This is a genomic window from Nonomuraea sp. NPDC003754, assembly GCF_053605785.1.
In genome coordinates this window covers 57672-111994 of record NZ_JBSGJX010000026.1, presented here as the reverse complement: position 1 = coordinate 111994, position 54323 = coordinate 57672, and the positions used below count along the sequence as shown (strand labels likewise).

General features: G+C 70.1%; 59 protein-coding genes, 1 tRNA gene and 2 pseudogenes (2 of these 62 cut by a window edge). 46 read left to right on the top strand and 16 right to left on the bottom strand.

The features are described 5' to 3' along the window. Positions 1-204: the beginning of a hypothetical protein gene (locus ACWEVS_RS29005; protein WP_449919301.1), read on the bottom strand. Its footprint begins 207 nt before the window's first position; only the first 204 of its 411 coding nucleotides appear in the window; its start codon is at positions 202-204; its stop codon lies beyond the left edge, outside the window. Between the two features lie 273 nt (positions 205-477). Then, positions 478-1392, bottom strand: a complete 915-nt coding sequence (locus ACWEVS_RS29000; RefSeq protein WP_452554112.1) for a hypothetical protein — start codon at positions 1390-1392, stop codon at positions 478-480. A gap of 480 nt (positions 1393-1872) precedes the next feature. Between ACWEVS_RS29000 and ACWEVS_RS28995 the strand changes: the two genes are divergently transcribed. The 10 genes from ACWEVS_RS28995 to ACWEVS_RS28950 all read left to right on the top strand — a co-directional run bounded on the left by ACWEVS_RS28995 (position 1873) and on the right by ACWEVS_RS28950 (position 13719). Then, positions 1873-4080 (top strand): Ig-like domain-containing protein, encoded by a 2208-nt coding sequence (locus ACWEVS_RS28995; RefSeq protein ID WP_449919304.1) that lies wholly within the window; start codon positions 1873-1875, stop codon positions 4078-4080. A gap of 161 nt (positions 4081-4241) precedes the next feature. Then, positions 4242-5369, top strand: a complete 1128-nt coding sequence (locus ACWEVS_RS28990; protein WP_449919306.1) for a GntR family transcriptional regulator — start codon at positions 4242-4244, stop codon at positions 5367-5369. Between the two features lie 53 nt (positions 5370-5422). Further along, positions 5423-6715 carry an ABC transporter substrate-binding protein gene (locus ACWEVS_RS28985; RefSeq protein ID WP_449919308.1) on the top strand — a complete coding sequence of 431 codons (1293 nt, stop codon included), beginning with the start codon at positions 5423-5425 and terminating at the stop codon, positions 6713-6715. A gap of 2 nt (positions 6716-6717) precedes the next feature. Next, a complete protein-coding gene (locus tag ACWEVS_RS28980; protein ID WP_449919311.1) occupies positions 6718-7644 on the top strand; it encodes a carbohydrate ABC transporter permease in 927 nt (308 codons plus the stop codon). Further along, positions 7637-8449 carry a carbohydrate ABC transporter permease gene (locus ACWEVS_RS28975; protein ID WP_449919313.1) on the top strand — a complete coding sequence of 271 codons (813 nt, stop codon included), beginning with the start codon at positions 7637-7639 and terminating at the stop codon, positions 8447-8449. Before ACWEVS_RS28980 ends, ACWEVS_RS28975 begins: the two co-directional genes overlap by 8 nt. Positions 8450-8478: 29 nt before the next feature. Then, positions 8479-9486 (top strand): Gfo/Idh/MocA family protein, encoded by a 1008-nt coding sequence (locus tag ACWEVS_RS28970; RefSeq protein WP_452414688.1) that lies wholly within the window; start codon positions 8479-8481, stop codon positions 9484-9486. After that, positions 9483-10253, top strand: a complete 771-nt coding sequence (locus ACWEVS_RS28965; protein WP_449919317.1) for a sugar phosphate isomerase/epimerase family protein — start codon at positions 9483-9485, stop codon at positions 10251-10253. The genes ACWEVS_RS28970 and ACWEVS_RS28965 overlap by 4 nt, the downstream gene beginning before the upstream one ends. Next, entirely contained in the window at positions 10250-11698 is a 1449-nt protein-coding gene (locus tag ACWEVS_RS28960) for a beta-N-acetylhexosaminidase (protein ID WP_452554111.1), read from the top strand. Before ACWEVS_RS28965 ends, ACWEVS_RS28960 begins: the two co-directional genes overlap by 4 nt. Then, positions 11685-12710 (top strand): NAD-dependent epimerase/dehydratase family protein, encoded by a 1026-nt coding sequence (locus tag ACWEVS_RS28955; protein WP_452414683.1) that lies wholly within the window; start codon positions 11685-11687, stop codon positions 12708-12710. The genes ACWEVS_RS28960 and ACWEVS_RS28955 overlap by 14 nt, the downstream gene beginning before the upstream one ends. A gap of 1 nt (position 12711) precedes the next feature. Beyond that, positions 12712-13719: a dihydrodipicolinate synthase family protein gene (locus tag ACWEVS_RS28950; protein ID WP_449919321.1), complete on the top strand. Its 1008-nt coding sequence runs from the start codon at positions 12712-12714 to the stop codon at positions 13717-13719. 50 nt (positions 13720-13769) lie between these two features. Here ACWEVS_RS28950 and ACWEVS_RS28945 read toward each other — a convergent pair whose 3' ends face one another. Beyond that, positions 13770-14915, bottom strand: a complete 1146-nt coding sequence (locus tag ACWEVS_RS28945) for a mandelate racemase/muconate lactonizing enzyme family protein (protein ID WP_449919323.1) — start codon at positions 14913-14915, stop codon at positions 13770-13772. 1088 nt (positions 14916-16003) lie between these two features. Between ACWEVS_RS28945 and ACWEVS_RS28940 the strand changes: the two genes are divergently transcribed. The 4 genes from ACWEVS_RS28940 (at position 16004) to ACWEVS_RS28925 (ending at position 19309) form a co-directional block, all read left to right on the top strand. Then, on the top strand, positions 16004-16279 hold the full coding sequence (locus ACWEVS_RS28940; RefSeq protein ID WP_452554110.1) for a Tn3 family transposase: 276 nt from the start codon (positions 16004-16006) through the stop codon (positions 16277-16279). A 647-nt stretch (positions 16280-16926) separates the two neighbouring features. Then, complete coding sequence (locus ACWEVS_RS28935; protein ID WP_452554109.1) at positions 16927-17352, top strand: hypothetical protein; 426 nt, start codon at positions 16927-16929, stop codon at positions 17350-17352. A 149-nt stretch (positions 17353-17501) separates the two neighbouring features. Next, complete coding sequence (locus ACWEVS_RS28930; protein ID WP_452554108.1) at positions 17502-18647, top strand: sensor histidine kinase; 1146 nt, start codon at positions 17502-17504, stop codon at positions 18645-18647. Next, positions 18644-19309: a response regulator gene (locus tag ACWEVS_RS28925; RefSeq protein ID WP_452554107.1), complete on the top strand. Its 666-nt coding sequence runs from the start codon at positions 18644-18646 to the stop codon at positions 19307-19309. The genes ACWEVS_RS28930 and ACWEVS_RS28925 overlap by 4 nt, the downstream gene beginning before the upstream one ends. A 356-nt stretch (positions 19310-19665) precedes the next feature. Here ACWEVS_RS28925 and ACWEVS_RS28920 read toward each other — a convergent pair whose 3' ends face one another. Then, positions 19666-20124, bottom strand: a complete 459-nt coding sequence (locus tag ACWEVS_RS28920) for a Clp protease N-terminal domain-containing protein (protein WP_449919334.1) — start codon at positions 20122-20124, stop codon at positions 19666-19668. A gap of 6 nt (positions 20125-20130) precedes the next feature. Further along, positions 20131-20334, bottom strand: a complete 204-nt coding sequence (locus ACWEVS_RS28915; RefSeq protein ID WP_326634848.1) for a helix-turn-helix domain-containing protein — start codon at positions 20332-20334, stop codon at positions 20131-20133. A gap of 74 nt (positions 20335-20408) precedes the next feature. Here ACWEVS_RS28915 and ACWEVS_RS28910 point away from each other — a divergent pair, with 74 nt between their 5' ends. Together ACWEVS_RS28910 and ACWEVS_RS28905 are read left to right on the top strand one after the other, a co-directional pair. Beyond that, positions 20409-21077 (top strand): DUF998 domain-containing protein, encoded by a 669-nt coding sequence (locus tag ACWEVS_RS28910; protein ID WP_452554106.1) that lies wholly within the window; start codon positions 20409-20411, stop codon positions 21075-21077. 347 nt (positions 21078-21424) lie between these two features. Continuing rightward, positions 21425-21985, top strand: coding sequence for a hypothetical protein (locus tag ACWEVS_RS28905; RefSeq protein ID WP_452554105.1), 561 nt, complete (start codon positions 21425-21427; stop codon positions 21983-21985). 229 nt (positions 21986-22214) lie between these two features. Here ACWEVS_RS28905 and ACWEVS_RS28900 read toward each other — a convergent pair whose 3' ends face one another. Next, positions 22215-22490: a helix-turn-helix domain-containing protein gene (locus tag ACWEVS_RS28900; RefSeq protein WP_452554104.1), complete on the bottom strand. Its 276-nt coding sequence runs from the start codon at positions 22488-22490 to the stop codon at positions 22215-22217. Positions 22491-22780: 290 nt separating this feature from the next. Between ACWEVS_RS28900 and ACWEVS_RS28895 the strand changes: the two genes are divergently transcribed. Then, positions 22781-22978 (top strand): hypothetical protein, encoded by a 198-nt coding sequence (locus tag ACWEVS_RS28895; protein WP_452554126.1) that lies wholly within the window; start codon positions 22781-22783, stop codon positions 22976-22978. Next, positions 22975-23271: an integrase core domain-containing protein gene (locus ACWEVS_RS28890; protein ID WP_452554125.1), complete on the top strand. Its 297-nt coding sequence runs from the start codon at positions 22975-22977 to the stop codon at positions 23269-23271. Before ACWEVS_RS28895 ends, ACWEVS_RS28890 begins: the two co-directional genes overlap by 4 nt. A 130-nt stretch (positions 23272-23401) precedes the next feature. On the opposite strand, the gene ACWEVS_RS28885 is transcribed toward ACWEVS_RS28890, so the two are convergent. The 3 genes from ACWEVS_RS28885 to ACWEVS_RS28875 are packed head-to-tail and all read right to left on the bottom strand — an operon-like array spanning position 23402 to position 25424. Further along, positions 23402-24088 carry a methyltransferase domain-containing protein gene (locus ACWEVS_RS28885; protein ID WP_452414675.1) on the bottom strand — a complete coding sequence of 229 codons (687 nt, stop codon included), beginning with the start codon at positions 24086-24088 and terminating at the stop codon, positions 23402-23404. Then, entirely contained in the window at positions 24085-24312 is a 228-nt protein-coding gene (gene rpsR / locus ACWEVS_RS28880; protein ID WP_449919350.1) for a 30S ribosomal protein S18, read from the bottom strand. Before rpsR ends, ACWEVS_RS28885 begins: the two co-directional genes overlap by 4 nt. After that, positions 24309-25424 carry a CobW family GTP-binding protein gene (locus ACWEVS_RS28875; protein WP_452554103.1) on the bottom strand — a complete coding sequence of 372 codons (1116 nt, stop codon included), beginning with the start codon at positions 25422-25424 and terminating at the stop codon, positions 24309-24311. The genes rpsR and ACWEVS_RS28875 overlap by 4 nt, the downstream gene beginning before the upstream one ends. A gap of 70 nt (positions 25425-25494) precedes the next feature. Between ACWEVS_RS28875 and rpmG the strand changes: the two genes are divergently transcribed. From rpmG to ACWEVS_RS28825, 10 genes are all read left to right on the top strand, one after another. Then, entirely contained in the window at positions 25495-25659 is a 165-nt protein-coding gene (rpmG, locus tag ACWEVS_RS28870) for a 50S ribosomal protein L33 (RefSeq protein WP_452414673.1), read from the top strand. Beyond that, positions 25656-25901, top strand: coding sequence for a type B 50S ribosomal protein L31 (locus tag ACWEVS_RS28865; protein ID WP_449919356.1), 246 nt, complete (start codon positions 25656-25658; stop codon positions 25899-25901). The genes rpmG and ACWEVS_RS28865 overlap by 4 nt, the downstream gene beginning before the upstream one ends. Next, positions 25901-26137 carry a 50S ribosomal protein L28 gene (gene rpmB / locus ACWEVS_RS28860; protein WP_452554102.1) on the top strand — a complete coding sequence of 79 codons (237 nt, stop codon included), beginning with the start codon at positions 25901-25903 and terminating at the stop codon, positions 26135-26137. The genes ACWEVS_RS28865 and rpmB overlap by 1 nt, the downstream gene beginning before the upstream one ends. Continuing rightward, entirely contained in the window at positions 26137-26436 is a 300-nt protein-coding gene (gene rpsN / locus ACWEVS_RS28855) for a 30S ribosomal protein S14 (protein WP_449919360.1), read from the top strand. The genes rpmB and rpsN overlap by 1 nt, the downstream gene beginning before the upstream one ends. A 2-nt stretch (positions 26437-26438) precedes the next feature. Continuing rightward, the gene (gene rpmF, locus ACWEVS_RS28850; protein WP_449919361.1) at positions 26439-26603 is read left to right on the top strand and encodes a 50S ribosomal protein L32; all 165 of its coding nucleotides are present in this window, start codon (positions 26439-26441) and stop codon (positions 26601-26603) included. Positions 26604-27316: 713 nt separating this feature from the next. Beyond that, entirely contained in the window at positions 27317-28723 is a 1407-nt protein-coding gene (locus tag ACWEVS_RS28845) for an ABC transporter substrate-binding protein (protein ID WP_452554101.1), read from the top strand. Beyond that, positions 28720-29655 (top strand): ABC transporter permease, encoded by a 936-nt coding sequence (locus tag ACWEVS_RS28840; RefSeq protein WP_449919365.1) that lies wholly within the window; start codon positions 28720-28722, stop codon positions 29653-29655. The genes ACWEVS_RS28845 and ACWEVS_RS28840 overlap by 4 nt, the downstream gene beginning before the upstream one ends. After that, complete coding sequence (locus tag ACWEVS_RS28835) at positions 29652-30413, top strand: ABC transporter permease (RefSeq protein WP_449919368.1); 762 nt, start codon at positions 29652-29654, stop codon at positions 30411-30413. Before ACWEVS_RS28840 ends, ACWEVS_RS28835 begins: the two co-directional genes overlap by 4 nt. Before the next feature lie 34 nt (positions 30414-30447). Next, positions 30448-31908: an ABC transporter ATP-binding protein gene (locus ACWEVS_RS28830; RefSeq protein ID WP_452554100.1), complete on the top strand. Its 1461-nt coding sequence runs from the start codon at positions 30448-30450 to the stop codon at positions 31906-31908. Beyond that, the gene (locus ACWEVS_RS28825) at positions 31899-32429 is read left to right on the top strand and encodes a GNAT family N-acetyltransferase (RefSeq protein ID WP_452414668.1); all 531 of its coding nucleotides are present in this window, start codon (positions 31899-31901) and stop codon (positions 32427-32429) included. The genes ACWEVS_RS28830 and ACWEVS_RS28825 overlap by 10 nt, the downstream gene beginning before the upstream one ends. 103 nt (positions 32430-32532) lie before the next feature. Here the strand turns inward: ACWEVS_RS28825 and ACWEVS_RS28820 are convergent, their stop codons facing one another. Beyond that, positions 32533-33138 carry an RBBP9/YdeN family alpha/beta hydrolase gene (locus tag ACWEVS_RS28820; protein ID WP_449919375.1) on the bottom strand — a complete coding sequence of 202 codons (606 nt, stop codon included), beginning with the start codon at positions 33136-33138 and terminating at the stop codon, positions 32533-32535. Between the two features lie 61 nt (positions 33139-33199). On the opposite strand from ACWEVS_RS28820, the gene ACWEVS_RS28815 reads away from it, so the two are divergent. Further along, positions 33200-33550, top strand: a complete 351-nt coding sequence (locus ACWEVS_RS28815; protein WP_452414667.1) for a MerR family transcriptional regulator — start codon at positions 33200-33202, stop codon at positions 33548-33550. A gap of 231 nt (positions 33551-33781) precedes the next feature. Beyond that, positions 33782-34024 (top strand): hypothetical protein, encoded by a 243-nt coding sequence (locus tag ACWEVS_RS28810; protein ID WP_449919380.1) that lies wholly within the window; start codon positions 33782-33784, stop codon positions 34022-34024. A gap of 203 nt (positions 34025-34227) precedes the next feature. Here ACWEVS_RS28810 and ACWEVS_RS28805 read toward each other — a convergent pair whose 3' ends face one another. Continuing rightward, positions 34228-34707, bottom strand: a complete 480-nt coding sequence (locus ACWEVS_RS28805; protein WP_452554099.1) for a MarR family winged helix-turn-helix transcriptional regulator — start codon at positions 34705-34707, stop codon at positions 34228-34230. Between the two features lie 135 nt (positions 34708-34842). On the opposite strand from ACWEVS_RS28805, the gene ACWEVS_RS28800 reads away from it, so the two are divergent. From ACWEVS_RS28800 to ACWEVS_RS28785, 4 genes and pseudogenes are all read left to right on the top strand, one after another. Beyond that, positions 34843-36204, top strand: coding sequence for an MFS transporter (locus tag ACWEVS_RS28800; RefSeq protein ID WP_452554098.1), 1362 nt, complete (start codon positions 34843-34845; stop codon positions 36202-36204). 12 nt (positions 36205-36216) lie between these two features. After that, positions 36217-36864, top strand: a complete 648-nt coding sequence (locus ACWEVS_RS28795) for a nitroreductase family protein (RefSeq protein WP_449919387.1) — start codon at positions 36217-36219, stop codon at positions 36862-36864. Between the two features lie 141 nt (positions 36865-37005). Beyond that, positions 37006-37251, top strand: a pseudogene (locus ACWEVS_RS28790) (Tn3 family transposase); the annotation flags it as partial. A 35-nt stretch (positions 37252-37286) separates the two neighbouring features. Next, positions 37287-37529 (top strand): annotated as a pseudogene (locus ACWEVS_RS28785) (tyrosine-type recombinase/integrase); the annotation flags it as partial. 233 nt (positions 37530-37762) lie between these two features. On the opposite strand, the gene ACWEVS_RS28780 reads toward ACWEVS_RS28785, so the two are convergent. Both ACWEVS_RS28780 and ACWEVS_RS28775 read right to left on the bottom strand, forming a co-directional pair. After that, a tRNA-Arg gene (locus tag ACWEVS_RS28780) sits at positions 37763-37836 on the bottom strand. Positions 37837-37907: 71 nt separating this feature from the next. After that, entirely contained in the window at positions 37908-38342 is a 435-nt protein-coding gene (locus ACWEVS_RS28775; protein ID WP_452554097.1) for a lamin tail domain-containing protein, read from the bottom strand. 165 nt (positions 38343-38507) lie between these two features. On the opposite strand from ACWEVS_RS28775, the gene ACWEVS_RS28770 reads away from it, so the two are divergent. The 3 genes from ACWEVS_RS28770 to ACWEVS_RS28760 all read left to right on the top strand — a co-directional run bounded on the left by ACWEVS_RS28770 (position 38508) and on the right by ACWEVS_RS28760 (position 41977). After that, positions 38508-39290 carry a phosphotransferase enzyme family protein gene (locus tag ACWEVS_RS28770; RefSeq protein WP_449919391.1) on the top strand — a complete coding sequence of 261 codons (783 nt, stop codon included), beginning with the start codon at positions 38508-38510 and terminating at the stop codon, positions 39288-39290. Then, entirely contained in the window at positions 39274-40365 is a 1092-nt protein-coding gene (locus tag ACWEVS_RS28765) for a cobalamin biosynthesis protein (protein WP_452554096.1), read from the top strand. The genes ACWEVS_RS28770 and ACWEVS_RS28765 overlap by 17 nt, the downstream gene beginning before the upstream one ends. A gap of 136 nt (positions 40366-40501) precedes the next feature. Next, entirely contained in the window at positions 40502-41977 is a 1476-nt protein-coding gene (locus ACWEVS_RS28760) for a cobyric acid synthase (RefSeq protein ID WP_452554095.1), read from the top strand. A 134-nt stretch (positions 41978-42111) separates the two neighbouring features. Here ACWEVS_RS28760 and ACWEVS_RS28755 read toward each other — a convergent pair whose 3' ends face one another. From ACWEVS_RS28755 to ACWEVS_RS28745, 3 genes are all read right to left on the bottom strand, one after another. Further along, positions 42112-42606: a hypothetical protein gene (locus ACWEVS_RS28755; RefSeq protein ID WP_354915169.1), complete on the bottom strand. Its 495-nt coding sequence runs from the start codon at positions 42604-42606 to the stop codon at positions 42112-42114. Between the two features lie 278 nt (positions 42607-42884). After that, positions 42885-43703 carry a hypothetical protein gene (locus ACWEVS_RS28750; protein WP_452554094.1) on the bottom strand — a complete coding sequence of 273 codons (819 nt, stop codon included), beginning with the start codon at positions 43701-43703 and terminating at the stop codon, positions 42885-42887. Then, complete coding sequence (locus tag ACWEVS_RS28745; RefSeq protein WP_452554093.1) at positions 43703-44452, bottom strand: MerR family transcriptional regulator; 750 nt, start codon at positions 44450-44452, stop codon at positions 43703-43705. The genes ACWEVS_RS28750 and ACWEVS_RS28745 overlap by 1 nt, the downstream gene beginning before the upstream one ends. A gap of 120 nt (positions 44453-44572) precedes the next feature. On the opposite strand from ACWEVS_RS28745, the gene ACWEVS_RS28740 reads away from it, so the two are divergent. From ACWEVS_RS28740 to ACWEVS_RS28700, 9 genes are all read left to right on the top strand, one after another. Further along, on the top strand, positions 44573-47122 hold the full coding sequence (locus ACWEVS_RS28740) for a glycosyl hydrolase family 18 protein (RefSeq protein ID WP_452554092.1): 2550 nt from the start codon (positions 44573-44575) through the stop codon (positions 47120-47122). 133 nt (positions 47123-47255) lie between these two features. Then, the gene (locus ACWEVS_RS28735) at positions 47256-48869 is read left to right on the top strand and encodes a TIGR04028 family ABC transporter substrate-binding protein (protein WP_452554091.1); all 1614 of its coding nucleotides are present in this window, start codon (positions 47256-47258) and stop codon (positions 48867-48869) included. 55 nt (positions 48870-48924) lie between these two features. Next, a complete protein-coding gene (locus tag ACWEVS_RS28730) occupies positions 48925-49830 on the top strand; it encodes an ABC transporter permease (protein WP_452554090.1) in 906 nt (301 codons plus the stop codon). Then, positions 49827-50606 (top strand): ABC transporter permease, encoded by a 780-nt coding sequence (locus tag ACWEVS_RS28725; protein WP_452554089.1) that lies wholly within the window; start codon positions 49827-49829, stop codon positions 50604-50606. The genes ACWEVS_RS28730 and ACWEVS_RS28725 overlap by 4 nt, the downstream gene beginning before the upstream one ends. Beyond that, entirely contained in the window at positions 50584-52059 is a 1476-nt protein-coding gene (locus tag ACWEVS_RS28720; protein WP_452554088.1) for a dipeptide ABC transporter ATP-binding protein, read from the top strand. The genes ACWEVS_RS28725 and ACWEVS_RS28720 overlap by 23 nt, the downstream gene beginning before the upstream one ends. Beyond that, positions 52056-53024, top strand: coding sequence for a putative FMN-dependent luciferase-like monooxygenase (locus ACWEVS_RS28715; protein ID WP_452414649.1), 969 nt, complete (start codon positions 52056-52058; stop codon positions 53022-53024). Before ACWEVS_RS28720 ends, ACWEVS_RS28715 begins: the two co-directional genes overlap by 4 nt. Continuing rightward, positions 53021-53698, top strand: coding sequence for a CMD domain protein (locus ACWEVS_RS28710; protein ID WP_452554087.1), 678 nt, complete (start codon positions 53021-53023; stop codon positions 53696-53698). Before ACWEVS_RS28715 ends, ACWEVS_RS28710 begins: the two co-directional genes overlap by 4 nt. Next, positions 53695-54243: an alkylhydroperoxidase domain protein gene (locus ACWEVS_RS28705; RefSeq protein ID WP_452554086.1), complete on the top strand. Its 549-nt coding sequence runs from the start codon at positions 53695-53697 to the stop codon at positions 54241-54243. The genes ACWEVS_RS28710 and ACWEVS_RS28705 overlap by 4 nt, the downstream gene beginning before the upstream one ends. Further along, positions 54233-54323: the beginning of a VOC family protein gene (locus tag ACWEVS_RS28700; RefSeq protein WP_452554085.1), read on the top strand. The gene runs 524 nt beyond the window's last position; 91 of the gene's 615 nt are visible here — the first part of the coding sequence; it begins with the start codon at positions 54233-54235; its stop codon lies beyond the right edge, outside the window. The genes ACWEVS_RS28705 and ACWEVS_RS28700 overlap by 11 nt, the downstream gene beginning before the upstream one ends.

The window sequence follows — 54323 nt, the reverse complement described above, 5'->3', positions numbered from 1 at the left end:
ATAGTTATTCCACTGTCCGCTCCAGCAACCAGACGGTGCGGCTTGGGCAGCAGCCGCGGGCAGCACCAGCGTTGCCGAGACCCCCAGCGCCGCGGTGGCCAGCACGCGTAACGCGATTGAACGTATACGCATCTTGTTGCCTAATCGAGCGGTGTTCTTCACGCCATCTCCCTCGTCTACGTATACGGCATCCACCGTGATCATTCCTGATCTTCGTCGATGCTCCCGATCTTGAGCAAGGTGTCTGAAGTGCTATACCGCCGTACCCGGAGAACATCCCGTGGGTGGCCATGACCCAGCGGAGCCGTCATTGGTAGCTGACCTGGCGTTTCATCGGGTCTTCGTTCCGGCGCGCAGTGCTGCGTCGACCGTGCTCTCCAACGCCTTGCACAGAGTGCGGGTACGGAAGTCGGAGGAGACGCAGGTGTAGCCCTGCTGACCGCTCCGGATCTCGATCACTCCTGAGGAGGCCGTCGGTCAGGACCTGAAGAAGTCGACGACGTCGTCCCCGTACGGGTCCCGCGCCGTCCCACCGGCACGCGGAGCCTTGATGGCGGTGGCATTGACGTTCCAGCTGAACCGGGTGGCCACCGCCACCGACTGCATCGGATACCCCTCGCCCGGCCGCCAGATCGCCTGCACGACGATGGGTCTGCCGGACAGGTCGGTCGAGATCCCCCAGTGCAGGGTGATCCGGCTGTACTTGGGATTCAGCCGCCCGCCGAGCATCTGATTGAACGGCTTCGACACCTTGAACAGCTGCCCGAACGTGGTCGTGCCGCGGTAGCCCCAGGTCTTGACGGCCCGGTTGTCGGCGTCGCGGAGGGTCGGGCCCGACTTGCTGCTGGACGCCGAGGCGACCAGGGCTTTGAGCGTGCCGAGGTCGAAGACGTCGATGATCTGGTCGCCGTACAGTGCCGCGCCACCGGCCGCGCTGCCGAGCCGCACCCACGACTTCCCGCCGTAGGCCGGCCCCGCGCCGTACAGCACGCCGCCGACGCCGCGTACCTTGTGGGCCGCCGAGCCGACCTTGGCGAGGTCGGCCGCCCGGCGGTCACCACCCGCGGCGTCATCCCGCAGGAGCTGCAGGTGGCACTCACCGAGCGGCATCGACCGCGTCACGTCGGCGGCGATCACCCCGCCCCGGCCCAGCTGGGCCACGCCCGTCAGGTGGGGGTCACCGCTGCCACCCCGGCACGCGCCGCGTGGCATCTCGCGGAACCGGGGATCGTACGGCCAGTCAGCCGCGGTGTGCTGCACGACCTTCACCGACTGACTGTGGGCCTGCAGCCGCTGCACCGCCGCGACCACATCGACGGCCGCCGCGGTCTGGGCAGGAGCCGGCACGGTCGCCAGTCCCACCACACCCGCCATCGTCACTGTCCAGCTCATGGGAAGTGATCATGCCATAGGCCCGTGCTCGCCCCGCCCGCTAGTGATCATGGTGCGACGCCGCGCAACCACACCGAAGCACCCACCTCTGCGCCGACAGCGCCGCGCAAGACGGCACCGCAGGCTCTGGACCAACTTTCCAGAGGGCCGCGACAGGCTGTTTCGAGCGATGCGATCGCCGCAGGGCGGATGACCGTGCCCAGCGTGGGTGTCCTGTCTCAGAGGGCGCCGGGCGCGCAACTCCGAGGGCTCCTGCCCTGCGTGACCTGGCCACCTCCGACCTGGTGCACGCGCGCATTCGACGGCCTCGCCAAGGCCGTCTCGGGCACGGGCTTCGCTTCCGCGCAGGCAGGGCTGGGCATGAATTCCAGCCATTTTTCTGTCATTAGTTCGGGGTTATTGTTTCGCCATCTCACGGATTCCTTTGTCTGGATATCTCGTAATCCGGCATAAATTCATTCCTGCGGAGGTGGCTTCTTCATGCGTGTAGGGCTCTTGCGGATCGCCGGCGCTCTCGTGCTGGCCCTGCCGGGCACGGCGGCCATACCGGCCGCCGTCCATGCGGATGAGCCGTCATCGGTGGTGATCGACTCCTCCGAGACAACCCAGGGCGTCGTACGGCTCGCCGGCCGATTCACCGGGGCGTACGACGTGAACATCGTGGTGAACGGCGAGCGGATCGAGCGCGCCAGGGTGAGCGATCTGGACGCCGACGACTCCGGCACCTGGTCCTATGACCTGGACACCAGCGAGATGGACGGCGAACTCGAGATCTACGCCAAGGCGACGAATGCGGCGACGCGCTACGGAACGTGGTCGAGGCCACTGACGCTGCGCGTGGACAACCCGCGCGCCAGGGCGCCGAAGGTGTCGATCGCCGAGCCCGCGGATGGGGCGAGCCTCACCAGGCCCGCGACGGTGCGGGTGAACATCACCGGCGCGGACGTGCATTCGGTGCGGGTCCGGGTCAACGGCGGCCCATGGAAGAACGCCTCCGGCGCGAACGGGCGGTACGTGACGGTGGTGGATCCGGCGAAGTACGGCGACGTCATGGCCAGCCTGGAGGCGGAGGCGGTCGACGCGCGCGGCAACGTGTCCAGGTCGGCCACCCGGTACGTGGCGCTCGGCGCGGCGAAGAAGGAACGCCCGGTGCGGCACCAACAGGACCGGGCGATGTGGATCTGGGAGAAGGCCTCCTACAACCTGGTGCTCAACCCGGGATCGCGCCGCCTGCTGGAGACCGTGCTGGGGCCCGGCTCGACGATCTACCTGGGAGTGGACACCTACGCCGGGCGCGACTTGATCGAGGACGCGCGCTCCGAGCTGCGCGACCTCGTGGCCTGGGCGCATCGCCGGGGGATGAAAGTACACGCCACGGTGGCCGGCGGGACGCGTCCGCCCTATCTCGGCGCGCTCTCCCGATATCGCGACCGCGCGGTCAGGGAGATGGAACGGGTTCTCGACTACAACCTCTCGTCGGCGCCAGCCGAGCGCTTCGACGGGATCAACGTCGACATCGAGCCGTACATCCTGCCCTGGTTCGGGAGCACCAAGCCCGACGTGCAGATCCAGTGGCTGGACACGCTGCGGGCGATGATCGCGCGCCGGGACGCGTCCGGGCAGCCCCTGCTGTTCGGCCCCGCCGTGCCCCGGTGGCTGGACACCTCCGCCTGCTGCACGGACATCCCGTACGGCGGGACCACCCGCACCATGGCCGAACACATCCAGGACATGACGGACTACATCGCGATCATGGATTACCGGGACCAGGCGGACGGCAGCCCCGGCATCATCGCGCAGGCCGAGGGTGAGATCGCCTACGCCGAGCGCATCGGCAAGCCGCTCTCAGTGGTGATCGGGGTGGAGACCCTGGACATCGCGACCAGCGGAGACCCGCACACCATCACCTTCCGCGAACAGGGCAGGGACGCGATGGAGGCGGAGCTGGCGAAGGTCTACGGGGCGTTCTCGGACAGCCCCGCCTTCGCCGGGGTGGCGCTCCACCACTACGACTCCTATCGGGAACTGCCCACGATCTGGGGCCCCTCGGCAAAGTGGCCCGCGCCGCCCGCCGACTCCGGGCCGCCCACGGGCGTCGACTCGCCGCCGAAGGCCGTCGCATTCGACCACTCCACGGTGGACCTGACCTACGGGCGGGCCCACGACGACGCCGAGGTCGACTTCTATGAGGTGCATCGGTCGGTGGAGCCGGGCTTCACTCCCGGACCCGGCACCCTCGCCAGCCGGGCGCGCGGCCTGACCTACACCGACACCGGGCTGCTGCCCGGCACCGCCTACACCTACCGGGTCGTGCCCGTGGACGTGGCCGGACACCGCGGCCCCGCGTCGGATCCCGTCTCTGTGACGACCGGGAGCACTGACCTGCGCCCGATGGTGGTGGAGTCGATGGCCGTCAAGCTTGAGGGCGGCGCGGCGCGAGTGCGGCTGCGCGTCGTGGACAAGAAGACCGGTGAGCCGGTGGCCGCCACGGTGCGCGGGCGGTTCACCTTCTCCGCGGGGCGCTACGTGACGGTGACCGCGGACGCCGACGGCTGGGCCACCGCGACGTCCGAGGCCTTGGTACAGCCGACGGGCCAGGTCGGATTCGCGGGCCACCGGCTGACAGCTCCCGGCCGCTACTGGGCCAGCGCCTATGACCGGGACAGGGACGTCTCAGCCCAGTGGTGACGACCCCGCCGCCCGCAGGGCCACCTCCCGCCTGAGGCGGCCCTGCGCTGCGATTTAAAGGAAGGAATTCATCCCTGTTTTCTGCAGAATTAGCGATGAATTCGTCATTGACATTGCCGCGATATGACAAGAAGAATCCCGTTATGGAGCCACTGGACGGAATGAATTCCCTCCCAAAGGGAAGGCGATACCGCACTCTCGCGGCACGCCTGCGGCAGGAGATCGTGCAGGGCCGCTGGCCGGTCGGTGGCAGGTTGCCGACCGAGTCCGAACTGGCACAGACCTACTCGGTCGGGGTCAACACCGTGCGCCGCGCGGTCGACCTCCTGGTCGAGGAGGGGCTCGTCCGGCGCCGGCAGGGGTCGGGCACGTTCGTGAGCGCCTCCGTCAGACCCTCAGGCACCACCGAGGCCAGGCCGCGGCTCATCGGCGCGCTCGTCCCGTCGACCACCTACTACTTCCCCCAGGTCGTCCAGGGGATCGAGCGGGCGGCCACCGCCGCGGGAGTGCAGCTCGTGCTCGCGTGCTCCAACTACGACCCCGGCGTAGAGCTCGCGCAGATCCAGCAGCTCGTTGACGTCGGGGTCGCGGGTCTGCTGCTGGTGCCCAACCTGCACCTCGCCGCGGACCCCGCCGCGCACCTGGCCCGCCTGCGCGAGCTGACCGTGCCGTACGTGCTGGTGGAACGCCGGCCGGCCGACCCCCGCCCGGCCGACTCCACGTCCTACGTCTGCACCGACGTGCAAGGCGGCGGCTACGCGGCGGTCCAGCACCTCAGCGGGCTCGGCCGGAGCCGGATCGGCTACCTCGGCAGAATCGGCACCGCCACCTCCGAGGAGGTCTTCGCGGGATACCGCCAGGCCGTCACCGACCTGGGTCTGCCGGAGATCCCTGAGGCGGTGGCCCGGCAGCCCGTCTGGACCGGACCCGACATGCTGGCCTACGCCAACTCGCTGGTCACCGCGAAGGTGCGCGCGGTGGTGTGCCTCGGAGACCGCGAGGCCACCGCGCTCCTGCCCTACCTGCGCCGGGTCGGCCTGACCGTCCCCGACGACATCGCCCTGGTCGCCTACGACGACGAGGTCGCCGACCTGGCCGAGGTGCCGCTCACGGCGGTGTCCCCGCCCAAGGCAGAAGTCGGCCGCATGGCGACCGAGCTGCTGCTGCGCCGGGTCGAGCTCGGTCCCGTCGCCCCGATCTGCCGTGTCGTGCTGCAGCCTCGCCTGGCCGTACGGGCCTCCTGCGGAGCCGCCTCCGGCACCCTCGTCGAGGTCCGCGTCCCGATGTGACGCCGACCTTCATCCCCTCACCCCCTGCCCCCCTTTTCCTGTTGGAGGACTCAATGAGAGTGCGCATGCTCGCCGCCGCCGCGGTGGTCGTGCTCACGGTGGCCGGCACGACGTCGTGTGGCGGCTCGGCCGACGGCTCCGGAGCGGTCACGCTGCGACTCGGCTTCTACGCGGCGGCGGGAGACCCCGCCGACACGACCATGCGGGAACTTGTCAAGGAGTTCTCGGCCGCCAACCCGTCGATCAAGGTGGAGCTGGAGGTCGCGCCGTACGTCAAGTTCTTCGAGCGGCTGCGAACCCAGATCGCCGGCGGCCAGGCGCCGCAGGTGTGGCTGTCCGACGGCGTGCTGGTGCAGGAGTTCGCCGCGCGCGGCGCCCTCGCCGACCTGACTGACAGGGTCAGCACCGTCAACGCCGCCGACTACTCCGGCATCGAGCTGAACAAGGACGCGAAGGGCCGGATCTACGGCTTCCCGCAGGGCGCCCAGACACCGGTGCTGTTCTACAACAAGAAGATGTTCGCCGAGGCCAAGGTCGCCGAGCCGACGGCCGACTGGACCTACGACGACTTCGCCGCCGCGGCCAAGAAGCTCACCAAGGACACCAACGGCGACGGCAAGCCCGACACGTACGGGTTCCGCGCCTACTCGCCGGGCTTCACCGAGAGCTGGTGGCCCATCATCAAGGCGTACGGCGGCGACATCGTCACCGAAGGCAACCGCAAGGTGGTCGTCAACAGCCCGCAGTCCAGCGCCGCGCTCGACTGGATGCTCGCCGCGATGGGCAAGGACGGGTTCGCCCCCGACTACGCGACCACGGAGGCCCTCGGCAAGGGCGTCGTCCACACGCTGTTCGCCACCGGCCGGGTCGCGATGTCGTACGGCATCTACGCCCGCACCCTGCCCGCGAAGAGCGCGGGCGTCGACTTCGGTGTCGCGCCGATGCCGAAGGGGCCGGCCGGCCGCGGCAACGTCGCGATCGTCAACTCGTGGGTGGTCAGCAAGGCGGCCTCGGCGGCGCAAGCAGACGCGGCGTGGAAGTGGATCATGTTCTTCTCCGGTGAGGGCCCGCAGCGCAAGTGGGCCGAACTCGGCGAGGCGATCCCGATCAACAAGCAGGTCGCCTCCTCGGCCCTGCCCGCCGAGCAGAGCAAGGCGTTCCTCGAGTCGCTCGACGCGGCCACCGACCTCGGCACCAACGCCGTGTGGTCGGAGTACACCGAGGCCCTGGCCAAGCGGATGAACGAGGCGCTGTCGGGCGCCACGCCCGTCGCCACCGCGCTGGAGACCGGGCAGAAGGAGGCACAGGAGGTCATCGACCGCTTCTACGCGGGACAGACGCAGTGACGATGCTCACCAGACCACCGGGGAAGGCGGCCGCCGCACCGCGGCCGCCCGCCCGGATACGGCACGTGGGAGAGCGGGCCTGGGCGTTCGCCTTCGCCTCGCCCTACCTGCTCCACCTGGTCGTGCTGGCCGCCTGGCCGCTGCTGGCCTCGCTGGTCTTCAGCATGACCGACTACGACCTGATGTCCTCGCCCAGGTTCGTCGGTTTCGGCAACTTCACCCGGCTCTTCAGCGACGGCGTCTTCTGGCAGACGCTGGGCAACACCGCGTACTTCGCCGTGCTGTTCGTGCCGACCCAGACGGCGCTGGCCCTGGCCCTGGCGATCGCGCTCAACCAGCGGCTGCGCGGCATGGCCCTCTTCCGCGCGGCCTACTTCGTACCCGTCGTCTCCTCGTGGGTGGTCGTCGCGTACGTCGCCGACGCGGTCTTCAACCCGCAGACCGGCATCGCCAACCAGGTGCTCGGCTGGTTCGGGCTGCCCGCCGAGAACTGGTTGCAGGACCCCGCGCTGGTGATCCCCACGCTAGCGGCCGTCGCGGTGTGGAAGGGGGTCGGCTACATGATGGTGCTGTTCCTCGCGGGCCTGCAGGCCATCCCCGAGGAGCGCTACGAGGCGGCGAAGATCGACGGCGCGTCGGCCTGGAACCGGTTCCGGTACATCACCCTGCCCGGCGTCTCCGGCACCACCTTCCTGGTGCTGGTGCTGACCTCCATCGAGACGCTGCAGTCGTTCGAGCAGGTCTTCGTGATGACCGACGGAGGTCCTCACGGGGCGAGCGAGCTGACCGTGCTCCACCTCTACCGGCAGGGCTTCCAGTTCTTCCAGATGGGCTACGCCTCGGCCATCGCGTGGGTGCTGTTCGTGCTGGTCCTTGCGCTCACGCTGGTGCAGTTCCGTCTCCAGCGCAGGTGGGTGCACTATGCGTAGAACCATCTCCTACGTGCTGGTGCTCGCGGGTGCCCTCGTCATGCTGGTGCCGTTCGTGGCGGCACTCGGGAACTCGCTCAAGAGCTTCGCCCAGTACATCCAGGTGCCGCCGGTGTGGATCCCAGATCCGGTCCAGTGGGACAACTACGCGGAAGTGTGGCGGCGTACCCCGTTCGGGCTCTACCTCGTCAACAGCCTCGTGATCGCGGTCCTCGCCGTGGCCGGCAACGTGCTGACCAGCGCGATGGTCGGCCACGCCCTGGCCAGGATGCGCCTGCCGGGCAAGCAGACGCTGCTCGCCATGGCACTCGGGACCATGATGCTGCCGACCGTCATCACGATCGTCCCAAACTTCCTGCTGTTCCGTTCGCTGGGCTGGCTGGACACCCTGCTGCCGCTCGTCGTGCCGTACTGGCTGGCCACGCCCATCGGGATCTTCCTGATGCGGCAGACCTTCCTCGGCATCCCCAAGGACTTCGAGGAGGCCGCGGGCCTTGACGGAGCCAATCCCTGGCAGGTGTTCTGGCGGGTCCACCTCCCGCTGGCCAAGCCGGCCCTGGCCACGCTGGCGGTCTTCACCTTCACCACCTCGTGGAAGGCCGTGCTGGAACCCACCATCTATCTCACCTCACCCGAGAACTACACGCTGCCGGTCGGCGTGCTGAGCCTCAAGGGCCAGTTCGTCGGGAACGACCAGCTCGTCACGGCTGCGGCGATGATGAGCCTGCTGCCGATGCTGGTCGTGTTCATCCTGGCCCAGCGTTACTTCGTCCGCGGAACCATGTCCGCGGGACTCAAGGGCTGAGGCCCTCCGTCCCATCCAGGAAGGAAATCGTGACAACAACATCCGGGCTGCGCCTGGGCGTCATCGGCGCGGGCACCATCGCCGAGCTCCACGTGGCCGCCGCTCGTCAGACGGCCGGCCAGGTGAAGATCGCCGCGGTGTGCGACGTGCGCGCCGAGGTGGCGGAGAAACTGGCCGCGGAGGCCGGCGCCCGCGTCTTCACCGACCATCGCGAGATGATCGACGCGGGCGGCCTCGACGCGGTCGTGATCACCGTCCCGCACGCCCTGCACGCGCCGATCACCCTGGACGCCGCCGCGGCCGGGCTGCACGTGCTCTTGGAGAAGCCGATCGCCACCACGCGCGAGGACGCGATCCGCATGATCGACGCCTGCCGTGCGGCAGGAGTCGTGTTCACGGTCGGGCACGTCCTGCGCTTCGTCCCGACGCTGCGCGCCGCGGCCGCCTATCTCGCGTCCGGCGAACTCGGCCAGGTCGTGGTGGCCTCGGAACGGCGTACCGCCGACTACGCCGACCCTTCGAGGCCCCGCTGGTTCCTCGACGCCGACATGGCCGGCGGCGGGATCGTGCTCAACGTCGGCACCCACAGCATCGACAAGCTCCAGATGCTCGTCGGCTCGCCGATCGTCGAGGTCACCGGCCACATCGCCGGACCCGCCGGCGCATCGGTCGAGACGGAGGCGGTGGCCCTGGCGCGGCACGCCGACGGCACCCGCTCGACGATCTCCGTCACCGGCACCGGCCTGCCGTTCACCGACGAGGCCGAGCTCGTGTGCGGCGAGGGCGCGGTCAGGATCAGCCGGGGCGAAGGCGTCTGGTCCTTCCGCGGAGGCGTCGCCACCCAGGTCGCCGCCCCCGAGCCCGGCGAGATGACCAAGGCGTTCGCCGCGCAGCTCGCCGACTTCGCGCACGCCTGCGCGGCGCGGAGCGCGCCCCAGGTCACGCCGGAGTACGCGCTGTCCGTCCTGGACGTCGCCCTCGCCGTCTACGAGTCCGCCCTCAACGGTTCCACCGTCACAGTGAAGGGACAGATGTGAACCCGATCGCGTTCAGCACGCTCGGCATGCCGGGCGCCCCCGCCGACGAGGTGATCGCGGTGGCCGCCAAGTACGGCTGCGCCGGCGTGGAGCTGCGCTGCGCCGACGGCGAGATCGTCGCGCCGGACACGTCGGCCGCCGACCTGCGTCAGGTCCGCCGCGCCTTCGACGAGGCAGGAGTCGAGATCGTCGCCGTCTGCTCCTACACGCGCGTGGCGCGGCCAGACGGCGACACCGTGGCCGAGGTGCTGCGCCACGTCGAGATCGCCGAGGCGCTCGGCTCGCCGTTCGTGCGCGTCTTCGGCGGGGTCGAGGGACAGGACGATCCGGCCGCCGCCGCGATTCGGAGGCTCGCGGAGGTGGCGGACCTGCTGCCGGACAACGGCGTCGACGTGCTGCTGGAGACGCACGACGTCTTCCTCACCGGCGAGGCGATCGCCGGAGTGCTCGCCGGGGTCGGCTCGCCACGGGTCGGCGCGCTGTGGGACATGGTCAACCCGTGGCGCGCGGGCGAGACGGCCGCCGCCACGGCGGACGCGCTGGCACCGTACCTTCGGCACGTGCAGATCAAGGACGCGGCGGCGCCGACCGAGCTGGCCCCCGTGCTGCCCGGCCGGGGCGCGGTGGGGGTGCCCGGCGTGCTCGCCGAGCTCGACCGTCTCGGCTACACGGGCTATCTCGCGCTCGAATGGGAACGCGTGTGGTACCCCGACGCGCCGCCCGTCGGCGATGCCCTCGCCGCCTTCCGCGAGGTGCTCGGGCGATGATCTCCCCGCTGATCCCGCAGGTCACTTCGTTGATCCCAGGGCCAGGACTGTTCCCGCTCGGCCACGGCACGCAGGTGAGCGGCCCGCACGCCGGGACGGCGCGGGACCTGCTCGGCCTGGAGTCGGAAGGCGGCGGCGCCGGGGAGATCACCCTTCACCTCGTGGACGACCCGTCCCTGGGGGAGGAGGGATACACGCTCACCGTCACCCCTGACGAGGCCAGGATCGCCGCGGCCGGACCCGCCGGGCTGCGCTGGGGCGTCCAGACGCTGCGCCAGCTGAGCGGGCCCGGCGGCGTGCAGTGCTGCACCGTTCGCGACGTGCCCAGGTACACCTGGCGCGGCGTGATGATCGACGTGGCTCGCTGGTGGCGTCCGATCTCCTTTCTGCGGGCGTACGTCGACCTGCTGGCGTTGCACAAGTTCAACGTCCTGCACCTGCACCTCACCGACGACCAGGGGTGGCGGTTCGAGGTGCGCGGCCACCCGCGGCTCACCGAGGTCGGAGCCACCCGTGCCGAGTCCTCGGCCGGTCACGCACGGGAGGGCAGGTTCGACGGGACCCCGCACGGGGGCTTCTACACCCAGCGAGAGCTGCGCGGCCTGGTGGACTACGCGGCCGACCGCGGCGTGACCGTGGTCCCCGAGATCGAGTTCCCCGGGCACTCCCAGGCCGCGATCGCCGCCTGTCCCTGGCTCGGCCACACGCCCGCCGAGGTGCGCACCTCGTGGGGAATCTCCTCGCACGTGCTCAACGTGAGCGATCGCGCCGCCGGGTTCGCCCGTGACGTGCTCGACGAGCTGAGTGAGGTGTTTCCGTCCAGATTCATCCACATCGGCGGTGATGAGGTCCGCAGCGGCGAATGGGCGTCCAGCCCCGACGCCTTGCGGCGGGTGGCGAGCGAGGGGCTCGCCGGCCCCGAGGCGCTGCATGGCTGGTGGGGGCGGCTCCTCGCCGATCACCTGCGCGGGCTCGGCTGCCGTGCGGTGGCCTGGGACGACATGTTCGACCACGACCCGCCCGAGGACATGGTGATCATGGCGTGGCGGGGTGTGAACCGGGTCGAGGCCGCGCTGCGGGCGGGCCACGACGTGGTCGCCGCCCCCCACACGCACACCTATCTCGACTATGCCGAGTCGGACGCCCCGGGAGAGCCGGTCAGCATCGCCGGGCCGCTTCCGCTGGAGACTGTCTACGGGTACGACGCGGGGGAGGGCGTCCTCGGCACGCAGGCGCAGCTGTGGGGCGAGTACCTCCCCACCAGGGAACGTTTCGACTACAACGCCTTCCCCCGCCTGTGCGCCGTCGCCGAGGCCGCCTGGTCCTCCGGCAGGGACCTCGGCGACTGCACCCGGCGGCTGACCGCGCACCTGCCGCTCCTAGACCGGCTGGGCGTGCGCTACCGGAGGCCAGACGACGAAGGAGCGCGACATGTTCACCTCTGAACGGGAACTCGAGGACCGGCTGGCCACCCCCTCGGCGGCGCTGGTCGCCGACGTCGGCGAGTTGGACGGCGACCTCGTCGTGCTCGGCGCCGGCGGCAAGATGGGGCCGAGCCTGGTCCGGCTTGCCCGGCGAGCGCTGGACGCCGCGGGACGCGGCTCCGCCCGCGTGTACGCCGTGTCGCGCTGGTCGGACGACGCCGCCGCCAAGGAGCTGGCGGAGCAGGGCGTCGACGTGGTGCGCCACGACCTGATGGGCGACGACGACCTCGCCGGGCTGCCCGACGCGGCGAACGTCGTCTTCATGGTCGGCGCCAAGTTCGGCACATCGGCGGCGCCGTACCAGGCGTGGGCGGTCAACGCCGCGCTGCCCGCCGCCGTCGCGCGGCGCTACCGCGACTCGGCGATCGCGGCGTTCTCCACCGGCAACGTGTACCCCCTGGTGGACGTGGCCTCCGGCGGGAGCGCGGAGGACGACCGGCCCGGACCGGTCGGCGAGTACGCGATGAGCTGCCTCGGCAGGGAGCGCGTCTTCGAGCATGCCGCCGCTTCGTACGGCACCCGGGTCACGATCCTGCGCCTCAACTACGCCGTGGACCTGCGCTACGGCGTCCTGGCGGACATCGCCGCTACCCTGGCGGCGGGCGAGCCGGTCGACCTCACGACCGGCCACGTCAACGTCGTCTGGCAGGGATACGCGAACGAGGTCGCGCTGCGCTCGTTGCGGCACGCGCGGGCACCGGAGGCGTTCACGCTCAACCTGACCGGCCCTGAGACGGCCTCGGTGCGGCGCACGGCCACCCGGCTGGCCGCAGCACTCGATGTCGAGGCGACCTTCACCGGCCAGGAGAGCGGCACGGCGCTGCTGAACGACGCCTCCCGCTGCCACGGCCTGTTCAGTTACCCCGACGTGCCGCTCGACACGCTGATCGCGTGGCAGGCCGGCTGGCTGTCACGCGGGCTGCCCCTGTCAGGGAAGCCGACCAGGTTCGCGGTGCGCGACGGGAGGTTCTGAGATGTCGATCGACCTGCTCAAGGAGGGGACCGTCATCCCCGCCCACCCGCTGGCGTTGACAGGACGGCGCACGCTCGACGAGCGTCGCCAGCGGGCGCTCACCCGCTACTACCTCGCCTCCGGAGCGGGCGGGGTGGCCGTCGCGGTGCACACAACGCAGTTCGAGATCCGCGACGCGGGGCTGCTCAGGCCGGTGCTGGAGATCTCCGCCGACGTGGTGGCGAAGGAGGCCGACCGGCCCTTCGTCATGGTCGCGGGGGCATGCGGCGACACCGCACAGGCCGTCGCCGAGGCCGAGCTCGCCGCCTCGCTGGGCTACCACGCCGTGCTGCTGTCTCCGAAGGTGGCGGGCGCCGGCGAGGCCGAGCTGCTCGACCGGGCTAGGGCCGTCGGGGAGGTGCTGCCCGTCATCGGCTTCTACCTGCAGGAGGCGGTGGGCGGCAGGAGGCTGAGCCCGTCCTACTGGCGCTCGCTGAGCGAGCAGGAGTCGGTGGTGGCGATCAAGATGGCGCCCTTCGACCGCTACCGCACGGTCGACGTGGTCAGGGCCGTCGAGGCGTCGGGGCGCGGCGACGACATCGCGCTCTACACCGGAAACGACGACAACATCCTGACCGACCTGCTCACGCCGGTCGCGGGGCACCGCATCGTCGGCGGACTGCTCGGCCAGTGGGCGGTGTGGACCCGCGCGGCGGTACTCATGTTCGAGGAGGTACGCCAGGTATGGGCCGGGGACGACCAGGTCCTCCGCTCCCTGCTGGCCCGCGCCGCCGACCTCACCGACGCCAACAGCGCCGTCTTCGACGTGGCGGGCAACTTCCGCGGCTGCATCGCCGGAGTCCACGAGGTGCTGCGCGGGCAGGGGCTCCTGGCCGGAACGTGGTGCCTCGACCCGCAAGAGGGACTGTCCCCGGGACAGGCCGACGAGATCGCCAGAGTCGGTGCCGCCTACCCCTGGCTGGTCGACGACGACTTCGTCGCCGCCGGCCTGGACGACTGGCTGCGCTGAGCGCTCCGGTGTTCCGCCGCCCTCCTCGGGGAGCGGCGGAACACAGTCCGTCAGACGCTCCAGTGGGCCGAGGCGAGGGCGCGGACCGCGTCCTCGTCCACCTCGACCCCCAGGCCAGGCCCCGAAGGCACCAGTGCCGTGCCGTCCACGACCTCCACCGTGCTCCCCCCGACGTACGCCGAGTGGACGAACTGCCGCCCGTTGAGATCGACGGGAGTGTCCACGCCGAACGCGGCGAACAGATGCAGCGAGGCGGCGAATCCGAGATCGGTGTCGGTCAGTCCCGAACCCATGATGCGCAGCCCCGCGTCCTCGGCGAACTGGCACAGCCGGCGGGAGAGCGTGAGACCGCCCGAACGCTGAACCTTGGCGATGGCGATGTCGACCGCGTCGAGTTTCACGAAGGTGGCCAGGTCGGAGGGATGGCGCAGGCTCTCGTCCAACGCCACGGGCAGCGGACTGCGGTCCCGCAGCCGGCGCAGCCCGGTGACGTCGTTGGCGGGCAGCGGCTGCTCGAACGCCGACACGTCCAGGTCGGCGAGCCTGCGCGCCATACGCAGCGCGCCGTCCACGGTGTAGGCCTGATTCGCGTCCACCCAGATGGGCGCGCCCGGAGCCGCCTCCCTGACCGCCGCCACGACCGAGACGTCCGTCGCCTCGTCGTGCAGGCCCACCTTGACCTTGTACGCCTGATAGCCCTGCTCCCTGCCCTCCTCGACCGCCTGCCGTACCTCGGCCGGGGTCTGGCCGGCCACGATCCACCCGAGCGTGATGCGGTCGACGCGGCGCTGGCCCCAGAGCACGCCGACGGAGACACCGAGCGCCCGGCCGAGCAGGTCGTGCAGCGCGATGTCGAGTGCGGACTTGGCGATGGGGGAGCCGATCGTCAGCCCTCGGTTGATCACCTTCTCGTACGCCGCGCAGGCACCGTCGAGATCCCACGCCGACCGTCCGACCAGCGCGGGAGCGAGGTAGCGATCGATCGTCGTCGAGATCGACTCCACGGTCTCGTAGGTCCAGGCGGGTGTCGGCGTCGCCTCTCCCCAGCCGGTCAGCCCTCCGGCCGTCACCTTGACAAGAACCCGTTCGGCGGGCTTCCCCGCCGTGGTGACACTTCCCCCGGAAATGCTGAACGACCGGATGGACGGCAATTCCACGACAAATGTGTCCACCTGCTCGACGATTAGCGACTCCATGATTCTCCCAATGGCATGAATTCGTGCTGTTTTCATTACCGCGATGCCCTGAACCTAGCACGCTGGAAATGATTCACGAATTCATGGAATGAATTCATGGCGTTCGCCGATTCGGCGGCGCCCCCGGCGTCCCCGCAGCTCGACGGCGCAGTTCACGCGTTCTCTGGCTCACGGGCGGCGAGGTGACGGCGGCGACGATCATCGCGGCACGGGGACGGATGGAGGAGACACAGTCGCCCTTCGACGCGAGCACCCGGCGGAACGGGAGAGCCGACAGGTCGCCCGCGAGGTCGACGACGGCGTCGAATCGGCCCGCGCCTCCTCCGCGTCGAAAGTGTTAGTCGAGAGTGTTCGGGAACTGCACGGCGAAAGCGCGACGGAGGCATCGTTGACGAGCACCGTCTGGACGGCTTCGACTTCGCCGAGCAGCACCCTGCAGCGCGGTTGTCGTCGCCGTCGGCAGAGTGGGCCTTGTGATACGACTTTCGTATCTCCCCTGTCAGGGCTCTCCTTTCGCATGGTTACTGCGGACGTTGCGCGATCGTTCGCAAGGTAGGTCCGGACGTCGCAACGTTCGCGTGGACGGGATAGTCATACGGCTCAAGCAACGGGTTCAGGAACAGGCACTTAGCTTGTCGTTTAACCTCTGATCTTCGCATTTGCCCTGGGAGATGACGAAGCGGGTGGTTGCTCGGTGTAGCGAGTGTGGGATCACCTTCTGGGCTTGGTGCCTTTGCGGTGGTGAGCTGGGCGTTGGTAGGCCTCGCCGGTAGCCAGGACGCGCCCGACTTCGTGATGTGGGACGGGACGGTTGGTGGAGCCGGGTGGCCGACCGGGACCAGGCCGGGTGGGGTTAGGCGCACGCGCAAGCGAAGGCGTCTTGGTGCGGATGTGCCGAAACCCTCTACGGACCCGGGCTGGAGTCAGCCGGAGCGGGTCGGCGGGTTTCTCCCAGGGGCGCCGCAGGTCGTCGGCCAGCCCTCGGGCCAGACGCAGTTGGGTGTGGACAGCCAGAATGAGCCAGGTCCACCGGTCGGCCGCCTCAGGGCTGCGGATCTTGGGGGCGGTCCAGCCGAGGGTCTGCTGCCTTGGGCGATCAGACGGACCAGACATGGTGTTTGACCGTTTTGACCAGCTCTGTCATAGCGTGGACGACCGAGTACTACTCACTCGCCGTGCTGCAGCTGCGGGCGGCCGGCAGGGACGTTCCCGACGAGCTGCTGGCCCACATCTCCCCGGCGCGCAGCGAGAACGTCAACTTCTTCGGCGTCATCACCGTGGACGTCGAGGCGGAGCTGGCCAAGCCGGACGGCGGCGGCTGGAGACCGCTGCGCCCGGCGACTGCGGATTCGACGGTGATGTGACCCGCCGGGGCAGAAGGGCCAATTCCCGGGCGCGAGAACACGCGCCCGTCGTCGATGCCGATCACGATATTGGGCTGGCGCTAGGACCGCGAGCGGATCCTCGGTCATGAACGCCCCGCGCATACGGACTGTCCCCCACTGCGCCACCCACCCAAGACGGGTCGCAGGACGGCGCTTGTCGGCCACCGCCTCCAGCACGCCACGATCCAGCCGGAAGAGCCCGTTCCGGCTCCGCCGCTGACGGCTCCTCGGGGAAGCGGCCATGCCGGGCGGCTCGTCAGAGAGGTTCGGAAAGGCATGGCCCCAGGAACGTAAGCCCAGCAGCCAGGCCAAAGGTCGCGACATCGAACCGAAGCGAAGATCGCGTTCCTAGCGCCAATTTCTGCACTCAGCCTCCACCAGTACCGAAGGCGAAGAAGTCGGCCTCCCACGTCATGCCCGGCGCGACTGGCCTGGACATGCCGTCCTAAAGCCCTGACAGTCTCGGCCTTGTGCGGTCGGTTGAGGCCTGATGTCTACTCCCTTCGGTGTAGTGCGTACGGCGAACGGTGCAAGGTCAAGTGACGATCAACGGACGACGCGCTCCCGCTGCGGCCCGGCCTAGCGTTTCTCCTCGAGATAGCCGGATGAGAGCTGGAGGAATCGCCATGAGCAAGAGAGTGATGGCTGCGATCGCCGGGCTGAGCTTGACGGCCGGTTTGCTGGGATTGGCCGGCGCGCCGGCTGGTGCCCAGGTCGGCACGGCCAGCGAGGCTGTCACCGCTGCGATGGCCGTGCCGAAGCCGCCGAAGGGCGCCAGGGCGGTGGTTCAGGTCAGCCCCAATCCCACCACCAAGCGAGGCCAGGAGGTGACGATCACCGGCCACTGTGGCGGCGGCAAAGGGCTCAAGGCCGTGCTCGCCGGGCTCGACAGGGAGCACCCAGTGCTACAGAACATCCGCATCGTTGAGGACAACCCGAAGGGATTCGTGGCGAAGGCGACCCTCGCCCCCAAGATCGGTAACGGCGTCGGTCCTGTTTTCGTCGACTGTGGCGGCGAGGCAGGCGTGACCCTCCTGGTCACCCACGTCTGATCCGAACCTTCCCACCCGGGCTGGTAACAGATCCAGAGCTTCCGCAGTCCTTGAGTCCGCCGATCCACGCGGCTACGGAAGCCGAACACGCCGTCCTGTACGCCCCGGCCCGGCGTTACACCCGTCACCCCTCGAGAAAGGGCCTCCGCATGGCAGAGCCGCCCCCACGACGCGAACCCGCTCCAGTCTGGCACTTCGCCCGGATCACCGACATTACGCTCGCTGCCTTCACTCTGGTCTTCTTCGTCGCCGTAGCCCTCGCCACCGGGGTGCACAGCCCCTGGCAGGGCACGATCCCCCTCGCTCTGCTTCTCGGAGCGCTCCTGCTAGTCAGACGCCGCTGGCCGATGACCGTGCTGCTGCTGTCGATCGGCGGGATCTTCGCCTATCACCTCACCGGACATTGGTCTCCCGCCGGTTGGATCTGGCCAGCCGCGGTCGCCTACTTCACCGCCGCCACCACGCCACGCGTGCGCTGGGTGGCCGCCATCGGCCTGGCTCAACTGGTCTACTCCGCGGTCGACTTCCGCTCGGTCCTGGACACGAACCCGACCCGCTACCTGATCCACGTCGCGGGGGAAGGACTGCTCCTGGCGATCCTCATCGCCGCGGGCCTCACCTACACCGCCGCGATGCGCTGGCGCGAACGGCTGCGCGAAACCGACAGCCGTGCCCGCGCCGCCGAGGAACGGCTGCGCGTCTCGCACGAGGTTCACGACGTCATCGCCCACACGCTGGCCGTCGTCGGCGTTCAACTCAATGTCGCCGCCGACACTCTTGAGGAGGACCCGGCCGCGGCCGCCGCCGCGCTACGCCTGGCGAAGGACGTCAGGAACCGGGCGATGACCGACCTCCGCTCCCTCATCGCGGTCTTGCGCGACAACCCCGGCGACACCGTGCCCCAGCCCGATCTGGCCTCCTTGGGCACTCTCATCGCCGACGCCCGCGCCGCAGGGCTTGACGTGACCCTCGACGAGCACGGCGACCCGGCGACCGTTCCCGCCATTCCCGCCATTCCCATCTACCGCGTCGTACAGGAGTCCCTCACCAACACGCTCAAGCACGCGGGGGCGAGCAAGGCCGAGGTGACGATCAATTACGCGTCGGGCTCGGTCACCGTCGAGATCAGCGACGACGGCCGCAGCGTCCCAGGCGGTGCCGATGTCACCGAAGGCCATGGCCTGGCGGGCATGCGCGAGCGGGTGAGCGCACTCGGGGGCGTGCTCACCGCGGGGCCGGTCCCCGGCGGTTTCGCCGTGCGGGCCGACATCCCTGTGGCAGGCTCGACGGCATGACGATCAAGGTGCTTCTCGTCGACGACCAGGCACTCGTACGGGCCGGCTTCCGCAGCCTGCTGGCCCGCTCCCGGGACATCACGGTAGTCGGCGAAGCCCAGGACGGCGACGAAGCCGTAACGTTGTCCGCGAGCACCCGCCCCGATGTGATCCTCATGGACATCCGCATGCCGGGCACCGATGGGATCACCGCCACGCGCCGCATCGTCACCAACCCGACCACTCTGGGCTGTCGCGTCATCATCCTCACCACGTTCGACACCGACGAACATGTCTTCGCCGCCCTGCGCGCCGGCGCCAGCGGCTTCCTCACCAAAGAGGTCGAACCCGCCGAACTACGCCAGGCGGTCGCCGCCGTCGCCGGCGGAGACGCGCTCCTGTCTCCGGGGGTGACCCGCCGCGTCATCGAGCAGTTCGCCCACCGGCAGGACCTCACGCCCAGCGCGGGGCGGCGACTGGCCGCCCTCACCGCCCGGGAACTGGAGACGGTCAAGCTCGTGGCGCTCGGTCTCTCCAACAACGAGATCGCCGAGCGCCTCGTCATCAGTCCGCTCACTGCCAAGACCCACATCACCAGGGCCATCGCCAAACTGAACGTGCGCGACAGGGTCCAGCTGGTCATCCTGGCCTACGAGAGCGGCCTGATACGGCCCGGCGCGTGACATCGGGATCAAAGGTCAGCCACCAACCCGGAACCAGGCATCCATCCCCCTTGGTTCGCTTAAGCCTCCGAGCGTCGGCATTTGGGGTCATGGGGTGTTCACGGGTGGATCTGGCCTGGGGTGGAGGAGGGGGCAAGAAGATCGTTTCCCGGCATGAAGATGATCGTTTCCCAGCTCCGAATCGATGCCCAGGATCCTGGAGTACAGGACAGCGGCGTAAGGGTTCCTCGATCCGCAGTGTCCTGGCGGTGGGTGCTGCGGCGGCTGGCTCGTCGACGTCGAAGTCCTGGCGCGCACATGGCCCGCTCACCACGACAACGTCCACGCCCACGGCACTCTCTTCGTCGCGCCATCGGCTACGGCGCAAGACGGGCGCGGGCAGTCACCCGGTCCACGCCGAGCTCGGTCAGCACGTCAGACGCGGGATCGGTGCGGTCACCGTCCAGGAGCCCGACCAGCAGGTGGACCGCGGTGACCCGGCGCGCGCGGCTGCGCCTAGCCACGACGAGAGCCCGGGACAGGGCGGCCTTCGCACCGGAGGTGAAGGGCATCCGTTTCGAAGGTGCCGAAATCATGGCCCGCTCGACGCCACGCGCATCTACGCCGATTGCGGCAAGGGCGGCATCATCCAAGACAGCGAGCGCGGACCGCGCCGATTCGACGTCCGCCCCGAGTGCCTGTGCCGCCTCTGCTTCATGGAGCACGCCGAGGAGTAGATGTTCTGTGCCAATGCGCCGGTCGCCGCGCCGCCGCGCCTCCGCCGGTGCGTGCGCCACGACCGCGGCTTGGGCGCCAGCCGTGAACCGTTCGAACATCGCAACTCACTTCCCGTGCTTGGCGTGGGCGGACTGGCGCGAGACTCCGAGCGCGTCGCCGATCTGCTCCCAAGACCAGCCTTCAGCTCGAGCGCGGGCTACTGCGGCGGCCTCGACCTGCTCCGCGAGCCGGTGCAGGGCACCGACGGCGCGCAGCCCCACCGCCGGGTCGTGCGACCGCAGTCGGGCGACCAATTCGGGCTCCTCCATGACTGTCAGTTTGGATTGACAAGCGGCACTTGTCAACCCAAACTGACAGACCTCAAATACTCGAGGAGGGCTCAATGTCCAAGGCCACGTTCATCTGCGGCATCGCCGCCGGTCCGCTGTTCGTACTCAGCTTCCTGATGCAGGGCGCCGTTCGGAACGGCTACGATCCGCTGCGCCATCCGGTCAGTTCCCTCGCCCTCGGCGACCATGGCTGGGTGCAGAGCGCCACATTCCTCGTCGCCGGCGCGTTGACCACCGTCTTCGCCGTCGGGCTCCGACGGAATCTGCACCCAGGGCCCGGCAGGCTATGGGGCCCAATGCTCGTGGGCGTGTGGGCGCTCGGCCTCGTCGGCGCCGGCTTGTTCACCACGGACCCGGTGAGTGGATACCCGGCTGGCAGCCCGGATCTGCTGCCTGCCTACGGCAGCACCCAGGCGGCCCTGCACGACGCCGTGTCGCTGGTCGCCTTCGTCGCGATCCTGGGGGCCTGCATCGTGTTCGCTCGCCGGTTCGCCTCCGAGAACCGGCAGGGCTGGGCGCTGTACTCGACCGCGACCGCCATCGTCGTCCTCGTCGCCCTCGGACTCTCGAACGCGGCCTTCGCCCAATCGCCGAACCTCGTGGCCTTCGGCGGCCTGTTCCAGCGAATCATGATCGTTGCAGCCTGGTCATGGCTGACCCTGCTCGCCCGGGACATATATGGCAACAGTGAGCGATCAGGGCTGAGCGCCCGGATCCGTTAGCCGATCGCGCATCGGACATCGGGCTGGACGAACCGGAGATGACGCCGACCGGCATCGGGGTTGAGGAACCGGCGCACAGCCGGCCCGTTATGCGCGCGGTCCGCCCCAGATGCCCCGCCACCGGCACTACCCGCTCTACGCCCACCTTCGGCGACGCGCCAGCGGCGGCATCCGGGAGACGTTGGACCTTGGATCCGCCATCCCTACGACGGGCGCGTGCAGACTGGCTGCCCGCTCTCCCCTCCAGCCCGTGAAGGCGGAGCGCCGTATGCAGGTGTTGATCTTGATTGTGGTAGTGACTGCCAGAACTTCCCCGCTTACAGTGTGGAGTTGTTGGACCACATGGCGTGAAGCGGATCGGGTGGGCGCGTCTGCGCTCTTTCGTGGAGGGCGACGTGACGTCACTGTTGGAACGTTTGGCCCAGGCCGAGGAGGCTGCCACCGAGAAAGCGACCGAGCTGCGTGAGCAACTGGCAGCTGCGGAGGAACAGCTCCGGCGCCTGTCCATCACCCGCGAGACGCTGCGGGCATTGTCGGCCCAGAGCGAGCAGGTGGCGGGATCGGGCGAGTCAGGCGCCGAGGAACCAGTCGAGGCGGGCAAGAGGCATGAGCCGGACGGCCCAGCCGGGCCTTCCGGCGGGACTGCGGCGTTGCCGGAGTTGCGCGGAGTTCGCCGGCAGACGGTGGCGTTGCTGGCCACGGCACAGCGGCCGATGCGGGTCCGGGATGTGGTGGTGGCGCTGGGCCAGCCGGACGACCGGGGGAAGGTGGAGTCGATGCGGTCGCGGTTGCTGCGGCTGGCCGCCGATGGATGGCTGACCCGCTGCGAGGGCGGCACCTACGCGATCGCCTCGGGCGTGAACGGCAACGCCCCAGCCTGGGAGGGAAGTGAGCCGATAGCTCCGTGAGTGACTGAAGCGGGGTGCCGCCGAGATTAGGCCCTCGGCGGCACCCGAGGTTGCGTGAGCACCCTCCAGGTTCTAACTGACAGTGGCTCGCGCACTCCCGAGAGTAACCCGGATGGGATGTCTTGGGGAGGGGCGTCGAGCCTGGATTTCGCCTGCCCTGCTGGCGGCAGGGACGGGGCGGGAAGGATCGGCGATGCCCTCACCAGGGCGAAGGTGGGTTCGTCGCGGGTCAGCCTCTCCCGGATCCGCCGGGCGAGGCAGGCCAGAGCCGGATGGCCAAGCCGGCTTCAAGTTGGGCGATGGTCGCGACGTCGGGCCAGCAGCGGCCGGCGATGAGGTCGTTGATGGTCTGCCGATTGACGCCGGACATCACCGCGAGACGGCGGAAACTCAGCCCTTGCTCGGCGATCACCTCGGCCAAGGTGGCGGCGATCGCTTGGACGACGGCGGCGGCCGGGTGGCCGGACAGATCCACGTGGGGCCAGTTCTCCAGGTCGTCGGCCAAGTTCCGGGGAGACCGGGAACGCGCGCATCCTCCGACCATGACAAAGTGCTCCTTTCGGTTAATGTCGTCGCGCTCAGTAACGGCAGGTTGTTCTGCCGCTATGGGTGGGGTGTGACCCTCGACGCGGAAACCTCGGCCACGATCAACGGCTACCGGCCGTCTCCGCGCAGCCTGCGCGCGTAGGCCTCGACGTCGTCGTGTACCGGGTCGTCGGCGCCGACGGCGAGGACGGCGGGCGCCACCCCCGCCAAGGAAGGAGCTTTGACGCGATCTTTCTGAACCGCCTGTAGGTGCTGTTCGTGATGGAGGTCCATCCGCGGCGCGTGCACATTCTGGGTGTGACCTGCCACCCGACCGGCGCGTGGACCGCTCAGCAGGCCCGCAACCTCCTGATCAACCTTGGCAGCGAGCGGCGTCGTTCCGCTTTCTTGTCCGCGATCGGGACGCCAAGTTCACCGCCGTCTTCGACGAAATCTTCGCCGCCGTGAGTATCACGGTGTTGAAGACGCCGCCGCGGACACCAAGGGCCAATCGCTATGCCGAGAGGTGGATCTGTACGGTGCGCGCCGAATGCACCGACCCTCTGCTCATCTACGGTGAACGGCACCCGCGCGCGGTCCTGGATGACTGCATCGATCACTACCACGGGCATCGTCCTCACCAGGCGCGTGGGCAACGACCACCCGATCAAGATGAGCAGGTTGTGGTGCCTATGGGAGGTCGGATCCAACGCCGCCGGATACTCGGCGGAGCGATCAACGATTACCGCCGAGCCGCATAGCTTGGCCAGGGAAACCGCAGATCAGAACGTATGCGCAATTTTTGACGCGCTACAAGGCGTGCGGGCTGCTGGACTGAGCCAAGTCCCGCAGCACATCCACCCACCCCAGCGGCGGCGAAGGAGATCCTCGTCACCGGATGGCGACGAGGATCGTGTCGTCGCCTACCTGCCACACCGTCCCCACTTCGACGAACCCGGCGTCGCGCAGCAGCTGCTCGTGTACGGCGACGGACACGCGATGATCGGCCTCCACGGCCGGCTCGGCATCTATGGCTCTCCACCACGATGACCAGTCCTCGTGATGGAGAGCCGCCGCTGCTCGCCTGACCGTGGCGGCCAAGTCGGCGACCATAGGTTGCTCGTCGTAGAGGTTGTCGGCGTTGACGAAGACGCCGCCGGGGCGCATCCGCCCGGCCAGTTCGCCGTACATCCCGGCGAGCGTCTCAGGCGGCAGATAGTGCAGAGCGGTGCTGGACATCGCCGCGTCCACCTTCCGATCCAGCCCGAGCAGGCCCGGCCAGCCGGGGACGCTCAGATCGGCCTCGATGAAGCGCGCCACGGTCGGGTACCCGGCTCTGCCGAGGGCGAGGAGCAGCGGGTCCACGTCCACGCCGACGATCTCCGCCTCCGGCAGGCGCTCGGCCGCCCGGCCGGACAACGATCCGGGACCGCAGCCGAGGTCCAGGATCAGCGGCTGGGCCACGTCGCGAAGGGCATGCGCCAGCACGTGGACGATCGTCGCGAATCGCTCCTCCCGGTTGGCGACGTAGCGCTCCTGCTGGGCGTCCCACCGGGCCAGCGCCTCCTCGGGCGTCATCCGCGCGTGCGGGAGACGTACGGCAGGAGCGCCATCTCCCGGGCGTTCTTGATGGCGGTGGCGAGCTGGCGCTGCTGCTGGACGGTGACGCCGGTGACGCGACGGCTGCGGATCTTGCCCCGGTCGGAGACGAACCTGCGCAGCAGGTCCGTGTCCTTGTAGTCGATGGAGCTGACCCCCAGGAGCGGGTTGCTCTTCTTGCGCGGGGTGCGGCGCGGCTTCATGCGGTCTCCTTGAGCAGGGGAGCGAACGGGTCGTCGAATTCGGCGGCGGACTCGTGCGGCGCGAGCAGGCAGGAGTCGAGCAGGGCGTGGATGCGCTCGTGGTCGAGGTCAGGGCCCATGAACACCAGGTGCTGGACGCGGTCGCCGACGATCGGGTTCCAGTCGAGGGCGGCGATCGTGCGGCGGGTCGGGGAGACCATCTCCCAGGCGGCTTCGGGCAGCGAGGCCAGCCACGGCCCGGCGTCCTCCACTGAGATGATCCCGGCGACCGCGTCCCAGGCGAGCATGCGGTCCTTCTGGCTGGCCAGCCAGAACCGGCCGCGGGAGCGGACCGACTCGGTGACCAGCTCATCGACGGCTTCGAAGAGGCGGGCGGGGTGCAGCGGGCGCAGCCGCCGCCAGACCACGGTGGTGACCTCGCCGGTCTGGGCGTCGCAGGGGAGCTGGGCAGTGGCGGGGTCGACGCGTTCTGCCAGCGCGGCGGTGCAGACGGCGGGGCCGGTCACCGCGGGGAGGTTCTCGGCGTGGACCGGGGTGTGGGGCGCCAGGTGGGTGAGGATGGCGCGGGTCAGCTCGTGGTCCTCCTCGTCGCCGCCGCGCAGGGCCAGGCCGGTGGCGTATTCGAGCTGGCGGGCCAGCACCTCGGCCAGGTAGCGCTGGTCTCCGGCCGCGGCGGGCTGGCCCGTTTCGATCAGTTTCTCGCCGCGGACGATGTCGATCGGCAGGTGTTCGGCATCCAGGGCGGTCAGCACGCTGGCCAGGCGGAGGATCTCGTGGGCTTCCTCGCTGTCGAGTGCTTCGGCCACGGATCGGGGTTCGACCGAGTCCCAGAGGTCGACGACGAGCAGCGGGGTGGCGTCCGCGTGCCGTACCAACTGCGGGAGCAGGTCTTCGCGGACGGTGCAAGTGACGCAGCCGTGCGCGAGCCGGATCTCCGAGACGTCCAGCATCTCGTCGGCGGTGCGGACCGTGCGCTCGACGCGGCCGGAGGTCACGTTGAGCAGGTCGTGGTGGATGGCGACGGCGCCGGGGTGCTCGCGAAGGAGTTGGTGGACGACTGCGGCGCGGGCCGCGGTGTGCAGACCCGCGACCAGGACGACGGGGGTTGACACAGCACCTCCCATAAAAATGAAAACCGTTGTCGTTATCATGGCATACTGCTGCGACAGGAAAGGACAGGCCTTGACCAGAAACGAACTTCGGCCGGTGATCAAACTGCGGTCCACCGCAGGCACCGGCTACACCTACGTGACCCGGAAAAACCGGCGGAACGACCCCGACCGACTCACGCTCCGCAAGTACGACCCGATCATCCGCCAGCACGTCGCATTCCGGGAGGAGCGATGAAGAAGGGCATCCACCCGGACTACCGCCCGATCGTCTTCCGTGACCCGAGCGCCGGGTTCGCGATCCTCACCAGGTCCACGATGACCAGTACCAAGACGATCGAGTGGGAGAACGGCAACACCTACCCCGTGGTCGACGTTGACGTCTCCTCGGCCAGTCACCCCTTCTACACCGGGCGCAGCCGCGTCCTGGACACCGCCGGGCGGGTCGACCGCTTCAACCAGCGTTACGGGAGGTCGTGATGTCGGCCCGCTGCCAGCTCACCGGGGCGGCGCCGGTCTTCGGCAACAACGTCTCCCACTCTCACCGGCGCACCCGGCGCCGGTGGAACCCCAACATCCAGCGCCGCCGCTACTGGCTGCCCAGCGAGGACCGGTTCGTCCGGCTGACGCTCAGCACGCGAGCGATCAAGACCGTGGACAAGATCGGCATCGAGGCGGCCGTGGCCCGGATGCGCGCCCGGGGAGAAAAGGTCTGATGGCCAAGAAGAGCAAGATCGCGGCCAACGAGCGGCGCAAGGTCGTGGTGGCCCGCTATGCCGTACGGCGGGCCGAGCTGAAGAAGCTGATCCGCACCGGTACGCCGGAGGAGCGGGCGGCAGCCGTACAGGAGCTGAACCGCCAGCCCCGTGACGCCAGCGCCACCCGCCTGCGCAACCGCGACTCCGTCGATGGGCGGCCTCGCGGGCACCTGACGAAGTTCGGCCTCTCGCGGATCCGCTTCCGCGACATGGCCCACCGGGGCGAGCTCCCCGGGATCACGAAGGCGAGCTGGTAGCTGTGGCCGTGCCCAAGCGCAGGACCTCGCGCAGCAACACGCGGCATCGCCGCAGTCAGTGGAAGGCGACCGTGCCGGACCTCGTCCCGATCACCGTGAACGGGCGGGACCTGCTGGTCCCTCGACGACTCGTCCGCGCCTATCAGCGGGGGCTCGCCGCTCGATGAGATTACCGCGCACCGGGTCGCCCGCCAGCATTGCCGGGCGCGGAACCGCAGAGGGCGATCCGGTCGCGCCATCGCGTCTCTCTGGCCCCGCGTGCGACAAGGTTTCAAGCGTGGAGGCTATAGAGCGATCACGGTGAACACCAGGTTGCCGGCCACCATCCATCTGTCAGTGAACTCGGTCAGTCGCCTACCGTCCATCTCACGGCCCGCGCCCAGGAGTGTGGCCGTGAAGCGCCCGGACGGATCGAGTGAACCATCCCGGTCGGACTGGCTGGATGGGGCGCGGCTTCACCGCCCCCGCACTCACGCGGCTGTGGGACTAGGGATTTGCAGGGCCGGTCGCGGAGCTGATCGCGGCACTCACGCTGTCGGCGGGCGTGATGATCGCCCAGCCGTTCGTGCTCGCGCTGATCCCCGCCTTCGCCCGCGACGGCCTGTCCGGCACCTACTTCGGGGTGTCTACCTGATCTCCGGCGTCGCGGCGGCAGCGGGCACCGCCACTCTCGGCTGGGCCGACCGCGCCGGACCTCTGCTTTGCGCGGCCATCGGCCTCGGCTGCACGACGTCACAACGAAATGGAAAGGCACCACCCCATGAACGATCACCTGAACCGCCGTGGCTTCCTCGGCTTCACCGCCGGCTTGTCGGCCGCCGCGCTCACTGGGTGCGCAACACAGCCCGCCGCCTCAACCGGGGGCTCGACAGGAGGCAGGTTGCGGGCGGCTTTCGCGGGAGGCGGCGCCACGGAGGTGCTCGACCCGCACCTGGCGAACCTCTTCGTCGAGGCGGCCAGGTCCAAGGCCATGTTCGACAAGCTCGCCGACCTTGGCGCTGACGTGTCGCCGCAACCGAGGCTAGCTGAGAGGTGGGAGCCGTCGGCCGATCTCACCCGGTGGCGGATCACCCTGCGTCAGGCCGCCTTCCATGGCGGCCGCCCCGTGCGCTCCCAGGACGTGCTGGCCAGCTACGCCCGCATTCTCGACCCGAAGCGGACCTTCCGCGCCAAGTCGAGCCTGGCGGTGATCGACCTGGCGAACAGCCGTGCGGTGGACGAGCGGACGGTGGAGTTCGCGCTGAAGCGGCCGTTCGTGGAGTTCCCCAACGTGCTGGCGGCGTTCGGCACCTACATCGTCCCCGAGGGCGCCGAGGACTTCACCAAGCCCGTCGGCTCCGGCGCGTTCTCCTTCGTCTCCTTCCAGCCCGGCCGTTCGGTGCTGCTCAAGCGCAACCCGGACTACTGGGACGGCGCGCCGTACCTGGAGGAGTTGGAGTTCGTCATCGCCAACGAGGAGTCCGCGCGGATCAACGCCCTGCTCGGCGGGCAGGTCGAGTACGCGCACGACCTCACGCCGACCACTGCCCGGCAGTACGGCTCGCGGGTCAAACTGGTCCGCTCGCCCAACAGCGGCATGCAGGCCTTCGCCATGAAGGTGGACCGCCCGCCGTTCGACGACCGGGACCTGCGCGAGGCGATGTTCCTGTTGACCGACCGGCAGCAGTTGGTGGACACGATCATGCCGGGAGCGGGGCAGGTCGGGAACGATCTGTTCGGAAAGGACTACCAGTACTACGCCGCCGACATCCCGCAGCGCGAGCCTGACCTGGACAAGGCGCGGGCGCTGATCCGCAAGGCGGGCGCGGAGGGGTTCACGGTCCAGTTGACGACCTCGGCCGCCGCCGCGGGCTTCGTCGAGTCCGCCAGCGTCTTCGCCGACCAGATCCGCAGGGCCGGGTTGAAGGCCGAGGTGGTGACGGGCAACAAGGACACCTACTGGGCCGACATCCTCACCAAGGGTTCGATGGTCAGCTTCCGCTCCGGCGCCATGCCGATCGAGACGCACATCGCCCAGCGGCTGCTGTCGACCTCCACCACCAATGCCACCAAGTGGGCCCGCCCCGAGTTCGACGCGCTGTACGCCAAGGCCGTCTCCACCGCCGACGAGCAGGCCCGCCGCCTGGCCTACCACCGGATGCAGGAGATGCTGCACGCCGAGGGCGGTCTGCTGGTCTGGGGTTTCGCCGACTGGATCGTCGGAACGGCCGCGAACGTCACCGGCGTGCCCAGCGCGCCCGCCAACACGCTCGACTGGGCCCGCTTCGACAAGGTCCGGCTGGGGTGAACCTGCCGCGCTACGCAGGGCGGCGGCTGCTGCTGGGCCTGGGCCAGGTGATCGGTGTCGCTGCCATGGTGTTCCTGCTCGCCGAGGCCCTGCCAGGGGACGCGGCCGTCGCTCTGGCCGGAGACAACCCCGACCCGCAGCGGATCGCGCAGATCCGCGCCACGCTGGGTCTGGACCGGCCGCCGCTGGACCGGTTCCTCGACTGGCTGGGCGGGCTCGCCCGCGCCGACCTGGGCGTCTCGATCGTCTCCGGCCGGCCGGTGGCGGAGATCCTGCTGGACGGGCTGGAGCCGACACTGGTGCTGGCCGGGCTCACGCTCCTGGTGCTCGTGCCGGCGGCGATCCTGATCGGCGTGGCCGCCGCCGTCCGTGAGGGCCGCGCGCTCGACCAGGCGCTGACCTCGGTGAGCGTCGCGCTGTACGCGATCCCGGAATTCGCCCTGGCCATCGTGCTGATCGCGGTGTTCGGCGTGGGCCTGGGCTGGCTCCCGCCGACCGCGGTCGGCGTGCAGGACCTGCTCGCGCATCCGGCGGTGCTGGTGCTGCCGCTGCTCGTCCTGCTCGCCCGGCCGATCTGCTCCATCAGCCGCCTGGTCCGCGCCGGGATGATCGACGCACTGCATTCCGGGTACGCGCGCCACGCCCTCAGGCTCGGCTTACCCGTCCTTCGGGTACGGCTGGCGCACGCGCTACCCAACGCGCTGGCGCCGGCCGTCCAGCAGATCGCTCGCACGACCGACTGGCTGCTGGGCGGGGTGATCGTGGTCGAGGCGGTCTTCGTCATCCCCGGTCTGGGCACGACCTTGACCGGTGCCGTCGACGGGCGGGACCTGCCGGTCGTCCAGGGGCTGGCGCTGGTCTTCGCCACCACCACCGTGCTGGTGAACCTCGTCGCCGACCTGGCGGCCTTCCGGTTGGCGCCGCGCGCATGAGACGGATAGTGCTCGCAGTACCGCTGCTCATCGCGCTTCTCGGCCCCTGGTTCGCGCCCGACGACCTCGCCAGGAGGGCGGCCTTCACCAGCGAGGGTCGGCTGGGCACCGACTTCATCGGCAGGGACGTGTGGCATCAGGTGCTGCTCGGCGGGCGGAGCCTCGTGCTCGTCGCGCTGCTGGCCACGGGTGGCGCCTACCTACTCGGCGTCCCGTGGGGGGTCGTCGCGGCCATGACCCGGCGGCGGGTGCTCGACGAGCTGCTCATGCGCCCGCTCGACCTGCTGCTCGCGGTGCCCTCGCTGCTTCTGCTCATCCTGCTGGCCACCGTCGCGCCCCGCGGTGTGCTCACCCTGGTGCCCATCGTCATGCTGATCAACCTGCCCGACGTCGCCCGGATCTCCAGGGCCGCCGCGCTGGAGATCGCCGGCCGGCCGGCGCTGGAGGCCATGCGCCTGCAGGGGGAGAGCCCGTGGCGCATCGCGGTCGGCTACGTGGGCCGCTCGATGCTGCGCACCCTTGCCGCCGACCTCGGCACCCGCCTGACCGGGGCGCTCTACCTCGTCGCCGCGGCCAGCTTCCTCGGCATCGGCGTCTCCCCCGACGCCGCCGACTGGGCCGTCATGGTGGACCGCAACCGCGCGGGGATGTTCCTCCAGCCGTGGGCGGTGGTCGTCCCCGCGCTGCTGATCGTGGCGCTGTCCGTCGGCCTCAACCTCACCTTCGACCGCGCCCTGCGCAGGAAGGCCAGCCCGTGACCGACGTCATCGACCCGCGCAGGAAGGCCCGCCCATGATCGACGTCGTCGACCTGCGCGCGGAGCCGATCCTGCACGGGGTGAGCTTCCAGGCGCCCGCCGGGCAGGTGCTGGCCATCGTCGGCGCCTCGGGCAGCGGCAAGACCACCACCGGACTGGCCCTGCTCGGCGAGCACCCACCGGGCGTCGACGTCACCGGCACCCTCACGGTGGCGGGGCAGGAGATCACCGCCACACACCCGCCCGCTCCTGGAACCGTGGGCTTCATCCCGCAGCATCCCTCCTCGGTGCTCAACCCCGTCCGCCGGATCGGCGCCGTGCTCAGGGAGATCGCCGCGCGGCACGGCACCTCCGTCGAGGCGACGCTGCGCCGCGCCCGCCTGCCCTTCGACCGCGCCTTCCTGCGCCGCTACCCCCACCAGCTCTCCGGCGGCCAGCAGCAACGCCTCGTGATGGCCCAGGCCCTGCTCGGCGATCCCGCCGTCATCGTGGCCGACGAGCCCACCACAGGTCAGGACGTCCTCACCCGCGACGAGGTGGTGCGCGAACTGTCGCAGCTGGTACGGCAGGGCATCACGATCGTCCTGCTCAGCCACGACCTCGACGTCGTGCGAGCCCTTGCCGGCCACGTGGTCGTCTTGCGCGACGGCCGGGTGGTCGAGGCGGGACCTGCCGACTCGGTGCTGGCCGAGCCGCGCGAGGAGTACACGCGCGCGCTGGTGGCCGCCCAGCCCAGCGTGGACGACGTCACAACGCGAACCGTCGAGGCGGAACCCCGACTGGAGGTGACCGGCCTGTTCGCCGGGCACGGCCGCGCGACCACCCTTCATGGGGTGTCGGTGCGGGCCGCCGCGGGCGAGTGCCTGGCCGTCGTGGGCCGCTCCGGCAGCGGGAAGACGACTCTCTCCCGGTGCATCGCCGGACTCCACCGGCCGAAGTCGGGGTCCGTCCGGCTTGATGGTCGCGGGCTGGCCCGCCGTACCAGGAAGGACCTGGCGGCGGTGCAGTACGTCTTCCAGGACGCCCGCGCCTCTTTCGACCCGTATCGCACGATCCTCGACCAGGTGGCCCGCACGGCCGTACGGCTGCGCGGGATGAGCACCGAGCAGGCCAGGACCGCCGCACGCGAGACCCTCGCCGAGGTCGGCCTGCCCGCCGCCGCAGTGGGGCGCCGGCCAGGTGACCTGTCCGGCGGCGAGCTGCAACGCGCCGCCCTGGCACGCGCCCTGCTCGCCGGGCCCGACGTCCTGATCTGCGACGAGATCACCTCAGGGCTCGACATGCTCACCCAGGCCGCGGTTCTCGACCTCCTCCAGCGGCTCGCCCGCCGACGCCGCCTCACCCTCATCATGATCAGCCACGACCTGGGCGTGGTGGCAAGGCTCGCCGATCACGTCGCCGTCGTCCACGACGGCCAGGTGGTCGAGCACGGCCCTGCCGCCCTCGTCCTGCCCACCATCGCCGCCAAGCAACGGGAGAACACACCGTGTCCGTGACCCACGACTACGAGCTCCGCGCCGCCGGTCCCGCCGACCTCGACGGCGCGCGCAGCGTCATGCTCGACACCTTCTACCGCGACCTCGGCTACGGCTACTGCCCGGAATGGCACGGCGACGTCATCGACCTGGAGGGCGCCTACCTTCGCGACCCGCGACACGGCCTGTTCGTGGCCGTCCACAGGGGACAGGTGGTGGCCACGACGGCCGTGCGCGCCATCGGGCCCAAGAGCCCGCCACACCCGGCGTGGCTAGCCGAGCGCTATCCCGAGCACCGCACCGCCCAGCTGTTCCGCGTCTACGTCCGCCCCGAACACCGGCGCCGCGGGGTTGGCAGGGGGTTGGTCGAGCTGGCCCGCGCCTTCGTCGCGAACAACCCAGGCTACGAGCATCTCTACCTGCACACCGACACCCGGGTGCCAGGGGCCGAGGCGTTCTGGCGCTCACTGGCGACCGAAGTGCACGATGACCGCGACGGCGACGCACGCAACTTCCAGACAGTCCATTTCGAGATCCCCTGAGGATCCCGAGGTTGGAGGCTCTACCTTGAGCGGCGTAGCACCAGGCGGCGGGCACGATCACCGTAAGGAAGATCACCCAGACGAGATTGACGTCTGGCGTCCTTCAACGGACAGTGGATGGTCGTGCAGTCCACTCCATCCATGACGGCGCGATGGCTTCAAGGACTTCGGGTATCGAAGTGATGCCATCAGAAGCGAGGAAGTGACCGGCTCCGGGGACCACCACCGCGGAGACTCCAAGTAGTCCGGCAAGGCGGTTGGTGTGACCAGGCGGAACGTATGGGTCGGCGTCTGACCGAATGACCGCGAGTCGGCCAATGTGGTTGCTGAGCCCCTCCACGTCACAGCCGTCTCCGATGTAGGAGTTCAGGTCCGGGAGTGCAGGTAGTCGGTCGACGAATCCGGAGACCAGCACGAGCGTGCCGAGGTGCCAGGCGTCCGAAAGTGAGCGCAGATGGCGCAGCACGGTCAGACAGCCCAGGCTGTGCGCGACGATTATCGAGTTCTCGTCAGGGGTTCCCACGTCGGCGCCTGCGGCTTCCGTCCACTGCGCGGGGTCTGGGTCTTGTGGGTTCGGAAGGGCTGGGATCGTGGTCGGAATGCCGTTCGCGTTGAGTTGCTCAGCAAGCCAGCCGAACCAGTGATCTTCGGGGGATGCGCCGTAACCGTGGATGATCGAGGCACGCCGCTGGGTTATTCCAGTTGTCATACCGCAGGACGGTATGGGTTCACGTCAGTGTGAAGGTCAAGCCGATGAGGAGGAATCGACGGTGCTGATCAGCGAACTCGCCGAGCTGACGGGCGCGAGCGCGCGAGCGCTACGCCATTACGAGGACCGAGGACTATTGGTTCCGACACGCAATAGCAGCGGGTACCGGGACTACTCCGAGTCCGATGTCACCCGCGTCGCCCAGATCAGGACGATGATCTCCGCTGGTTTGGGAACCTCGATCATCCAGCGGTACCTCGATTGCGCTCGCACCGGCGATCGCGGCACTTCCCTTGAGATGTGCCCAGACCTGCGGGCTGAGCTGGACGCCCTGGCCGGACGCCTCGACGCCAGACAAGGCGAACTCCGCGAGACACGGCGACGATTGAGCGGGCTCACATCCGCTGGATGAGGCGCGTCAGCAACGTCATGGTCAGCAACAGTTGGATCGCGATCCGTGCACGCGTGGCGTGTTACCGCCGAAATGAGACGGAGCCCCGGCTAGCAAGCGTCTTCTCACAGATCTCTTGCGCGTGGAGCTTCGTCGTGGCCCAGTGTGCATATTGTCCGCCGAGCCGGTAACGGACCAGCCGGTTGCCGGTGTCCCTCTCGGCAGGCATGCGGTGACCTGATCAAACTCTTCATGGACGTGACCGATGGACGCTCCGATCAGGGACCGGATCATCCGGCGGCGGTGCGCGCCCTGGCGGTGGCGACCGTGGTAGGGATGAAGGGCTACCGCGCGATCACTGGCCGGGTCGCAGACGTACCCGCCAAGGTGATGGCTGACCTGTATTTGCGGGCCGGGCCCGGCCTGGTCGACTGGTCACGCCTCCATGGTCACCTTCGTGAAGTCACCCGCAGCGACGGGCGGAGCCAGACGTGAACAGAGGGCCGGTACGGGCACCGGCGATCGCGAGGGCGGCCGAGGCGGTCCTGAGCTCAGCGAACTCCGCATTGGTCCAACTCGCGTGCTCACCCTGATGGAACTCTCGCAAGCTGGAGGCATTAGGACCGTGGCCGAACTCGCCGATCGGCTCGACGTCGACGCAGGCCTCGCATCCTGCGAAGGGGGGCACTGGCATGGGGTCACCGAGGGCCGCTGGCGCTGGCCCGCAGGAGTTTGGCGAGGATCGCGCTCAGCTGGCCGCGCTCGTCGGGGGTGAGGGCGTGGAAGGTGTCCTCGAGGCAGGCCGGAATCAAGGCTTGGGCCTGGGCGAGTCGGCGGCGGCCTGAGTCGGTGATGGTGACGGCGTAGGAGCGCCGGTCGCGGGGGTTGCGTTCTCTGCGGACGTGGCCCGCCTGCTCCAGGTCGTCGCAGATGCCGACCATGACGCTGCGGTCGATCCGGAGTTCCTCGCTGAGCGTCTGCTGGGAGCAGGAGCCGACGGCGTCGAGCATCTGGAGCACGAGATGTTGCCCGACTCCGAGCCCTTCCCTGGCGGTGTGAACGTCGGTGGCGCGGGCCACGGCGGCCGAGGCCCGGTACAGCGTAATGTCGAGCCGCTCGGCGGCGAGTTGCGGAAAGTACGCGGTCTCGCGGTCCGTCGTTCTGGTCGTTGTCGCCATCACTCTCCTCTTGCGTTCAGCCGTCAGTCTACCGCGATTCCATCTCCATGCAGATTGTTTGACAGCAGATGATTTAGCGGCATACGGTTCCAATCGTCTGTCCGCCAATTGTTTGCTTGCAGATGGGGAGTGATCGTGACCCGAACCAACCGCCGCCAACAGGCGGCCCTGGTGTTGCTGTGCGCCGCGGTGTTCCTGGACTCGATGGACCTGTCGTTGATGGGCGTGGCCCTGCCCGCCATCGGGCGTGATCTGTCACTGTCGGAGAGCACCCTGCAGTGGATGATGTCCGGCTACGCGGTCGCCTACGGCGGCTTCCTGCTGCTCGGCGGCCGCATCGCCGACCTGTTCGGCCGCCGCCGGGTGTTCCTGCTGTCGCTGACGGTGTTCGCGGCGGCGAGCCTGGCCGGTGGGCTGCTGTCGGCCGGATGGCCGCTGGTGGCCACCCGGGTGATCAAGGGAGTGGCGGCCGCGCTCACCGCCCCGGCGGCGTTGTCGCTCATCACCATCACCTTCGCCGAGGGACCGCAGCGCAACCGGGCGCTGGGGGTCTACTCACTGGCCGGGGCGACCGGATATACCGCAGGGCTGATCGCCTCCGGCCTGCTCACTGAGATCAGCTGGCGGCTCGTGTTCTTCCTACCGGTCCCGATTGCCCTGCTCGTGCTGGCCGCAGCGCCACTGGTGCTGCCACACGGTGTTCGGCCGCCCGGGGCGCACGAGCGGTTCGACGCCGCCGGCGCGATCGCGGTCACCGGCGGCGTGCTGATGGCGGTGTTCGCGCTGACGGAGCGGAACTGGACGGCCGGTGTCGTAGCCGTGCTGCTGCTGGGCGCCTTCGTCCTCATCGAGCGCCGACGGTCCGCGCCGCTCGTCCCGCTGGAGGTGTTCAGGTCCGGCACCGTGGGCGCCGCCAATCTCGCGGCGCTGGCCTGGGCGTGCGCGACGATCGGCTGGCAGTTCGTCGCCGTCCTGTATCTGCAGCAGGTGCTCGGCTACACCGCGCTGGCCACCGGGCTCGGGATCGTCCCGATGGGCCTGGCCATCGTCATCGCCGCCAACCTGGCCGGCGGGCTGATCAGCCGATACGGCTTGGGGCGGGTGGCCGCCGCCGGGATGCTGGTCCAGGGCGCGGGCATCCTGCTGTTCCTACGGGCCGGGGCCGCGGGCGACTACGTCACGGTGCTGCTGCCCGCGCTGGTCGTGCACGGCATCGGCAACGGGCTGTCCTTCCCGAGTCTCAACATCGCCGCCGTCTCTGGTCTGCCCGACGAGCGGCAGGGGTTGGCCTCGGGACTGGTCGCCTCCGCCGTCCAGATCGGCGCCGGAATCGGCGTGGCGGTGCTGGCGGCGGTGATGGCGCTGGGCGGCTCCACGCTGGCCGGATACCGGATCGCCTTCCTGATGGCGGGCGGCTTCTCCCTGCTCGGCGCCTTCGTCGTCGCCTTCGGCCTGCGCCTCCGCCGCCCCGCACCCATACCCGCCCCCGTCGCCTGAAGGAGACACATCGTGACGCTGGATTTCACCCCCGACGAGCTGCTGAGCACGACCCGCGCCGTGCGTAAGCGCCTGGACCTCACCCGCCCGGTGCCGCGCGAGCTGATCGAGGAGTGCGTGGACCTGGCTGTGCAGGCACCGACCGGGCGAAACCGGCAGCGCTGGCACTTCATGGTCGTGACCGAGGCCGAGCAGCGGCGGGCCGTGGCCGACATCTTCCTGCGCGCCCTGCCGCTGGCCACCGGGCAGCCGCTGACCGAACGCGACGTGCGGCGGATGAACTACCATTCCGGCTCCACCGAGCGGGTCTTCGACGGCCTGCGCCACCTGGCCGACAACATCCACCGGGTGCCCGTGTTCGTCATCCCGGGCGTGGAGGGACGCACCGACCACGCCCCGGTGGCCGTGCAGGCGGGGGCGTGGGGATCGATCCTTCCGGCCGTGTGGAGTTTCATGCTGGCCGCCCGGGCGCGCGGCCTGGGCACTGTGTGGACCACTGCACAGGGACCGCTCGAACGCGAACTGGCCAAGGTGCTCGGCGTGCCGTACGAGGAGGTCATGCTGGCGGCGTTCATCCCGCTGGCCTTCACCCTCGGTACCGACTTCAAGCCCGCTCCTCGCATCCCGCGCAAGGAGGTCCTGCACTGGGAACGGTGGTGAGCACGGCGGCAACAGGCTGGCCAGAACCGCCTGCGCACGATGGCAGCCGCCCCCGGACGCATCACAACCTCCAACCGCCGGCTGGAGCCCCACCATGCCCACGCTCGAATGCACCCTCGTCAAATCGTCAGGCTGGACCCGCGCGCCGACCTGCCCGACGGCACGACACCGAAATACGGGCCGCTGGAAGCGATCGCCCGCAACAAGATCAACCGGCAGAAGATCCACACCCAGTGGGCGGACATGACCCGGGTCGCAGGATCGCTGGTGACCAACCAGGTGCGCGCCTACGACCTGCTGCGCATGTTCGCCCGAGGCGGGCGCCCGACCCCGCTCGGGCAAGCGTTCGCCGAGTACGGCCGCATCGACAAGACCCTGCACCTGCTGCACATGCCGCTTGACCTGGATGGATAGAGATTTCGGCAGGCACACTGCCGCCGATCCGGCTGCATGATCTCCGGCATGGGGCGGCGTCGTTGATGCTGGCTGCTGGTGTGGAGATCAAGGTGGTGCAGGAGACGCTGGGACACACCTCGAGCGCATTCACTGCCGACACCTACACGTCGGTCTTCCCGCAGGTGGCGATGGCGGCGGCGGAGAAGACCGCGGCGCTGTTGCTCGGTGACAACGAAGGCCGAGGCGTTCTGCGGCAGCTTCGCGTGTAGCGAGAGGGAGAGGCTGGGCCGGGGGAGATGACGGCTTCGTTCCGCTGGAATCGCGGCGGAACGGGGCCGTTCGTCATGTGGCAGGGGTGGTGAGTGCGGTGATGAACGGCATGGTGATCATGGTGTGTACAGGATTGGTACGGGGGAGCACGGTAGGAGCACGGATAGCCCAGAACTATGTTCCGTACGACTGTCATGGTACATGTTTCCGCAGGTCAGCACCATGATCAAAGCGCGCCCTGCAGGATTCGAACCTGCGACCGTCGGATTAGAAGTCCGGTGCTCTATCCAGCTGAGCTAAGGGCGCTCCCGCCTAATTGTGCATGATCCTGGGAGTGTGCACGTACTCGATTCTCCACGCCGTGCGCATACCGCCTCCTACCTGCAGTCCCGGTAGTCGCTCCGTGCGCTGTTGTACGAGCACGAGTCGATCAGTCTGCCGGACGGGTCGCGCAGGTAGGCGATGTCCTTGTCGTTGTTCCAGACGTGGGCGCGCCGCCCCCAGTACGACGTGGACGCGGTGTCGCGGCCCTGTTCGGTGCGGAGGGTGAGTTGCTGGCCCGGGTTCAGGGCGGCGTCGGGTGCGAACGTGTACCTGTAGCCGGTCTTGTCGTGGATGGTCCAGTCTGCCAGTTCGATGGGCTTGCGGGTGGTGTTGCGGATCGTGACGTACTCGCCGTTGATCGAGGCGTTGCTGCGTCGGTCGACGCCGGGGGAGTCGTAGTAGACCTTGGTGATCTGCACCGTGGGGGCCGCCGATGCGGGGCCGAGGGTGGTGGCCGCGGCGAGGAGGACGGTCAGGGGGAGTGACATGCGGGCTCCTTTCCCGAGTTGCTGAGGGGACGGCTGAGCCGTGGGGGAGGTTCACGGCCTGTGGTCGTTGACTCACGTGGTGAAGGGCGAGTCGAGGGTCACGACACGGTTAATGTCCGAAAACCCCAGGCGGGGGGCGTACATAAAGGGCTAAGGTGTCGTGGCATGGTCGCGACGGTCCTGCACGAGATTCCGCTGCAGGGCGGGGACGTGACGGACGGAGTGGTGCGAATCGGCGAGACGGTCCGCAGGCCCACCTGCCGGTCCAGCCCCGCCGTGCACGCTCTGCTGCGCCACCTGGAGGCGGTCGGGTTCGCGGGCGCGCCCCGGTTGAAGGGGGTCGACGCCGCCGGCCGCGAGATCATCACCTTCGTTCCCGGTACGGCGGGCCTGACCGCCGAGAACGCCGGCGACCGGGCGCTGGAGCGGCTGGCGCGGCTGCTGCGCGACTTCCATGACGCGACGGCGGGCTTCCCGCTGGCCGGGCACCGCTGGGAGGGCGGGTCGAACGACGACGCCGCTCCCGAGGTGATCGGGCACTGCGACCTGACCCCCGCCAACGTGATCTTCAGGGGTGACCGGCCCGTAGCGTTCATCGACTTCGATCTCGCGCGGCCGACGACGAGGCTGTTCGACGTGGTCACGACGGTGCGCCACTGGGCGCCGATCGCCGACCCGGTCGACCGGCATCCGTTGCTGCGCCAGGCCGACGTGGGGGCACGGCTGCGGCGCTTCTGCGACGCGTACGGCCTGCCGCCCCGCGAGCGCCGGCGCCTGATCCCGCTGGCGCGGCTGCGGTTCGGACGCTCGTACGAGGTGATGCGGACACGTGCGGCCGAGGGCGGCGGCTGGGCGCGGATGTGGGCGGACGGCGCCGGCGAGCGCATCCGGCGGGCGGCGGCATGGCTCGACACCCACGAAGATGAGGTGCATGCACATCTCGTCTAGGTCCGCGGGGATCGCGCTCGGGGTTCTCGTGGACGCCGCCGTGGGTGACCCGCGGCGTGGTCATCCTGTCGCCCTGTTCGGCCGGGCCGCCGCGGCGCTGGAGAAGCGGCTGTACGGCGACGCCAGACCCAACGGGGTGGCGCATGTCGCGATCTGTGTGGGGAGCACGGCGGGGCTGGGCCTGCTGACGCGATGGGCGGGCGCCGCGCTCAGCCGGTCGCGACCGTCCAGAGGCCGGGGGACGCGCGCGGGCGGGAGGCGCCCGTCCGGAAGCCGGGGGACGGACGTGGGCGGGACGCACCCGTCCGCGCGGTGGGCCGCGGTGGACGGCCCGGCGGGGGGCGCGGGCCGGTGGCTGGTGGAGACGGGGCTGACGGCGGCCGCCACCTGGGCGGTTCTCGGCGGCACCACGCTCGCCCGCGAGGGCGTCCACATGGCCGAAGCGCTCGAAGCCGACGACCTCGCCGCCGCCAGGGCCCGCCTGCCGCACCTGTGCGGCCGGGACCCGCGCGGCCTGGAGGCCCCGGAACTGGCCAGGGCCACCGTCGAGTCGCTGGCCGAGAACACCTCCGACGCCGTCGTCGCGCCGCTGTTCTGGGGCGCCGTCGCGGGTGTGCCGGGCCTGCTCGCCTACCGCGCCGTCAACACGCTCGACGCCATGGTCGGTCACCGCTCGCCGCGGTACGAGCGGTTCGGCTGGGCCGCCGCCAGGCTCGACGACGTGGCCAACTACGTCCCGGCCAGGATCACCGGGCTGCTGGCCGTACTCGCCGCTCCTGACCGGCGGCGGGCCCTGCGGGTGCTGCTGAGGGACGGCCACCGGCACCCCAGCCCGAACGCGGGCAGGTGCGAGGCCGCGTTCGCCGGGGCGCTGGAGGTGACGCTGGGCGGCACCAACGTGTACGGCTCCCGCGTCGAGCACCGCCCGGAGATGGGAGACGGACCGAAGCCGGAGGTGCGGGACATCCGCAGGGCGGTGCGGCTGACCAGGACCGTGGGCCTCACCGCGGCGGCCGTCGCCGTGCTTGTTCCAGCACTCTGGCCGCGTCGCGCTCGGAGAACCCCCGCGCCATGAGCGTGATCGCGCCCGACCACCCTGGGCGGGATGGGCGCGTACACGCCGGTGACCAGGGAGCCCGCAGTGGCGGATGTCACATCATGTGCCAAGGGGGGCGGCACGGGCGTTCGCGCGGGGCCGCTACGGTGGCCTGGTGAAGGGTGCGCTGCTGGTCGCGGGGACCACGTCGGATGCGGGCAAGAGCGTGGTGACGGCGGGCATCTGCCGCTGGCTGGCCAGGCAGGGCGTGCGGGTCGCGCCGTTCAAGGCGCAGAACATGTCGCTGAACTCCTTCGTCACCGCCGACGGCGCGGAGATCGGCCGGGCGCAGGCCATGCAGGCCCAGGCGGCCGGTCTGGAGCCCGTCGCGGACATGAACCCGATCCTGCTGAAGCCCGGCAGCGACCGCCGCAGCCAGGTCGTGCTCATGGGCAGGCCGCTGACCGACGTCGACGCGATGGAGTACGGCGCGCTCAAGGACTTCCTCCGGCAGCGGGCGCTGGAGTCCTTCGAGCGGCTGCGCGCGGCCTACGACGTGGTGGTCTGCGAGGGCGCCGGCAGCCCCGCCGAGATCAACCTCAGGCGCGGCGACATCGCCAACATGGGCCTGGCCAGGGCCGCGAACCTGCCCGTCGTCGTGGTGGGCGACATCGACAGGGGCGGCGTGTTCGCCGCCTTCTACGGCACCGTGGCGCTGCTGTCGCCCGAGGACCAGGCGCTCGTGTCCGGCTTCGTGGCCAACAAGTTCAGGGGCGCGGTCGAGCTGCTTCAGCCGGGGCTCGACACGTTGCGCGCGCTGACCGGCCGCCAGGTGTACGGCGTGCTGCCCTGGCTCGACGGGTTGTGGCTGGACGTCGAGGACTCCCTCGCGCTCGACAGCCGTCCGGCGGCGAGCGGGCGGCCACACGGCAGGCAGACGCTGCGCGTGGCCGTGGTGAGGCTGCCGCGCATCTCCAACTTCACCGACCTCGACGCGCTGGCGAGCGAGCCCGGCGTGCTGGTCAGGTTCGTCACCACGCCCGCCGAGCTCGACGACGCCGACCTGGTCGTCCTGCCCGGATCGAAGGCGACGGTCTCCGACCTGGCGTGGCTGCGTTCGACGGGGCTGGCCGACGCGCTGGTGGCCAGGAGCCTGCCGATCCTGGGCATCTGCGGCGGTTACCAGATGCTCGCGCGGGAGATCGTGGACGAGGTGGAGTCGAGAGCGGGACGGGTGAGAGGGCTCGGGTTGCTGCCTGTCCGGGTGACGTTCGGCGAGGACAAGCGCCTGGCCAGGCCCACGGGGCAGGCGTACGGCCATGCGGTGTCGGCCTACGAGATCCACCACGGCGTCGCCACGGTGGAGGGCGGCGAGCCGTTCCTCGACGGGTGCACGGTGGGGGCGGTGTGGGGGACGACCTGGCACGGCGCGCTGGAGAACGACGGCTTCAGGCGGGCGTTCCTGGCGGAGGTGGCGGAGCGGGCGGGCCGTGACTTCGTCCCGGCGCCGGACGTGTCGTTCGCGCGGCTGCGGGAGGAGCGGCTCGACGCGCTGGGCGACCTGGTCGAGCGACACCTCGACACGGACGCCCTGGTCCGGCTGATCGACAAGGGGGCGCCGGAGGTCCCGTTCCTGCCCCCTGGCGCCTGACCGGCGTCTCGTTCCTGCCCTCTGGCGCCTGGCCGGGGTCCCGTTCCTGCCCTCTGGCGCCTGGCCGGGGTCTCGTTCCTGCCTGGTGTCCGACCCGGGGTCCGTTCCCGCTCCCTGGTGGCCGGCCGTCCGTGTCAGTGGCCGGCGATGAGCGTCTTGAGCAGGACGAGGATCAGTCCGAGCAGGAGGTTGGCCACTCCCGACCAGAGGATCACCGCCTTGCTGGAGTGGATGGTGACCGCCGCCGCGACGGCCCAGATGACCTGGCTCGCCACCGCCACTCCCAGCGCCATCCACGCCGCGACCGTGTCGGACATGCCGAACGTGGAGGCGAAGGCGGCGGCCGTGGCCGGCGGGAAGGAGGCCTGCGCGAGCGGCCATTCCTCCCTGGCGACCCTGCGCAGGTTGGCCCAGGTGAGGGTCTTGACGTGGGCCACGACCTCGGCGTAGACGTGCGCGAGCCAGAACACGATGCCCGTGCAGATCAGCAGGACGATCAGGTCCTCCGCCGGGGCCGGCTGGTGGTCGGTGGCGGAGCCGACGACCACGGAGGCCGCCAGGAGCGAGCCGTACACGGCGCCGGCGAGCTCCGCCCGCCCCGGCGCCGCAGCCATCTCGTGCGCGTTCATGACAGCAGTCTCCTTCACGCCCGCCCGGTCGCCCCCGCCAGGCGCGCCGTCGCGGCGCACGTCACGGGCAGGCCCGCCAGGCGCGCGGCGCAGGTCACGCGGGCAGGCCGGGCGCTTGGCGCGGGTCACGCGGGCAGGCCAGGCGTGCGGCGCAGGTCATGCGGGCAGGCCGGGTGCTTGGCGCGGGTCACGCGGCAGGCCCGCCGCCGGCCGGCCGAGCACCTCGGCGACCGCGCCCGACGGCGCCGGCGCGGGCGCCGGCCGGCGTCGCCGGGTCCTCAGGCCTCCTGCAGCCGGAGGGCGTGGGGCGTGTCGGCGAAGAAGCGGACGCTCGTGACGGTCTCGCGGGCGCCGAGCGGCCTCGTGACGGTGATCGGCGCGGCCAGTTCGACGACGACGTTGGTCTGGGAACCGACGGCGACGCTGAGCCGTCCGCCCGCGACGTGGATCATGCCGGTCTCGTTGTAGTTGCGCGACACCCGTACCGAGGTGATCAGCTCGCGCGGGATCCGCAGGTCGAAGTAGGCGCCGAAGCGGACGCGCAGCTCCTCGTCGGTCACGACGTGCGGCCTGGTGACGCACGCCGCGGCGAAGGCCAGCGCGAACAGGATGCCGTACAGGTCGAGCACCAGCACGGTCACGCGTATCGCGGTGGGCACGTCCAGCGCGGCCAGCAGCAGGTCGATGCCGACCGTCTCGACGACCATCACGAAGAGCATGATCATCAGAGTCGTCGACTGCTCCTTCGAGTACGGCACGGCCCTGGCTCCCGTGGGCACGCCGTGGCGCCGCCTGGCGACCCACAGAAACAGGCTGGCCATGCCGTTCAGCTCGAACTCCAGCAGTTTGCGCACCTTGACGGGCACCAGCGCGTCGACGGTGTCCCGCAGCGCCGCCCGCCGGTCGGCCCCCGCGCCGCGCGCCGTCCGGTAGAGCCGGTAGGCGGCCACGGCCTCCAGCGCGAGGACGCCTGCCACGACCGCCTCCGTGGCCACCATCACCGGCGTGGGCAGCGGGACACCCGAGACGAGCAGGACCGCGAGCAGTAACTCGGCGGGGATGGCGGTGTAGAGCGCCGCGCGGGCCAGCCGGAGCATCACACCCGTCCCTTCACCGTCTCGATGAGCAGCCTGAACACTTCGACCTGCGCGGGCGTCATCCCGTCCCGCACCATGTCCGGCCATGTCGTGCCGTCGGGCTCCGCGTGCTCGAGCATCGGCCGCACCAGGCCCTCGGGCAGGTGGTCGGCCAGGTCGCGGGCCAGCGCCACCAGGCGTCCGTCGTCGAGGGGGACGTCGGCCAGCTCGTCGAGGCGCCGGTAGAGCTCGTGGCTGCGTCGCAGCGCGGCGGGTTCGGTGAGCGGCTGGATCAGGTCGACGAACTCGGCGCTGACCGCGGGGTCGGCCACGTTGCTCATCAGGGTGAGCAGCTCGCGGTCGAGCCTGGCGAAGGCCGACTCCTCGGGGATGAGGTCGCGCAGCACCGCCGTCATGTCGGGCGGAGCGACGGAGTCGGGGTGCAGCTCGGTCTCGGCGAGCAGGACGGCCAGCCGTTCGCGTCTGGCCGTGATCGCCGCCTGCTGCCGCGCGAGGTCGGCGTCGAGCTCCTGGAGGACCTCGCGCAGGTCCTCGCCCTGGTCGTCGGTCAGCACGTCGCGCAGCTCGTCCAGCGACATGCCGAGCGCGGCCAGTTGCCTGATGCGCGAGAGGAGCACGGCGTCCCTCAGCCGGTACTCCCGGTAGCCGTTGGCCAGGCGTTCGGGTTCGGGCAGCAGCCCCAGATGGTGGTAGTGGCGCACGGTCCTGGTCGACACCCCCACGAGGGAGGCGAGCTCTCCGATCCGCATGCGGTCATTACACACGTTGCCGTTACGTCAAGGTCAAACTTTGGGCCTTGCGGGTGGTCGGAGGCGGGCTTACGATCGGTCAAACTCTTAGGAAACTTTCTTAAAAGAAAGACCCCTCGCATGCGCAGATCGCCGATCGTGCTGCTCGTCGTCCTCATCGCCGTCGCGCTCGGCGCCGTTCCGGCAGGCGCCGCGGCGCGCCTGACCGCCACCTTCGGGCTGTCGGGCACCACCGGGAAGTTCGTCGTCGCCAACCCCGGCACCACCGCCGTCACCGGCTGGTCGATCGTCTTCGACCTGCCGCCGGGCGTGACCGCGAGCAACCCGCAGCACGCCACCCTCACGCAGAACGGCACCAGGGTGACGCTGACCCCGGCCTTCTACATCAACACCGTCCAGGCGGGCAGGAACACCGAACCCTACAGCCCGGCCTTCACACTGAGCTCGGCCGTCCAGCCGGCCTCGTGCACGATCAACGGCGCCAACTGCGACGGCAGCGGCCCCGAGCCGCCCGCCCCGCCGCCCGTCGGCGCCACCTACACGGTGACCGGCACCTCGGCGAAGTTCGTGGTGGCCAACAACTCCACCACGGCGCTGAACGGCTGGACGATCGTCTTCGACCTGCCCGCGGGGGTGACCGCGAGCAACGCCCAGCATGCCTCGCTCGCCCAGGACGGCCGCACGGTCACGTTGACGCCCGCCCACTACAACACCACGGTGGCCGCGGGCGCGACGACCGAGCCCTACAGCCCGACGTTCACCGTCAGTACGGCAGGCGCCGAGCCCACCTCTTGCCGGATCAACGACGTGAACTGCGACGGCACCCCCGACGCGCCGCCGGGAGCCCCCGGCAACCTGCGCGTGACGGTCAAGACCACCAAGACCGTCTCGCTGGCCTGGGACGCCGCCCGGCAGGGCAGCCTGCCCATCGTCGGCTACGTGCTGTCCAACGGCACCGAGGTCACCGGCACCACGGCGACCGTGACCGGTCTGACGCCCAACACCGCCTACACCTTCACCGTCAAGGCCAAGGACCGCAAGGGCACGCTGTCGGCGGCCGGCACTCCGGTGACCGTGACGACCAACGACCCGGCCGACGACACGCAGCCGCCGACCGCCCCCGGCAGCCCGCGCAGCACCGGCAAGACCTCCTCCAGCGTCACCCTCACCTGGACCGCCTCCACCGACGACAAGGGCGTGGCAGGCTACGACGTCTACACCGGCACCACGCCGGCCACCAGCGTCACCGGCACGACCGCCACCGTCGGCGGCCTGTCGCCCTCGACGGAGTACACCTTCACCGTCAGGGCGCGCGACCTGTACGACAACCTCTCGCCCGCCAGCGTCCCGGTCACCGTGACCACCGCCGACATCGTGGAGAGCGGCTACGCCCGGGTCGGCTACTTCGTCCAGTGGGGCATCTACGGCCGGCAGTACTTCGTCCGCAACCTCGACACCAGCGGCGCGGCGGCCAAGCTGACCCACATCAACTACGCCTTCGGCAACATCGACCCGGTCAACCTGACCTGCCTGCAGGGTGTCACCAAGGGCACCACGCAGAACCCGCAGGACCCGAACCAGGGCGACGGGGCGGGTGACGCCGACGCCGACTACGGCAGGCCGTTCAGCGCGGCGCAGTCGGTCGACGGCGTGGCCGACACCGGGTGGGAGAAGCTGCGCGGCAACTTCAACCAGCTCAAGAAGCTCAAGGCCAAGCACCCGCACCTCAAGGTGCTGATCTCGCTCGGCGGCTGGACCTACTCCAAGTACTTCTCCGACGTGGCCGCCACCGACGCCGCGCGCAGGAAGTTCGTCAGCTCGTGCGTCGACATCTACATCAAGGGCAATCTGCCCGTCGCCGGCGGCGCGGGCGGGCCAGGCACGGCGGCGGGCGTCTTCGACGGCATCGACCTGGACTGGGAGTGGCCCGGCGCCGAAGGGCACCCCGGCAACCACGTCAGCCCGAACGACAAGGCCAACAACACGCTGCTGATCGCCGAGTTCCGCCGCCAGCTGGACGAGCTGACCAGGCAGACCGGCCGGCGCTACCAGCTGACCGCCTTCACCCCGGCCGACCCCGCCAAGATCGCGGCGGGCTGGGACCTGCCGCAGGTCGCCAAGCACCTGGACATCTTCAACGTCCAGGGCTACGACTTCCACGGCGCGGGCAGCGACAACTCCTGGGAGCCCAACCGCACCGGCCACCAGGGCAACCTCCACCTCGACACCGACAGCCCCTACAACCCCGACTTCAGCGTCGAGAAGGCGATCGACGTCTACCTGGCGGCGGGGGTGCACCCGCGCAAGCTCACCATCGGCCTGGCCTACTACGGGCGCGGCTGGCAGGGCGTCGCCGACGGCGGCAAGGCGGGGGAGTGGCAGTCGGCGACCGGTGCCGCGCCCGGCCAGTTCGCCGAGGAGGCGGGCACGCGCGGCTACGCCAACCTGGTGGCGAGTGTGCCGAACTGCACGGTGCGGCATGACGAGCAGGCCGTGGCCACGTCGTGCTTCACCGGCGACGGCGGCCAGTGGTGGTCCTTCGACGACGCCTGGTCGATCGGCAGGAAGACCGCCTGGCTGCGCAGCAGGAACCTGCTCGGCGCCATGGTCTGGGAGATGTCGGGGGACACCGGTGTCCTCACCGGCGCCCTGGACGCCGGGCTGAGGTAACCGGGCGGCGATACGGCTTGCGTCTCAAGCGGGGGCGCAAGCCGTATCAGCATGTGGACATGGTCCTTACCTACAATTTCGGTAGGTTATGGTGGTTTTCACCTGAACCCCCGCAATGAAGGGCGATCTCCCCATGGCTACACGCGTCACAGCGGCAGTGCTCCTCGCCGTCACGGGACTCCTCGCGGGCTGTGGCGGGACCGCGGAGCCGACGGCCAAGGCAGCGGCCGCGCCGGGGCGGCCGGTCCACGGCGGCACGCTGACCTATCTCGAGCACCAGCCGCCGAGCTGCCTCTACCTGCCGGCGGCCGGGTTCTATCCGAACGGCGGGCTGCTCAACCAGCTCACCGACAAGCTGACCTGGCAGAACCCCAGGACCCTCGAGATCGAGCCGTGGATCGCCACCAAGTGGGAGATCAACGACGACGCGACCGAGTACACCTTCCACCTGCGTGACGGCGTGACCTTCAGCGACGGCAGCCCGCTCGACGCGAGCGCCGTGGCCGCCAACTTCGACGTGTACGGCAAGGGCGACGCCAAGCTCAAGCTGCCGCCCGCCGAGTTCGTCAACAACTACGCGCGCAGCGAGGTCGTCGACGCCAGGACGGTGAGGTTCCACTTCGACAAGCCCTCGCCCGGCTTCCTGCAGGGCACCTCGGTCATCGGGGCGGGGCTGGTGTCGAAGAAGACCATCGGCCTGCCGTACGAGCAGCAGTGCCAGCTGAAGAACGTCATCGGCTCGGGACCCTTCACCGTCGCCCATCAGGTCGTGGACAGGCAGATCGACCTCAAGGCCCGCAAGGACTACAACTGGGCACCCGCGTCGTCCGAGCACCAGGGCCGCGCCTACCTCGACGAGATCAAGATCATCGTCACGCCCGAGGACAACGTCAGGGTCGGCGCGCTCACCAGCGGCCAGGCCGACTTCGTCCGCTACGTCCAGGCCTACGACGAGCAGACGGTCAAGAGCGCGGGCTTCACCCTGTACGCCGAGCCGACCAGAGGCGTCAACAACGGCCTGTACCTGCGGCCCGCCAACAGCATCCTGAGCGACCTCAAGGTCCGCAAGGCGCTGCAGAAGGGCACCGACGTCAAGGAGGTCGTGGACACCCTGTTCACGCCCAGCTACCCGGCGGCGACCTCGGTGCTCAGCCACCTCGCGCAGGGCTACGTGGACCTGTCGAAGGAGCTCGCCTTCGACCCCGACGGCGCCAACGCGCTGCTCGACTCGGCCGGATGGAAGCGCGGCGCCGACGGCGTCCGCGAGAAGGACGGCGTGAAGCTCCAGCTCGGCGTCTTCGTCTCCCTGCCGCAGCCGCTGTCGAAGCAGACGCTCGAACTCGTCGCCCAGCAGTGGGCCAAGCTCGGGGTGAAGCTCGAGGTGCGCCCCGGCGACGCGGGCACCCTCGCCGTCGACATCAAGAACGCCGAGAAGACGGCCGTCAGCCACAGCATGGTGGGCCGCGCCGACCAGGACGTCATCAAGAGCCAGTTCCACAGCGAGAACCGCGACGTGATCCTGTCCCAGGACAAGCAGCTCGACCGGCTCCTGGAGGAGGAGTCGGCGCTGGCCGTCCCGGGCGAGCGTGACAAGAAGGTCGCCGAGATCCAGCGCTACCTCGTCGAGCAGGCCTACGCGATCCCGCTGTTCGAGGAGCCCCAGGTGTACGGCGGCGCGCCCAACGTGCACGGCGTCGCCTTCGAGGCGGTCGGCCGGCCGAGCTTCTACTCGGTGTGGAAGTCATGAGGGTGGTCGTCATGAGGGTGGTCGTCATGAGGGTGGTCGTCATGAGGTGGACGTCATGAGGGTGGACGTCATGAGGAAGGCGGGGCAGGCGGCCCTCGTCCTGTGGGCCGCCTTCACCGCCTCCTACGTGCTGCTCCAGCTCCTGCCGGGCGACGCGATCCTGATCAAGTTCCAGAACCCCGAGCTCGGCCTGTCGCCCGAGCAGATCGCCCGGATCAGGGAGTACTACGGCAGCGACGGCCCGGCCGCCTACCTGCACACGCTGCTCGGCTTCCTGCGCGGCGACTTCGGCTACTCCATCGACACCGGCATGCCCGTCGTCGAACGGCTGGCCGAGGCGCTGCCCGCGACGGTCGAGCTGGCCGGGCTCGGGTTCGCGCTCGCGCTGGTGCTCGCCGTGGCGATCGCGTTCGCCTCCAGCCACCGCCTGCTGGCCTGGCTGCGGGAGGTGCCCTCGCTGTTCGTCGCCGTCCCCGTGTTCTGGGTGGGCATCCTGCTGATCCAGGTGTTCTCCTTCCGGCTGAAGCTGGTGCCGGTCATCGGCGGCAGCGAGGTCCAGCAACTCGTCCTGCCCGTCCTCACGCTGGCCGTGCCGATCTGCGCGCCGATCGCCCAGGTGCTCGCACGCGGCATCGACCACGCCGCCACCCAGCCGTTCGTCCAGGTGGTGGCCGCCAAGGGGGCCTCACGCCGGTGGATCCTGTGGCGGCACGTCGCACGCCACGCGATGCTGCCGACGCTCACGATGGCCGGCCTGACCTTCGGCGAGCTGATCGCGGGATCGGTCATCACCGAGACCGTGTTCGGCAGGAACGGCGTCGGCAGGCTCACCGAGCAGGCCGTCAGCGCCCAGGACACTCCTGTGCTGCTTGCCGTCGTGGTGCTGGCCGCGACCGTGTTCGTGCTGGTCAACCTGATCGTCGACCTGCTCTTCCCGATCCTTGATCCGAGGCTGAGATGATCAGATGGCTGGTCGTCGCCGTCGTCCTGCTGTGGGCGGCGGTGCCGGGACTGTTCACCGGGCACGACCCGATCGCCGGTGTGCCCTCCGAGAAGCTGCTGCCGCCGAGCGCCGAGCACTGGTTCGGCACCGACGCCGTCGGCCGGGACCTGTTCGCCCGCGTCGTCCACGGCGCGGTGCACTCGCTGTCGGGCGCGTTCGTCGCGGTGGCCGTCGGGCTCGTGCTCGGCACGCTGCTCGGCCTGCTCGCCGGCTCGATCGGCGGCCTCGCCGACACGGTCGTCATGCGCGTCGTCGACGTGCTGCTGTCGGTGCCGGGCCTGCTGCTCGCGCTGACCGTGATCATCCTGCTCGGTCCCGGCACGGTGAACGTCGCCCTCGCGGTCGGCGTCGGCTCGGTCGCGACCTTCGCCCGGCTGGCCCGCGCGGAGGTCGTCAGGACCAGGAGGGCCGACTACGTGGAGGCCGCCTTCGGCAGCGGCGGGCGCCTCCCGCAGGTGCTGTGGCGGCACGTGCTGCCCAACTCGCTCGGGCCCGTCATCGCCCTGGCGGCGCTGCAGTTCGGCGTGGCCATCCTCGCCATCTCCACGCTCGGCTTCCTCGGGTACGGCGCCGAGCCGCCCACCCCCGAGTGGGGCCTGCTCATCGCCGAGGGCCGCAACTACCTGGCGACCGCGTGGTGGCTGACCACCCTGCCCGGAGCAGTCGTCGTCGCCGTGGTGCTCGCCGCGGGCCGGATCAGCAGGAGGCTCGATGAGCTTGCTCGACGTGCGTGACCTGGTCGTCTCGTACGGCAGGCGCCGTACGGTCCACGGCGTCTCCTTCACCGTCGAGCCCGGCGAGGTCGTCGCGGTGGTCGGCGACTCGGGGTCGGGCAAGACCACCACGGCGCACACCATCCTGGGCCTGCACCCCGCCGACAGCGGGCAGATCCTGCTGAACGGCACCGACATCGCCCGCTGGTCGGCCAAGCGCATGCAAACGGTACGTGGCGCCCAGATCGGCCTCGTGCCCCAGGATCCCGGCAACTCGCTCAACCCGGTCAAGACGGTCGGCGCGCAGATCGGCGAGACGCTGCGCGTCCACCGGCGCGGCGACCGGAGAGCCATCAGCAACCGCGTCGCCGAGCTGCTGGTCAGGGTCGGCCTCACCGAGGCGCACGCCTCGCGCTACCCGCACGAGCTGTCCGGCGGGATGCGCCAGCGCGTCCTCATCGCCGCCGCGATCGCGCTGCGCCCGCAGCTCGTCATCGCCGACGAGCCCACCAGCGCCCTCGACGCCACCGTGCAGCGGCGCGTCCTGGACCTCATCGACGACCTGCGCGCCGAGTTCGGCACGGCGGTGCTGCTGGTCACCCACGACCTCGCCATGGCGGCCGGCCGTTCCGACCGGGTCGTGGTGATGCGGGACGGCCGCGTCGAGGAGCAGGGCCCGGCCGCCACGCTCGCCTACACCCGGCGCGTGCTCACGGCGGCGGAGCGGCCGTTCAAGGCCGCCGACCCGGCGGCGCCCGTCGCCGTGGCGGCCACGGGGCTGGTGAAGACCTACGGCGACGTCCGGGCGGTCGACGACGTCTCCTTCGAGGTACGGCAGGGCACCACCCACGCGCTGGTGGGGGAGTCGGGCTCGGGCAAGACCACCACCGCCCGCATGATCGCCAGGTTCGTCACACCCACCTCGGGCGCCGCCAGGGTCGCCGGAGCGCCCGAGCGGGGGCGCGACTTCCGCAGGCACGTCCAGCTCGTCTACCAGAACCCCTACGCCTCGCTCGACCCCCGCCAGACCGTCCGGCGCGTCATCGAGGAGCCGCTGCGCAACTTCGCGCTCGACGGCTCGGCCGCCGACCTGCTCGAGCGCGTGGGACTGCCCGCCGACCTGCTCACCCGCAGGCCGCGCGAGCTGTCGGGCGGCCAGCGGCAGCGGGTGGCCATCGCCAGGGCGCTGGCGGTCTCGCCCCGGCTGCTGGTGCTCGACGAGGCCGTCTCCGCGCTGGACGTCAGCGCCCAGGAGCAGATTCTCGACCTGCTGGAAAGTCTCCAGCGCGAGCTGGGCATCACCTACCTGTTCATCTCCCACGACCTGAAGGTCGTGCGGCAGATCTCGCACACCGTCTCCGTCATGAACAAGGGAAAGATCGTGGAATCCGGAACGACCGAGGAGGTCTTCACCAGACCTCGGCACGCCTACACCCGCGAGCTGCTCGCGGCGATCCCGGAGCCGGTCCGATGAGCCGCAGACGGCTGGGCTTCTTCACGCGTCTGCTCGACCAGGCCGGCCCGGCCGAGCGGTACGAGCTGGCCGCGGCGCAGATCGCCCACGCCGAGGCCAACGGGTTCGACTCGGCGTGGGTGGCCCAGCACCACTTCAGCGAGAGCGAGGGCGGCCTGCCCGCGCCCCTGGTCCTGCTCGCCTCCGTCGCGGCCAGGACCAGCAGGATCAGGCTCGGCACCGGCATCATCACGCTGCCGCTCGAACACCCGGTACGGGTGGCCGAGGACACCGCTGTCCTCGACCTGCTGTCCGGCGGGCGCCTGGAGGTCGGCGTCGGCAGCGGAGGCACCGCCTCGTCCTTCGCCGCCTTCGGCCACGACAGCGCCGACCGCTCGGCGATCTACGCCGAGCACCTGGCGGTTCTCGTGAACGCCTGGTCGGGCGGCGACCTGGGCGGCGGCAATCACCTCTACCCCGCCGCGCCCCGGCTGCTCGGCGCCATCTGGGAGGCCACCTTCTCCGTCGGCGGCGGGGAGCGGGCCGGCCGCGCGGGCAACGGCCTGATGCTGTCGCGCACCCAGCCGCGCGCCGAGGGCGTCACCCTGGCGCAGGTGCAGAAGCCGATCGTGGACGCCTACTACGACAACCTGCCACCCGGTACGGCTCCGCGTATCGCCGCCTCGCGCACCGCGTTCGTCGCCGACTCCAGGGACGAGGCCCTGCGCCACGCCGAGGAGGGCATCGCCAGGGCCGCCCGGCAGTCGCCTGAGCTGGCCGCCTTCCTGTGGGCCGACACGCACGTGGGCACCCCGGACGAGGTGATCGCGAGCCTGCGCGCCGACACCACCCTCGACAGGGTGACCGACCTGGTCTTCCAGGTGCACTCGGCGGATCCGCCGCACCCTCTCATCCTCCGCTCGATCGAGCTGCTGGCCACCAAGGTCGCGCCCGCGCTCGGCTGGACCCCTTCGGAGCAGGCATGACCGACATCATCGACCAGCTGGTGGGCGTCGACCCGGGATCCCGGCTCGACGTGCTGCGCAGGCGCCGCCCGGACGCCCGCGCGTACGCCCAGCGCACCTACGAGGCGCTGTTCGTGCCGTCGTTCGAGCTGCGGACGCAGGCCGCGTCCGACGCCGCGCCGGTGTCGCCCTCCGCCGTCCCGGCCTCGCCCTCCGCGACGGCGGAGGCGGCCGGGGGCGCCACGCTCGGGCGGGGCGTGAGCGAGGTCGGACTGGAGGAGGTGACACCGGCCGAACGGCACGCCGTCGCCGCCTTCGTCGCGGGCCTGCACCGGCACGAGGCCGTCACCGCCCACTACGCCGCCGCGCTTGAGCCCGACTTGGCCAAGCGGATCGCCGCGCAGGCAGAGGCGGGCAGGGCGAGCGGCCCCTACGGGCACTACCGCGAACCCGAGCTGGCCCACGAGAACGTCGAGGGGCTCCGCTTCCGGGCCGAGGAGGTCGACGGCAGGCTCGCCGCCGCCCTGGAGCACGCCCACCTGCTGGTGTTCCGCCCGAGGGAGGCCGACCCTGAGGCGCTGGAGCGGCTGCGCGAGGCCGGCTGGTCCACCACCGGGATCGTCACGCTCTCGCAGCTGGTCGCCTTCCTCACCTTCCAGATCCGTGTCGTCACCGCGTTGGGAGCGCTCGCGTGAAGTTCACCCAGGACCACCTCGGCTGGAAGCCGTGGATCGAGACGCTGGCCGAGGACGAGCTGACCGAGGAGCACAGGCAGGCGCTGGTCGACCGGGCCAGGGCCGCCTCGCCGTACTTCCGGCTGCTCGCCCGTGACCCGCGCGTCCTGCACGCGCGCACGAGGACCGACAACGACATCTTCGCCAACGGCGACGGCGGCCTGCCGCGCGCCGAGCGGGAGCTGGCCGCGACCGTCACCTCCCGCCACAACGGATGCGTCTTCTGCGCCTCCGTCCACGCCCGCTTCGCCGCCCATTACTCCAAGCGGGAGGGCGACGTCCAGCGCGTGCTCGACGAGGGTGTGGAAGCCGAGCTCGACGGCCGGTGGCGGGCGATCGCCGACGCCGCCGTCGCGCTGACCGCGACCCCGCCGCGGGCGGACGTCGCGGCCCTGCGCGAGCAGGGGCTCGACGACCTGGCCATCAGCGACGCCCTGCACGCGACCGCCTTCTTCAACTGGGCCAACCGGCTCATGCTTTCCCTGGGAGAACCCGATGAGTCTTGATCACCTGGTGTACGCCGTTCCCGACCTGGCGAAGGGGGTGGCCGAGTTCACCGAGCGGACCGGCATCGCCCCGGTGAAGG

Bases quoted from the DNA above. Each gene is read 5' to 3' on its own strand.
- ACWEVS_RS29000 (WP_452554112.1), bottom strand. From the start codon at position 1,392: ATGAGCTGGACAGTGACGATGGCGGGTGTGGTGGGACTGGCGACCGTG.
- ACWEVS_RS28995 (WP_449919304.1), top strand. From the start codon at position 1,873: ATGCGTGTAGGGCTCTTGCGGATCGCCGGCGCTCTCGTGCTGGCCCTG.
- ACWEVS_RS28990 (WP_449919306.1), top strand. From the start codon at position 4,242: ATGAATTCCCTCCCAAAGGGAAGGCGATACCGCACTCTCGCGGCACGC.
- ACWEVS_RS28985 (WP_449919308.1), top strand. From the start codon at position 5,423: ATGAGAGTGCGCATGCTCGCCGCCGCCGCGGTGGTCGTGCTCACGGTG.
- ACWEVS_RS28980 (WP_449919311.1), top strand. From the start codon at position 6,718: ATGCTCACCAGACCACCGGGGAAGGCGGCCGCCGCACCGCGGCCGCCC.
- ACWEVS_RS28975 (WP_449919313.1), top strand. From the start codon at position 7,637: ATGCGTAGAACCATCTCCTACGTGCTGGTGCTCGCGGGTGCCCTCGTC.
- ACWEVS_RS28960 (WP_452554111.1), top strand. From the start codon at position 10,250: ATGATCTCCCCGCTGATCCCGCAGGTCACTTCGTTGATCCCAGGGCCA.
- ACWEVS_RS28955 (WP_452414683.1), top strand. From the start codon at position 11,685: ATGTTCACCTCTGAACGGGAACTCGAGGACCGGCTGGCCACCCCCTCG.
- ACWEVS_RS28950 (WP_449919321.1), top strand. From the start codon at position 12,712: ATGTCGATCGACCTGCTCAAGGAGGGGACCGTCATCCCCGCCCACCCG.
- ACWEVS_RS28945 (WP_449919323.1), bottom strand. From the start codon at position 14,915: ATGGAGTCGCTAATCGTCGAGCAGGTGGACACATTTGTCGTGGAATTG.
- ACWEVS_RS28935 (WP_452554109.1), top strand. From the start codon at position 16,927: ATGAGCAAGAGAGTGATGGCTGCGATCGCCGGGCTGAGCTTGACGGCC.
- ACWEVS_RS28930 (WP_452554108.1), top strand. From the start codon at position 17,502: ATGGCAGAGCCGCCCCCACGACGCGAACCCGCTCCAGTCTGGCACTTC.
- ACWEVS_RS28925 (WP_452554107.1), top strand. From the start codon at position 18,644: ATGACGATCAAGGTGCTTCTCGTCGACGACCAGGCACTCGTACGGGCC.
- ACWEVS_RS28920 (WP_449919334.1), bottom strand. From the start codon at position 20,124: ATGTTCGAACGGTTCACGGCTGGCGCCCAAGCCGCGGTCGTGGCGCAC.
- ACWEVS_RS28915 (WP_326634848.1), bottom strand. From the start codon at position 20,334: ATGGAGGAGCCCGAATTGGTCGCCCGACTGCGGTCGCACGACCCGGCG.
- ACWEVS_RS28910 (WP_452554106.1), top strand. From the start codon at position 20,409: ATGTCCAAGGCCACGTTCATCTGCGGCATCGCCGCCGGTCCGCTGTTC.
- ACWEVS_RS28885 (WP_452414675.1), bottom strand. From the start codon at position 24,088: ATGACGCCCGAGGAGGCGCTGGCCCGGTGGGACGCCCAGCAGGAGCGC.
- rpsR (WP_449919350.1), bottom strand. From the start codon at position 24,312: ATGAAGCCGCGCCGCACCCCGCGCAAGAAGAGCAACCCGCTCCTGGGG.
- ACWEVS_RS28865 (WP_449919356.1), top strand. From the start codon at position 25,656: ATGAAGAAGGGCATCCACCCGGACTACCGCCCGATCGTCTTCCGTGAC.
- rpmB (WP_452554102.1), top strand. From the start codon at position 25,901: ATGTCGGCCCGCTGCCAGCTCACCGGGGCGGCGCCGGTCTTCGGCAAC.
- rpsN (WP_449919360.1), top strand. From the start codon at position 26,137: ATGGCCAAGAAGAGCAAGATCGCGGCCAACGAGCGGCGCAAGGTCGTG.
- ACWEVS_RS28835 (WP_449919368.1), top strand. From the start codon at position 29,652: ATGAGACGGATAGTGCTCGCAGTACCGCTGCTCATCGCGCTTCTCGGC.
- ACWEVS_RS28830 (WP_452554100.1), top strand. From the start codon at position 30,448: ATGATCGACGTCGTCGACCTGCGCGCGGAGCCGATCCTGCACGGGGTG.
- ACWEVS_RS28820 (WP_449919375.1), bottom strand. From the start codon at position 33,138: ATGACAACTGGAATAACCCAGCGGCGTGCCTCGATCATCCACGGTTAC.
- ACWEVS_RS28810 (WP_449919380.1), top strand. From the start codon at position 33,782: ATGGACGTGACCGATGGACGCTCCGATCAGGGACCGGATCATCCGGCG.
- ACWEVS_RS28805 (WP_452554099.1), bottom strand. From the start codon at position 34,707: ATGGCGACAACGACCAGAACGACGGACCGCGAGACCGCGTACTTTCCG.
- ACWEVS_RS28775 (WP_452554097.1), bottom strand. From the start codon at position 38,342: ATGTCACTCCCCCTGACCGTCCTCCTCGCCGCGGCCACCACCCTCGGC.
- ACWEVS_RS28770 (WP_449919391.1), top strand. From the start codon at position 38,508: ATGGTCGCGACGGTCCTGCACGAGATTCCGCTGCAGGGCGGGGACGTG.
- ACWEVS_RS28765 (WP_452554096.1), top strand. From the start codon at position 39,274: ATGCACATCTCGTCTAGGTCCGCGGGGATCGCGCTCGGGGTTCTCGTG.
- ACWEVS_RS28755 (WP_354915169.1), bottom strand. From the start codon at position 42,606: ATGAACGCGCACGAGATGGCTGCGGCGCCGGGGCGGGCGGAGCTCGCC.
- ACWEVS_RS28750 (WP_452554094.1), bottom strand. From the start codon at position 43,703: ATGCTCCGGCTGGCCCGCGCGGCGCTCTACACCGCCATCCCCGCCGAG.
- ACWEVS_RS28745 (WP_452554093.1), bottom strand. From the start codon at position 44,452: ATGCGGATCGGAGAGCTCGCCTCCCTCGTGGGGGTGTCGACCAGGACC.
- ACWEVS_RS28740 (WP_452554092.1), top strand. From the start codon at position 44,573: ATGCGCAGATCGCCGATCGTGCTGCTCGTCGTCCTCATCGCCGTCGCG.
- ACWEVS_RS28735 (WP_452554091.1), top strand. From the start codon at position 47,256: ATGGCTACACGCGTCACAGCGGCAGTGCTCCTCGCCGTCACGGGACTC.
- ACWEVS_RS28730 (WP_452554090.1), top strand. From the start codon at position 48,925: ATGAGGGTGGACGTCATGAGGAAGGCGGGGCAGGCGGCCCTCGTCCTG.
- ACWEVS_RS28725 (WP_452554089.1), top strand. From the start codon at position 49,827: ATGATCAGATGGCTGGTCGTCGCCGTCGTCCTGCTGTGGGCGGCGGTG.
- ACWEVS_RS28720 (WP_452554088.1), top strand. From the start codon at position 50,584: ATGAGCTTGCTCGACGTGCGTGACCTGGTCGTCTCGTACGGCAGGCGC.
- ACWEVS_RS28715 (WP_452414649.1), top strand. From the start codon at position 52,056: ATGAGCCGCAGACGGCTGGGCTTCTTCACGCGTCTGCTCGACCAGGCC.
- ACWEVS_RS28710 (WP_452554087.1), top strand. From the start codon at position 53,021: ATGACCGACATCATCGACCAGCTGGTGGGCGTCGACCCGGGATCCCGG.